The organism is Providencia sp. PROV040, assembly GCF_032706145.1.
Classification (GTDB): domain Bacteria; phylum Pseudomonadota; class Gammaproteobacteria; order Enterobacterales; family Enterobacteriaceae; genus Providencia; species Providencia hangzhouensis.
The window spans coordinates 2,133,844-2,191,514 of sequence record NZ_CP120530.1; the positions used below are offsets into that span (position 1 = coordinate 2,133,844).

The 57,671-nt window shown below is 38.9% G+C and carries 57 protein-coding genes and 2 pseudogenes (2 of these 59 only partly in view); 34 read left to right on the forward strand and 25 right to left on the reverse strand.

Annotated features, from left to right (window positions below; all coding sequences use genetic code 11):
* From fabG to umoD, 17 genes are all read left to right on the forward strand, one after another.
* Positions 1 to 631 carry the 3' portion of a 3-oxoacyl-ACP reductase FabG gene (fabG, locus tag P3L40_RS09740; RefSeq protein ID WP_004253233.1) on the forward strand. Its footprint begins 104 nt before the window's first position, so only the last 631 of its 735 coding nucleotides appear in the window; the start codon falls outside the window, past its left edge; it ends in the stop codon at positions 629 to 631.
* A gap of 155 nt (positions 632 to 786) precedes the next feature.
* The gene (acpP, locus tag P3L40_RS09745) at positions 787 to 1,023 is read left to right on the forward strand and encodes an acyl carrier protein (protein ID WP_004253236.1); all 237 of its coding nucleotides are present in this window, start codon (positions 787 to 789) and stop codon (positions 1,021 to 1,023) included.
* A gap of 77 nt (positions 1,024 to 1,100) precedes the next feature.
* Positions 1,101 to 2,351 (forward strand): beta-ketoacyl-ACP synthase II, encoded by a 1,251-nt coding sequence (fabF, locus tag P3L40_RS09750; protein ID WP_071585850.1) that lies wholly within the window; start codon positions 1,101 to 1,103, stop codon positions 2,349 to 2,351.
* A 150-nt stretch (positions 2,352 to 2,501) separates the two neighbouring features.
* Entirely contained in the window at positions 2,502 to 3,332 is an 831-nt protein-coding gene (pabC, locus tag P3L40_RS09755; RefSeq protein ID WP_210853237.1) for an aminodeoxychorismate lyase, read from the forward strand.
* A gap of 52 nt (positions 3,333 to 3,384) precedes the next feature.
* On the forward strand, positions 3,385 to 4,407 hold the full coding sequence (mltG, locus tag P3L40_RS09760; protein ID WP_210853239.1) for an endolytic transglycosylase MltG: 1,023 nt from the start codon (positions 3,385 to 3,387) through the stop codon (positions 4,405 to 4,407).
* A gap of 5 nt (positions 4,408 to 4,412) precedes the next feature.
* Complete coding sequence (gene tmk, locus P3L40_RS09765) at positions 4,413 to 5,042, forward strand: dTMP kinase (protein ID WP_164565242.1); 630 nt, start codon at positions 4,413 to 4,415, stop codon at positions 5,040 to 5,042.
* Between the two features lie 24 nt (positions 5,043 to 5,066).
* Positions 5,067 to 6,059 carry a DNA polymerase III subunit delta' gene (gene holB / locus P3L40_RS09770; protein WP_004253251.1) on the forward strand — a complete coding sequence of 331 codons (993 nt, stop codon included), beginning with the start codon at positions 5,067 to 5,069 and terminating at the stop codon, positions 6,057 to 6,059.
* A gap of 12 nt (positions 6,060 to 6,071) precedes the next feature.
* Positions 6,072 to 6,863 (forward strand): metal-dependent hydrolase, encoded by a 792-nt coding sequence (locus P3L40_RS09775; RefSeq protein ID WP_004253269.1) that lies wholly within the window; start codon positions 6,072 to 6,074, stop codon positions 6,861 to 6,863.
* A gap of 40 nt (positions 6,864 to 6,903) precedes the next feature.
* On the forward strand, positions 6,904 to 7,254 hold the full coding sequence (hinT, locus tag P3L40_RS09780; protein WP_036957623.1) for a purine nucleoside phosphoramidase: 351 nt from the start codon (positions 6,904 to 6,906) through the stop codon (positions 7,252 to 7,254).
* Between the two features lie 13 nt (positions 7,255 to 7,267).
* Positions 7,268 to 7,660 carry a YcfL family protein gene (locus P3L40_RS09785; RefSeq protein WP_210853241.1) on the forward strand — a complete coding sequence of 131 codons (393 nt, stop codon included), beginning with the start codon at positions 7,268 to 7,270 and terminating at the stop codon, positions 7,658 to 7,660.
* A 2-nt stretch (positions 7,661 to 7,662) separates the two neighbouring features.
* Entirely contained in the window at positions 7,663 to 8,241 is a 579-nt protein-coding gene (gene lpoB, locus P3L40_RS09790) for a penicillin-binding protein activator LpoB (protein ID WP_004253278.1), read from the forward strand.
* Positions 8,234 to 9,106 carry a phosphotransferase gene (locus P3L40_RS09795; RefSeq protein ID WP_210853243.1) on the forward strand — a complete coding sequence of 291 codons (873 nt, stop codon included), beginning with the start codon at positions 8,234 to 8,236 and terminating at the stop codon, positions 9,104 to 9,106. Before lpoB ends, P3L40_RS09795 begins: the two co-directional genes overlap by 8 nt.
* Positions 9,107 to 9,170: 64 nt before the next feature.
* Positions 9,171 to 10,190 (forward strand): beta-N-acetylhexosaminidase, encoded by a 1,020-nt coding sequence (nagZ, locus tag P3L40_RS09800; RefSeq protein WP_196724958.1) that lies wholly within the window; start codon positions 9,171 to 9,173, stop codon positions 10,188 to 10,190.
* A gap of 1,373 nt (positions 10,191 to 11,563) precedes the next feature.
* A complete protein-coding gene (locus P3L40_RS09805) occupies positions 11,564 to 12,916 on the forward strand; it encodes an OprD family outer membrane porin (protein ID WP_004253295.1) in 1,353 nt (450 codons plus the stop codon).
* Between the two features lie 35 nt (positions 12,917 to 12,951).
* Complete coding sequence (locus P3L40_RS09810) at positions 12,952 to 14,571, forward strand: bifunctional metallophosphatase/5'-nucleotidase (protein ID WP_094960435.1); 1,620 nt, start codon at positions 12,952 to 12,954, stop codon at positions 14,569 to 14,571.
* 412 nt (positions 14,572 to 14,983) lie between these two features.
* On the forward strand, positions 14,984 to 16,288 hold the full coding sequence (locus P3L40_RS09815; RefSeq protein WP_004253300.1) for an NAD(P)/FAD-dependent oxidoreductase: 1,305 nt from the start codon (positions 14,984 to 14,986) through the stop codon (positions 16,286 to 16,288).
* Between the two features lie 589 nt (positions 16,289 to 16,877).
* Positions 16,878 to 17,474 (forward strand): UmoD family flagellar biogenesis regulator, encoded by a 597-nt coding sequence (gene umoD / locus P3L40_RS09820; RefSeq protein WP_004253302.1) that lies wholly within the window; start codon positions 16,878 to 16,880, stop codon positions 17,472 to 17,474.
* 69 nt (positions 17,475 to 17,543) lie between these two features.
* Here the strand turns inward: umoD and mfd are convergent, their stop codons facing one another.
* Positions 17,544 to 20,987 carry a transcription-repair coupling factor gene (gene mfd / locus P3L40_RS09825; protein ID WP_136135182.1) on the reverse strand — a complete coding sequence of 1,148 codons (3,444 nt, stop codon included), beginning with the start codon at positions 20,985 to 20,987 and terminating at the stop codon, positions 17,544 to 17,546.
* Between the two features lie 276 nt (positions 20,988 to 21,263).
* Between mfd and lolC the strand changes: the two genes are divergently transcribed.
* Genes lolC through lolE form a run of 3 tightly spaced genes read left to right on the forward strand, consistent with a single transcriptional unit; the run spans position 21,264 to position 24,407 of the window.
* Complete coding sequence (gene lolC / locus P3L40_RS09830) at positions 21,264 to 22,466, forward strand: lipoprotein-releasing ABC transporter permease subunit LolC (RefSeq protein ID WP_004253308.1); 1,203 nt, start codon at positions 21,264 to 21,266, stop codon at positions 22,464 to 22,466.
* Positions 22,459 to 23,160 carry a lipoprotein-releasing ABC transporter ATP-binding protein LolD gene (lolD, locus tag P3L40_RS09835; RefSeq protein ID WP_210853245.1) on the forward strand — a complete coding sequence of 234 codons (702 nt, stop codon included), beginning with the start codon at positions 22,459 to 22,461 and terminating at the stop codon, positions 23,158 to 23,160. Before lolC ends, lolD begins: the two co-directional genes overlap by 8 nt.
* Positions 23,160 to 24,407 (forward strand): lipoprotein-releasing ABC transporter permease subunit LolE, encoded by a 1,248-nt coding sequence (lolE, locus tag P3L40_RS09840; protein WP_096863869.1) that lies wholly within the window; start codon positions 23,160 to 23,162, stop codon positions 24,405 to 24,407. The genes lolD and lolE overlap by 1 nt, the downstream gene beginning before the upstream one ends.
* A 78-nt stretch (positions 24,408 to 24,485) precedes the next feature.
* Here the strand turns inward: lolE and P3L40_RS09845 are convergent, their stop codons facing one another.
* Together P3L40_RS09845 and P3L40_RS09850 are read right to left on the reverse strand one after the other, a co-directional pair.
* Entirely contained in the window at positions 24,486 to 25,031 is a 546-nt protein-coding gene (locus P3L40_RS09845; protein ID WP_136135181.1) for a class IV adenylate cyclase, read from the reverse strand.
* 139 nt (positions 25,032 to 25,170) lie between these two features.
* On the reverse strand, positions 25,171 to 25,659 hold the full coding sequence (locus tag P3L40_RS09850) for a TIGR00645 family protein (RefSeq protein ID WP_094960443.1): 489 nt from the start codon (positions 25,657 to 25,659) through the stop codon (positions 25,171 to 25,173).
* A 419-nt stretch (positions 25,660 to 26,078) separates the two neighbouring features.
* Between P3L40_RS09850 and cobB the strand changes: the two genes are divergently transcribed.
* On the forward strand, positions 26,079 to 26,912 hold the full coding sequence (gene cobB / locus P3L40_RS09855) for a Sir2 family NAD+-dependent deacetylase (protein WP_036958103.1): 834 nt from the start codon (positions 26,079 to 26,081) through the stop codon (positions 26,910 to 26,912).
* A 51-nt stretch (positions 26,913 to 26,963) separates the two neighbouring features.
* On the opposite strand, the gene P3L40_RS09860 is transcribed toward cobB, so the two are convergent.
* The gene (locus P3L40_RS09860; RefSeq protein ID WP_004253328.1) at positions 26,964 to 27,674 is read right to left on the reverse strand and encodes an SDR family oxidoreductase; all 711 of its coding nucleotides are present in this window, start codon (positions 27,672 to 27,674) and stop codon (positions 26,964 to 26,966) included.
* 385 nt (positions 27,675 to 28,059) lie between these two features.
* On the opposite strand from P3L40_RS09860, the gene pepT reads away from it, so the two are divergent.
* Complete coding sequence (pepT, locus tag P3L40_RS09865) at positions 28,060 to 29,295, forward strand: peptidase T (protein ID WP_004253330.1); 1,236 nt, start codon at positions 28,060 to 28,062, stop codon at positions 29,293 to 29,295.
* A gap of 167 nt (positions 29,296 to 29,462) precedes the next feature.
* Here the strand turns inward: pepT and P3L40_RS09870 are convergent, their stop codons facing one another.
* From P3L40_RS09870 to rluE, 10 genes are all read right to left on the reverse strand, one after another.
* Positions 29,463 to 30,062 (reverse strand): LysE family translocator, encoded by a 600-nt coding sequence (locus P3L40_RS09870; RefSeq protein ID WP_004253335.1) that lies wholly within the window; start codon positions 30,060 to 30,062, stop codon positions 29,463 to 29,465.
* Between the two features lie 331 nt (positions 30,063 to 30,393).
* On the reverse strand, positions 30,394 to 31,518 hold the full coding sequence (locus P3L40_RS09875) for a cupin domain-containing protein (RefSeq protein ID WP_004253337.1): 1,125 nt from the start codon (positions 31,516 to 31,518) through the stop codon (positions 30,394 to 30,396).
* A gap of 248 nt (positions 31,519 to 31,766) precedes the next feature.
* Complete coding sequence (phoQ, locus tag P3L40_RS09880) at positions 31,767 to 33,224, reverse strand: two-component system sensor histidine kinase PhoQ (RefSeq protein WP_172412197.1); 1,458 nt, start codon at positions 33,222 to 33,224, stop codon at positions 31,767 to 31,769.
* Between the two features lies 1 nt (position 33,225).
* Positions 33,226 to 33,900, reverse strand: a complete 675-nt coding sequence (gene phoP, locus P3L40_RS09885; protein ID WP_004253350.1) for a two-component system response regulator PhoP — start codon at positions 33,898 to 33,900, stop codon at positions 33,226 to 33,228.
* 267 nt (positions 33,901 to 34,167) lie between these two features.
* Positions 34,168 to 34,938, reverse strand: coding sequence for a hypothetical protein (locus tag P3L40_RS09890; protein ID WP_004253353.1), 771 nt, complete (start codon positions 34,936 to 34,938; stop codon positions 34,168 to 34,170).
* A 202-nt stretch (positions 34,939 to 35,140) separates the two neighbouring features.
* The gene (gene purB, locus P3L40_RS09895) at positions 35,141 to 36,511 is read right to left on the reverse strand and encodes an adenylosuccinate lyase (RefSeq protein ID WP_004253356.1); all 1,371 of its coding nucleotides are present in this window, start codon (positions 36,509 to 36,511) and stop codon (positions 35,141 to 35,143) included.
* Between the two features lie 17 nt (positions 36,512 to 36,528).
* Positions 36,529 to 37,155, reverse strand: coding sequence for a high frequency lysogenization protein HflD (hflD, locus tag P3L40_RS09900; RefSeq protein ID WP_004253359.1), 627 nt, complete (start codon positions 37,153 to 37,155; stop codon positions 36,529 to 36,531).
* A 2-nt stretch (positions 37,156 to 37,157) separates the two neighbouring features.
* Entirely contained in the window at positions 37,158 to 38,261 is a 1,104-nt protein-coding gene (gene mnmA, locus P3L40_RS09905; RefSeq protein WP_140172584.1) for a tRNA 2-thiouridine(34) synthase MnmA, read from the reverse strand.
* Positions 38,262 to 38,400: 139 nt separating this feature from the next.
* Positions 38,401 to 38,850, reverse strand: coding sequence for an NUDIX hydrolase (locus tag P3L40_RS09910; protein ID WP_140172511.1), 450 nt, complete (start codon positions 38,848 to 38,850; stop codon positions 38,401 to 38,403).
* Complete coding sequence (rluE, locus tag P3L40_RS09915; protein ID WP_141395901.1) at positions 38,843 to 39,493, reverse strand: 23S rRNA pseudouridine(2457) synthase RluE; 651 nt, start codon at positions 39,491 to 39,493, stop codon at positions 38,843 to 38,845. Before rluE ends, P3L40_RS09910 begins: the two co-directional genes overlap by 8 nt.
* 540 nt (positions 39,494 to 40,033) lie before the next feature.
* On the opposite strand from rluE, the gene icd reads away from it, so the two are divergent.
* Entirely contained in the window at positions 40,034 to 41,287 is a 1,254-nt protein-coding gene (gene icd, locus P3L40_RS09920) for an NADP-dependent isocitrate dehydrogenase (protein WP_004253371.1), read from the forward strand.
* Between the two features lie 150 nt (positions 41,288 to 41,437).
* On the opposite strand, the pseudogene P3L40_RS09925 reads toward icd, so the two are convergent.
* A pseudogene (locus P3L40_RS09925) lies at positions 41,438 to 41,596 on the reverse strand (integrase); the annotation flags it as partial.
* A 162-nt stretch (positions 41,597 to 41,758) separates the two neighbouring features.
* On the opposite strand from P3L40_RS09925, the gene P3L40_RS09930 reads away from it, so the two are divergent.
* The 5 genes from P3L40_RS09930 to P3L40_RS09950 all read left to right on the forward strand — a co-directional run bounded on the left by P3L40_RS09930 (position 41,759) and on the right by P3L40_RS09950 (position 44,478).
* Positions 41,759 to 41,989, forward strand: coding sequence for a hypothetical protein (locus tag P3L40_RS09930; RefSeq protein ID WP_210853174.1), 231 nt, complete (start codon positions 41,759 to 41,761; stop codon positions 41,987 to 41,989).
* Between the two features lie 5 nt (positions 41,990 to 41,994).
* Positions 41,995 to 42,750, forward strand: coding sequence for an HNH endonuclease (locus P3L40_RS09935; RefSeq protein WP_180312629.1), 756 nt, complete (start codon positions 41,995 to 41,997; stop codon positions 42,748 to 42,750).
* A 2-nt stretch (positions 42,751 to 42,752) separates the two neighbouring features.
* Positions 42,753 to 43,013: a bacteriocin immunity protein gene (locus P3L40_RS09940; RefSeq protein ID WP_094960452.1), complete on the forward strand. Its 261-nt coding sequence runs from the start codon at positions 42,753 to 42,755 to the stop codon at positions 43,011 to 43,013.
* Between the two features lie 364 nt (positions 43,014 to 43,377).
* Positions 43,378 to 43,728, forward strand: coding sequence for a hypothetical protein (locus P3L40_RS09945; RefSeq protein ID WP_004253374.1), 351 nt, complete (start codon positions 43,378 to 43,380; stop codon positions 43,726 to 43,728).
* Between the two features lie 18 nt (positions 43,729 to 43,746).
* The gene (locus P3L40_RS09950) at positions 43,747 to 44,478 is read left to right on the forward strand and encodes a hypothetical protein (RefSeq protein ID WP_210853165.1); all 732 of its coding nucleotides are present in this window, start codon (positions 43,747 to 43,749) and stop codon (positions 44,476 to 44,478) included.
* A 69-nt stretch (positions 44,479 to 44,547) separates the two neighbouring features.
* Here the strand turns inward: P3L40_RS09950 and P3L40_RS09955 are convergent, their stop codons facing one another.
* Positions 44,548 to 44,790: a Rap1a/Tai family immunity protein gene (locus P3L40_RS09955; RefSeq protein ID WP_036957627.1), complete on the reverse strand. Its 243-nt coding sequence runs from the start codon at positions 44,788 to 44,790 to the stop codon at positions 44,548 to 44,550.
* Between the two features lie 278 nt (positions 44,791 to 45,068).
* On the opposite strand from P3L40_RS09955, the gene P3L40_RS09960 reads away from it, so the two are divergent.
* Positions 45,069 to 45,311 (forward strand): hypothetical protein, encoded by a 243-nt coding sequence (locus P3L40_RS09960; protein WP_136135174.1) that lies wholly within the window; start codon positions 45,069 to 45,071, stop codon positions 45,309 to 45,311.
* A 7-nt stretch (positions 45,312 to 45,318) separates the two neighbouring features.
* Here P3L40_RS09960 and P3L40_RS09965 read toward each other — a convergent pair whose 3' ends face one another.
* On the reverse strand, positions 45,319 to 45,645 hold the full coding sequence (locus P3L40_RS09965; protein ID WP_136135173.1) for a hypothetical protein: 327 nt from the start codon (positions 45,643 to 45,645) through the stop codon (positions 45,319 to 45,321).
* A 126-nt stretch (positions 45,646 to 45,771) separates the two neighbouring features.
* Here P3L40_RS09965 and P3L40_RS09970 point away from each other — a divergent pair, with 126 nt between their 5' ends.
* On the forward strand, positions 45,772 to 46,335 hold the full coding sequence (locus tag P3L40_RS09970; protein ID WP_136135172.1) for a hypothetical protein: 564 nt from the start codon (positions 45,772 to 45,774) through the stop codon (positions 46,333 to 46,335).
* Between the two features lie 143 nt (positions 46,336 to 46,478).
* Positions 46,479 to 46,850, forward strand: a complete 372-nt coding sequence (locus P3L40_RS09975; protein ID WP_228677080.1) for a DUF4113 domain-containing protein — start codon at positions 46,479 to 46,481, stop codon at positions 46,848 to 46,850.
* A 265-nt stretch (positions 46,851 to 47,115) separates the two neighbouring features.
* On the opposite strand, the pseudogene P3L40_RS09980 reads toward P3L40_RS09975, so the two are convergent.
* Together P3L40_RS09980 and P3L40_RS09985 are read right to left on the reverse strand one after the other, a co-directional pair.
* A pseudogene (locus tag P3L40_RS09980) lies at positions 47,116 to 48,263 on the reverse strand (SAM-dependent methyltransferase); the annotation flags it as partial.
* Positions 48,264 to 48,284: 21 nt separating this feature from the next.
* Positions 48,285 to 48,542 carry a YjhX family toxin gene (locus tag P3L40_RS09985; protein WP_071585852.1) on the reverse strand — a complete coding sequence of 86 codons (258 nt, stop codon included), beginning with the start codon at positions 48,540 to 48,542 and terminating at the stop codon, positions 48,285 to 48,287.
* Positions 48,543 to 49,058: 516 nt separating this feature from the next.
* Between P3L40_RS09985 and P3L40_RS09990 the strand changes: the two genes are divergently transcribed.
* A complete protein-coding gene (locus P3L40_RS09990; RefSeq protein WP_210853164.1) occupies positions 49,059 to 51,599 on the forward strand; it encodes a hypothetical protein in 2,541 nt (846 codons plus the stop codon).
* A 611-nt stretch (positions 51,600 to 52,210) separates the two neighbouring features.
* Here the strand turns inward: P3L40_RS09990 and P3L40_RS09995 are convergent.
* Both P3L40_RS09995 and P3L40_RS10000 read right to left on the reverse strand, forming a co-directional pair.
* Entirely contained in the window at positions 52,211 to 52,441 is a 231-nt protein-coding gene (locus P3L40_RS09995) for a helix-turn-helix domain-containing protein (protein ID WP_210853163.1), read from the reverse strand.
* 55 nt (positions 52,442 to 52,496) lie between these two features.
* Entirely contained in the window at positions 52,497 to 52,820 is a 324-nt protein-coding gene (locus P3L40_RS10000) for a helix-turn-helix domain-containing protein (protein WP_004253408.1), read from the reverse strand.
* 823 nt (positions 52,821 to 53,643) lie between these two features.
* On the opposite strand from P3L40_RS10000, the gene P3L40_RS10005 reads away from it, so the two are divergent.
* Positions 53,644 to 54,000 carry an MmcQ/YjbR family DNA-binding protein gene (locus P3L40_RS10005; RefSeq protein ID WP_036957631.1) on the forward strand — a complete coding sequence of 119 codons (357 nt, stop codon included), beginning with the start codon at positions 53,644 to 53,646 and terminating at the stop codon, positions 53,998 to 54,000.
* A 47-nt stretch (positions 54,001 to 54,047) separates the two neighbouring features.
* On the opposite strand, the gene tam is transcribed toward P3L40_RS10005, so the two are convergent.
* From tam to P3L40_RS10020, 3 genes are all read right to left on the reverse strand, one after another.
* A complete protein-coding gene (gene tam / locus P3L40_RS10010; RefSeq protein ID WP_094960460.1) occupies positions 54,048 to 54,806 on the reverse strand; it encodes a trans-aconitate 2-methyltransferase in 759 nt (252 codons plus the stop codon).
* A gap of 67 nt (positions 54,807 to 54,873) precedes the next feature.
* Positions 54,874 to 55,761 carry a PhzF family phenazine biosynthesis protein gene (locus P3L40_RS10015; protein ID WP_004253418.1) on the reverse strand — a complete coding sequence of 296 codons (888 nt, stop codon included), beginning with the start codon at positions 55,759 to 55,761 and terminating at the stop codon, positions 54,874 to 54,876.
* A gap of 330 nt (positions 55,762 to 56,091) precedes the next feature.
* Positions 56,092 to 56,301 (reverse strand): hypothetical protein, encoded by a 210-nt coding sequence (locus P3L40_RS10020; RefSeq protein WP_004253420.1) that lies wholly within the window; start codon positions 56,299 to 56,301, stop codon positions 56,092 to 56,094.
* A gap of 829 nt (positions 56,302 to 57,130) precedes the next feature.
* Here P3L40_RS10020 and P3L40_RS10025 point away from each other — a divergent pair.
* On the forward strand, positions 57,131 to 57,520 hold the full coding sequence (locus P3L40_RS10025; RefSeq protein WP_110591815.1) for a nuclear transport factor 2 family protein: 390 nt from the start codon (positions 57,131 to 57,133) through the stop codon (positions 57,518 to 57,520).
* A gap of 91 nt (positions 57,521 to 57,611) precedes the next feature.
* On the opposite strand, the gene P3L40_RS10030 is transcribed toward P3L40_RS10025, so the two are convergent.
* Positions 57,612 to 57,671 carry the end of an MBL fold metallo-hydrolase gene (locus P3L40_RS10030; protein ID WP_094960462.1) on the reverse strand. Its footprint extends 783 nt past the window's final position, so only the last 60 of its 843 coding nucleotides appear in the window; the start codon falls outside the window, past its right edge; the stop codon is at positions 57,612 to 57,614.

Sequence of the window (57,671 nt, forward strand, 5' to 3'; positions counted from 1 at the left end):
AGCAACCAGCGAAAAAGGCGCAGAAGCCATTACCGCTTATCTTGATGGCAAAGGTAAAGGTTTAGCATTAAACGTGACTGATGCAGCATCAATCGAAGAAACTTTGACCAAAATCCGCGAAGAATTTGGTGAAATTGATATTTTGATTAATAATGCAGGTATCACTCGTGATAACCTATTGATGCGTATGAAAGAAGATGAATGGCAAGATATTATTGACACCAATCTTTCATCCGTTTACCGTTTGTCTAAATCCGTTTTGCGTGCCATGATGAAAAAACGTTGTGGACGTATTATTTCAATTGCATCCGTTGTCGGTGTGATGGGAAATGCGGGGCAAACTAACTATGCAGCAGCGAAAGCAGGGTTAATTGGTTTTAGCAAATCATTGGCTCGTGAAGTCGCTTCTCGTGGTATTACTGTCAACGTCGTTGCACCTGGTTTTATCGAAACTGATATGACTAAAGCATTGACAGATGAACAGCGTGCAGGCATTTTATCTCAGGTTCCTGCGGATAGACTGGGTGATGCACAAGAAATTGCCAGTGCTGTAGCGTTTTTAGCTTCTGATGAAGCTGCTTACATCACAGGTGAAACATTGCATGTCAATGGTGGCATGTACATGATCTAAAGAAATGATGGAACTATTTGCATTTTTAATGTTATCTAACGCTAAATAATGCAAAATAATAGTTCCAACAGCCGGGATTGGGTTGTATCTTTTCCTGTATTTCATAAACTACGAAAACCATCGCGAAAGCGAGTTTTGATAGGAATTTTAATAGTATGAGCACTATCGAAGAACGCGTTAAGAAAATCATCGTTGAACAACTGGGTGTTAAAGAGGAAGAAGTTGTAAATACAGCTTCATTTGTTGATGACTTGGGCGCTGATTCTCTTGACACAGTTGAGCTAGTTATGGCTCTGGAAGAAGAGTTCGATTGCGAAATCCCTGACGAAGAAGCTGAAAAGATCACAACAGTACAGGCTGCGATTGACTACGTCGAGAACGCATCTAAATAATTGTACGAAAACTTATCTAGGCGATCACTCGATCGCCTATGTTCCTTTTGTAACTTTTCCCTCCTTGGAGGAAATACGTGTCTAAGCGTCGTGTAGTCGTAACCGGACTGGGCATGTTATCTCCTGTCGGCAACACAGTTGAGTCATCATGGAAAGCTGTTTGTGACGGACAGAGTGGTATCAGCCTAATCGATCATTTTGATACTACTAACCACGCAACTAAATTTGCTGGCTTAGTAAAAGATTTCAATTACGAAGAATTTGGCATCTCTCGTAAAGATGCAAAGAAAATGGATCCATTCATCCAATATGGCATCGCAGCTGGCTTTCAAGCCTTTAAAGATGCTGGATTGGAAGTAACAGAAGCCAATGCTACTCGAATTGGTGCAGCGATTGGTTCTGGTATTGGTGGGTTAGGCTTAATTCAGGACAACTGTGAGTCATTACTGCACGGTGGGCCTCGTAAGGTAAGTCCATTCTTCGTACCATCGACCATCATTAATATGGTGGCTGGTCATTTAAGCATTATGTACGGTTTCCGTGGTCCAAGTATTTCAATTGCAACTGCCTGTACATCAGGTGTGCATAATATTGGTCATGCAGCTCGTATGATTGCTTACGGTGACGCCGATGTAATGGTTGCAGGCGGCGCTGAAAAAGCGACTACACCACTTGGTGTGGCTGGTTTCGGTGCAGCGCGTGCATTATCGACTCGCAACGATGACCCGCAAGCGGCAAGTCGCCCATGGGATAAAGACCGTGATGGTTTTGTTCTGGGAGATGGCGCAGGTATCATTATTCTTGAAGAATATGAACATGCGAAAGCACGCGGTGCAAAAATTTATGCAGAAATTGCAGGTTTTGGGATGAGCAGTGATGCTTACCATATGACATCACCACCTGAAAATGGTGCGGGTGCAGCACTTGCAATGGAAAATGCACTAAATGACGCAGGAATCAAAGCGAGTGACGTGGGGTATATCAATGCTCACGGTACTTCAACTCCTGCAGGCGATTTAGCAGAAGCACAAGCAGTCGTTAATGTATTTGGTGAGGGCACAGATGTATTAGTCAGCTCAACTAAATCAATGACTGGGCACTTACTTGGTGCTGCAGGTGCTATTGAGTCAATCTTCACTATTTTGGCATTGTGCGATCAAATTGTTCCACCTACCATTAATTTGGATAACCCAGATGAAGCGTGCAAACTGGATTTTGTTCCAGGTGAAGCACGTAAAGTGGATAACATGGAGTATGCTCTGTGTAACTCGTTTGGTTTTGGTGGCACCAACGGTTCATTAATTTTCCGTCGTTATCACGGCGAATAATTAATCTATTACCGTTAGTTATTAGCCCTAGTCACGTATTGTGGCTGGGGCTTTATTTTGCCCAGTTCTTTGCACAGTTCTTCGCTTTAGTTTATGATAATCCCACTTGATTACTGTCTGATTTATCAGCTTTTATTATAAGTATTATCAATGTCATATTGGGTTAATGGGCAGCTTTGCCAGCAAATAAGTGTTACTGATCGCGCAGTCTCTTTTGGGGACGGCTGCTTTACGACCATACATGGCGTTAATCAGCAAGCTAAAATGTTAAATGAGCATATTGTTCGGTTAAAGCACGATAGCCAAAGATTGAAAATTGCTCAGCCAGATTGGGAAAGGTTGGCAGAGCATCTAAAGCAGGTTTGTGCAGAACAGACTCAAGACGAATTTGTGGTCAAAGTGATTATTAGTCGCGGTGCTGGTGGTAGAGGATATAGCTCTAAAGGTTTTACCTCGCCGACGGTGATAGTCAGCGTTTCTCCCTTCCCGAATAATTATGTCCAATTACAGTGCAAAGGGGCTAACCTCGTTCTCAGCCAAATTCCATTGGCTCGTAACCCATTGCTAGCAGGGATGAAACACCTCAACCGCTTAGAACAAGTCCTTATTAAGCAAGAGGTTGATGAACTTAATGCAGATGAAGCTATTGTGCTAGACACCGACGGTATTATTGTTGAATGCTGTAGTGCTAATGTTTTCTGGCGAATTGGTCAAACAGTGTATACCTCAGTTTTATCTCATAGTGGTGTGAATGGATTAATGAGACAAAAGATAATATCACTGTTACAAGATAGCCAGTACCATCTTCAACAGGTGGAACGCTTTGCTAACGTCTTAACTCATTGTGATGAAGTGGTTATTTGTAATGCGCTGATGCCAGTTTTACCGGTACAAAGTATTCAAATGGATAAACAACTTCCACCATTACAATTTGCGTCTCGTGAGCTGTTTGAGTATCTATTTTTGCGTTGCAAAATTTAGTTTTTATAAATGAATTAATTGTTACCAATACACGCATTGAAATGGTCAATAAATGAAATTAGCCAAAAAAATTATTCTAATTGCCGTTATCTTGGCTGCTATTGTCGCAGCCGCGGTCTATTGGCAATATCGTCAAGTACTGGACTATGCCAAAACGCCTATCAATATCACTCAAGAAAAAATCTTCACAGTACCTGCGGGAACTGGGCGTGTCGCATTTGAAGGGTTACTTATAGAAGATAACATTCTTGAAAAAGGGAATGAATTTCAATGGTTACTCAAATTACGGCCTGAACTGGCTCAACTAAAAGCAGGAACTTACCGCCTGCAACCGGGTATGAATGTGGAACAACTACTACAATTAATTGTAAGTGGTAAAGAAGCACAATTTTCGATCCGTTTTATTGAAGGTAACCGTTTAAGTGATTGGGGTAATATTTTACGTGATGCTCCTTACTTAGAGCATAAAACTACCAACTTAACCCCGACAGAACTGCATGCCCTGATTGGGTTTAACGGAGAAGGGACTTTAGAAGGGTGGCTATATCCTGATACCTATTTATACACAGCGGGGACAACAGACGCTGAAATTTTAAAACGTGCTTATAAACGTATGCAAAACAGCCTTGATGAAGAGTGGAAAGGGCGTGATAGGGATTTACCCTATAAGAATGCCTATGAAATGCTTATTATGGCTTCGATTATTGAAAAAGAAACCGGTATTGATAGTGAAAGAGCCCAGGTTGCATCCGTATTTGTTAACCGCTTAAAGAAAAATATGCGTCTACAAACCGACCCAACCGTCATCTATGGGTTAGGTGAAAAGTATCGTGGTAAAATTTATCGTAGTGATTTAGATAATTACACACCATACAATACTTATAAGATTGATGGTTTGCCACCAACACCGATCGCAATGCCGAGCCTTGCATCGTTAAAGGCTGCCGCACATCCGGCTAAAACGGATTACATATTCTTTGTCGCAGATGGTAAAGGTGGGCATACTTTTAGTCGTAATCTAAACGACCACAATCGTGCCGTTAAAGTTTACCGCCAATTTGAACAGCAAAACTGATAAAAATGAAAAACCAATTTATTGTTATTGAAGGACTCGAAGGAGCTGGTAAAACAACTGCAATCAATACGGTTGTGGAAACGTTGAACCAAGCAGGGGTCACAGATATTGTTTTTACTCGAGAGCCTGGTGGAACGCCATTGGCAGAGAAACTCCGTGAGCTGATAAAGCAAGGTATTGCAGGTGATAAAGTCACGGATAAGGCTGAATTGCTGATGTTATATGCAGCCCGTGTACAACTGGTTGATACAGTGATCCAACCTGCATTAGCGGCTGGCAAATGGGTGGTCGGTGACCGTCATGATTTATCTTCCCAAGCGTATCAGGGGGGTGGACGTGAAATTGATCGTCATTTGATGCAATCATTACGTGACTTAGTGTTGGGCGATTTCAAACCTTCATTAACCTTATACCTTGATTTACCTCCTGAATTAGGTTTACAACGTGCAAGGTCACGGGGTGAATTAGATAGAATTGAAAAAGAATCGTTAGCCTTTTTCGAAAGAACACGCAGCCGTTATCTTGAGCTGGCTGCGGGTGATGAAACGATACTCACTATTGATGCCAGCCAAAACATTGAGCAAGTACAGCAAGATATTCGCCAAACGTTGACACAATGGTTAGCGCGTGCTTGATAAACCACATAAGGTATTAATCCCATGAATTGGTATCCTTGGTTAAATGAACCTTACCGACAAATTATTACTGCGTACCAAAACGGTAGAGGCCACCATGCGTTACTGCTTCACTCAATACCGGGAAATGGGGCACAAGCACTATGCTATGGAATTAGTCGTTGGCTTATTTGCCAAGAAAGAGACGGGCTAAAAAGCTGTGGGCAATGCCACAGCTGTCGTTTGATGCTCGCTGGTAATCATCCTGACTATCATATTATTGAAGTAGAAAAAGGGAAGTCTACTGTTAGTGTTGATGCGGTTAGAAAATTGATTGAAACCTTGAGTCGCCATGCTCAACAAGGCGGCAACAAAGTGGTGTATATTCCACAGGTTGAAGCATTGACAGATGCAGCAGCTAATGCGTTATTGAAAACATTGGAAGAGCCAGCAAAGGATACTTACTTTTTACTTGGAAGTGATAAACAAGAGAATTTGCTTGCGACCATTCGCAGCCGTTGCCTAAGTCATTTCTTACCTGCTCCCGATCCACAAATAGCACTCTACTGGTTGCAAAAGCAAAAGCCGGGTATTGCTGTTGAAAATGCGATAACGGCATTAAAAATATGCCAAGGTGCGCCACTTTCTGCGCTAGCCTTATTGGATGAACAACGCTGGAAAAAACGTAATGCACTATGCCATAGTTTAGGTCATGCATTGCAAACGGGGGATATGTTGAGTTTGTTGCCTAGTTTGAATATTGATGAAGCGCCTGATGCCTTAAATTGGCTACTTAGCTTATTGGCGGATGCTATTAAAATTCAACAAGGGGCTGGGGCTTTTTGCATCAACCAAGATCAGCAATCTCAAGTTCTGCAATTAGCTGGTGCTATGAATCGAACACAGTTAATAAATATGTATGATAAGTGGTTATATTGCCGCCATCAATTACTGACAGTTCCTGCACTGAATCAGGAACTGATTCTGACAAATCAATTATTACAATGGGAAGCTTCGTTGTCTCTCCCTACATTTTAAAAAGAGTTAAATATGTTTGTTGTTGATTCACACTGTCATCTCGACTGTTTAGATTATGAAAAATTACATACGAATGTCGACGATGTTATCGCAAAGGCTTCGGCCCGTGATGTCCGTTTCATGTTAGCTGTTGCAACAACGTTGCACGGTTTTGAAAGCATGAAAAAAATGATTGGCATGCGTGACAATATTGCTTTTTCATGTGGTATTCATCCTCTCAATTTAGACGAAGGATATGATTTCGCACGACTAGCACAATTAGCCGCAGGAAATGAGGTTGTTGCGCTAGGAGAAACAGGGCTGGATTACTATTATCAGCAAGAGAATGCCGCGTTGCAGCAAGAGTCTTTTCGTCAGCACATTCGCATAGGTCGTGAAGTCAATAAACCCGTCATTGTGCATACTCGTGCGGCACGAGAAGACACCTTATCTATTCTACGCGAAGAAAATGTGATGGACTGTGGCGGGGTATTACACTGCTTTACTGAAGATAAAGATACGGCTGTTGAACTACTCGATTTAGGTATGTATATCTCATTTTCAGGGATCGTCACATTTCGTAACGCAGAGCAAATTAGAGAAGCCGCCCGTGTTGTTCCTTTAGACCGAATTTTAGTCGAAACTGACTCGCCATATTTGGCTCCTGTTCCTCATCGTGGCAGGGAAAACCAACCCGCGTACGTCCGGGATGTTATTGAGTATATGGCGGTGCTAAAGGGGGTTAGTGTTGAGCAACTCGCTGAAATCACGACACAAAACTTCAATCGTTTGTTTCATTTAAATGTTGGCACAAATAACGTATAAATTAGTTCACTAGAACGATTAAATGACTAAGGAAATTGAAATGGCAGAAGAAACGATTTTCAGTAAAATTATCCGTCGCGAGATCCCTGCAGACGTGGTTTACCAAGATGAACTTGTCACCGCATTTCGTGACATTTCGCCACAAGCACCTTCTCATATTCTTATTATTCCTAATAAATTAATTCCAACTGTCAATGATGTTACTGTGGATGACGAACTTGCATTAGGTCGTTTGTTTACTGTTGCAGCGAAAATAGCCAAAGAAGAAGGTATTGCAGAAAATGGCTACCGTTTAATCATGAACTGCAATGAACATTCAGGGCAAGAAGTGTTTCATATCCACATGCATCTAGTGGGTGGTCGCCCATTAGGGCCGCTATTGGCAAAATAATAAGGGATCGGCAATGAACCGTATTGCATTACTTGCTTTGGTAACTGTGTTGCTAAGTGGTTGCATATTTAAGAAAACACAAGGGCTGGTTTTTAATGAGCAACAGCGCATCATTATGGAGCCCGCAGTACTTGCACAAGGGGTCATTGTCGAAAACCCAGTGATAGGTAGTGAAAATCATCAAACTATCGCTACTATTAACATGAGTAATTCACAGCCTAAAGTGGTGAATATTGCTTATCGTTTATACTGGTATGATAAGCAAGGATTAAACGTAGAAACATCGAATACCTTGTATCAGCAAATCGCAGCAAATTCTGATGTGAAAGTTTGTGCTGTGACTTCTTCTCCACGTGCAACAAATGTACGTGTTCATGTATTTTTATCGTCAAAGGCCGGAGAATAATAATGAAACGCATCTTAATGGTTGCTGCCGCGACATTAATTTTGGCTGGGTGCCCTTCATATCCACCTCAACAACCAGGTACACAACCCCCAATTGTGCCAGTAGAGCCGGAAAAACAACCAGAAGTGACTCCGCCACCCGTTGATGTTGTTCCAACTCCACCAAAGCAACAAACAACAGATTGGTCCGCTTCCATTACACCTTTAGTTAACCAAATGGCCAGTGCGGATGGGGTCGAAAACGGAAAAGTACTGTTAGTTGATTCAGTGAAAAATAACACGAATGGTTCAATACCGGTGCAAACTGTAACATCAGTTATGACAACCGCGGTTGAGAACACCAATCGTTTTAAAGTGGTTCCCGCCAGTGTGGTGAGTTCCGCACGTAAAACACTCGGTTTATCACAAGAAGACAGTTTAGTCACCCGTAGCAAAGCGATAGGGTTAGGCCGCTATGTTCAAGCGGAGTATGTGATTTACAGCGTGATGTCAGGTTCAAATAAAGAAAGAAGTCTTGAAATGCAGTTGATGGATGTGCAAACAGGTGAAATTGTTTGGACTGGAAAGCACAATATTGAGTAACCAGCAGTCACTTTTTCGACTGTTAGTGACACATTTTCCTACAATCTCTGTACGTGATTGGAAAATATCCTCACTAACAGGGCTGTCGGGGGGAAGTTATTTGGTGGAATGTTTTCTACCTGCTTGCGAAGTGAAGCTGATAGCGCGTGCAGATGGAAATGCACAAACTGCTTTGTATGTTGACCGAAAGAAAGAAGCGCGGATATTGCAGCAATTACGCGCTTATTCATTTACACCTCAAGTGATTGGTCGGAATTCACAATGGTTATTATTAGGGTGGTGTGAAGGGCAACACCCTGATAATAATACTTTTTTGTTGCCCAGTTACCAGTGTGAGCTTGCAAATATAGTCACACAATTACATTGTGCTCCACTGCTGGGGTATCATTTACAACTCCGCAATGAAATATCTCATTACGGCTATTTAATTGATAAAAAACGGTTATCACCTCGCTGGAAAAAACTCCATCGCCATTTTACCTCTGCCTCTTTCCCAAAAATGCTGAAACTCGCGCCTGCCCATATGGATATTCATGCAAAGAATATTATATGCACATCAACAGGGCAGCTAATGCTATTGGATTGGGAGTATGCGGCAAATACAGATATCGCATTCTCTTTAGAAACCTATTTCCAATTTAATGGTCTGACAGACATTCAGCGAGATTTTTTCTTGAGGCAATATTGTGATGTTCACGGTGCTTATCGAGACAAACAGCAATTGGCGAAAAGCTGTCAATCATGGGCACCTTGGGTAAAATATATGACATTAATGTGGTATGAAGTGCAGTGGAATGAAAGCCAGTCAACTGACTTTTTGGTACACTCACAATTATTACGGCAATATTTTGGTTTAATAGGTTGATAGCCAAAGGCTATCAGAAAACAGTATCGGATTAAGACAATTAGTTTAATAAGTGAGGCATGTTATGGGCCCTATAATGCTAGATGTTCAGGGTTATGAATTGGACAACGAAGAGCGCGAAATATTAGCTCACCCATCCGTGGGGGGGTTAATACTGTTTACCCGTAACTTTCATGACGCAGCCCAATTACGAGAGCTTGTCCGCCAAATTCGTGATGCATCAAGACACCGGTTGTTGATAGCTGTTGACCAAGAAGGTGGTCGAGTACAACGTTTCCGTGATGGTTTCACCGCATTGCCTTCTGCTCAGGCATTTGCAGCACTCAATAGTGAAATCGATGGTGCTAAACTCGCTGAAGAGGCGGGTTGGTTAATGGCATCAGAGATGATAGCCATGGATATTGATATTAGTTTTGCACCTGTTTTGGATCTTGGCCATCAAAGTATTGCGATAGGCGAACGCTCATTCCACGAAGACCCAGAAATTGCGATGGTCATGGCAGAACGTTTTATTAAAGGTATGCGCAGTGCGGGGATGAAAACAACTGGGAAACACTTTCCTGGCCATGGTGCAGTGAAAGCTGACTCACATAAAGAAACACCACGGGATGACCGCTCCTTGGAGAAGATCCGGGGTAAAGATATGTTGATCTTTAAAGACTTTATTCAGCGAGAACTACTCGATGCAGTGATGCCTGCTCATGTTATTTATACTCAAGCTGATGATCGTCCTGCGAGCGGTTCACCATTTTGGCTAAAATCAGTATTGCGAGAGCAACTTGGTTTTCATGGTGTCATTTTCTCTGATGATTTATCGATGGAAGGCGCTGCGGTGATGGGAAGTTATCCTGAGAGAGCCCAGTCATCGTTGAATGCGGGATGCGACATGATTTTAGTCTGTAATAATCGTGAAGGTGCAGTCAGCGTCTTAGATAACTTACCGAAACAATATGATAGCCAAGCTTCTAAGCTATATCATAGCGGCCGACAATATAGTTTAACAGAGTTGCAAGCAGTTGAGCGTTGGAAAAATAGCCATCGTCAACTCGTTGATTTGCATGAGCGCTGGCAAGAACATCGCTAATAATTTCTAGTACATCTGAAAGGCCAGTAATTTATTACTGGCTTTTTTGCATAAGTACGCAAAAAAGACAAATTGCTTTGCATGAATAAAATAATAAAATTATGACTTGTGGTAAAAGTTACCCGTAACTTTCTTGTTTTTTTACAGTTAATCCAAATGTTCTTTTCGACTATATTTGATAAAAATGAACTAATACTTATTTCACTATTAAAAATAATTAGAAGGTTTTTATTAATCTCATTAGTGTTATGTTTCATTTTTGAAAAAATAAAATAGAAATATTGATTGTTTTATTTGTTGGTAATTATATTTTGGGTTTAATTGAAACAAATAACCATATATTTGCATTATGTCTGGGTTTTTATGTGGTTAGGATGCTAGGTATAGCTATGTTAATTTTAATAATGAAAGCAATCATCTTAAAAAGTTAAGATGATTTTAAATAAATGAAAAATAGAATGATTCAATTAGTGCTTAATAACTATTGGTGCCTATCATTTGCTCAAGTGTTACTTAATTTAAATTTGCCTACAGAGAATAATACTTTCTCTTATGAGGGGGCTATAGAACGATCATGAGTAAATATACATCAACAAATACTACGCATTCATATGAAAGTTTCTATTGGGTGAAATTTTATACATATAGCCAATATGTATAAAGCTATTACAAATACCTATTTAAGTGGATGAGTTAACAAATAAATGAATTGCCGATAAAATTCTATTCAAAATAATGAGTTACATATTAAATTTACCTTAAAATAAAATGTGACATGCATCACTATTAAAAAGTAGCTTATTGCAACTGATGTGGCGTGTTGTGACAGCGATCGTTTTAATTGACATAAAATTACGATAGCATTCGTATTATGAAAGATTTATGACAATTTAGAGTGATAAGTAATCAATTAAAAAGATAGCAATTTAATGGTTGCATTTTAAGTTAAATATTCAAATTTATTTGAGATGATTATTTCTCAGGGATATTTTTTGCTCTAAAAAATTATATAGGAAATAAAGTGAAATTTTTTTCTTAATAAATAATACAGTGTTGATAAATACAGTGCCGTAGTGTGAGGTTTAAGCTAGATAAACACCAAATATGAGTAAGTGGCGCTATCGAATCAATAATGTATTTTTGAATTCTTATAAGGAATATTTCTATTCATAGTAATAAGTAAACACAAATACAGGAAAATACTGTATTGAATTTTATATTTAAAATGACTTATGTGTTTGAAATGGATGTATCTGTTTGTCTTTAAGTTAAATTGTTTTATTAAGCTAAAAATAAAAATGGTGTTTTGTTGTTCATGGAAACATGGCACAGCATAAAATTAATTCAAATAATCATTAACTAGGTTAATTCCAATGAAAGTTAAAAATATTGCGTTATTAATGCTTTCTCCTTGCTATTTAGCGGTAGCAATGGCAAATGCCAGCAACTGGGAAGATTCTATCAAGGAAAACTCATTCATTGCGGATTCGGAGCTAGAGCTGTCAACCCGCAACATGTGGAAATACTTAAAAACAGAAAACCGTTTTGATAAAAACGAAAACCGTTATCGAAAACAAGTTGCGAATGCTTGGGGACAAAACTTTCAAGCAGATTTCAAATCAGGTTATTTTGCTGATGTAATTGGCTTTGATGCCTCTTATTACGGCGGTATCAAACTGGGGGCAAGTAAAGACTTCGCCTCCCGTGCAATTTTATATAATGATGATGGCCATGCGAAAGGGTACAACAAAATTGGTCAACGTTATGCAAAAGTAAAACTGGACCTTGAGCCAGTAAAATTTAATGCGAAAGCAGGTTGGTTTACGCTGAAAAATACGGGTATTTTCACGAATTCACAGCGTTTATCATTGAACAGTTATAGCGGTTACTACACTAATACTGCGATCAGTGATTGGAGTTTGGATTTATTATATCTCGATAAGAAAGTCATGCGTCGCGATAGCCCAAATATTGATGCGATGTATTTCACTGATGCTAATGGTGTTCGACACAATGTTAATCATGTCATTACAGGTGGTATTAACTACAATACTAAACCATTGAAAGTATACTATTTCTATGGTCAAGCAGATGATTTATTCCGTCAGCAAGGTTTAGAAGCAAAATATAAACTGACTTCAGATGTGACACTAGGTACACAAATCTATAACCATGAATACGGTAGTGATGGTAAACGTACTGAAACCGATAAACAAAAAGGGAAGCGTAATTTTGACAAACGTGCATGGCACTACGCAGGAACGGCAGAATGGCGTATTCCTGAGTCACCTTGGACGTTAAGCACAGGTTTAACTCATACCCAAGCGAAAAAAGCGAATGGCGTAGGCCAGTTTGCGCGTAACCCAATTGGTAACACTCGTGGCCGTTTTAACTCACCAGCCTATGCAGATATCGACTACGTACGCGATGGTGAAACCATGGTTGCAATGGCGGCAGAGTATCGTATTAGTAAAGAACTCTCTGTTGGTGCGCGTACTAACTATTCAGAATTTAAATATGAAGGTGAAAGATTAAAACAAGGTCAATTTGGTCTATTCAGCTATTGGAAACCAACTGAAAACCTTTCTGTTTCGTTAAGTGGCGGTCTGGGCTGGCACCACCGTCAGGAGAACGACTACACGACTCCAAAATTATATGATGGTCACTCACGTCGTGCACACTCGTTATCTGGATCAATGACAACGACTTATCGTTTCAAAATGTAGTCGATAGTTGAAAAGGATTAAAAAAGGTAAAATAAATGAAACATAAAATTGGATTACTCACACTGCTCATTTCTGGTGCACTTTTAGCGGGTTGTGCTCCCAAAAATACAGATACCGTAAAAGTACAAGTCATTGGTATTAATGATTTCCATGGGGCTTTACAAGCCCCAGGTGATGGTAAATTAGGTGGTATTGAGTCAATTGCCACGCTGGTTAATCAATTAAGAGCGCAAAATGATAAAACTATCGTTGTTGGCGCGGGTGATTTAGTCGGGGCAAGCCCATTACTGTCATCGATGTTTTATGATGAACCTACCATTGAAGCCTTAAGTGCGATTGGTATGGAAACCAGTGCAGTTGGTAACCATGAGTTTGATAAAGGTAAAGAAGAGCTGCTGAGAAAACAAAACGGCGGCTGTCACCCAACAGCAGGTTGTGTGGGTAAAGATTCCTTTGATGGTGCTAATTTTAACTACTTAGCGGCCAACGTTATTGTGAAAGAAACAGGAGAAACTCTGTTCCCATCTTACTTTATTAAAGAGTTTGATGGCATTCCAATGGCATTTATTGGTTTAACGTTAGAAGGTACGCCAGCTATCGTGACACCAAGTGGAACCGCAGGGTTAGAATTCAAAAATGAAGTCGAAACTATTAATAACCAAGTGAAATTATTAAAAGCACAAGGTATTAACAGTATCGGTGTTCTGATCCATGAAGGCGCAACACAACAAGTTGATACCAAAGTTAAAGATATTAACCGTTGTGATAATATCAAAGGCCCAATCGTTGATATCGTTAAACAATTAGATGCGAATGTAGACTTTGTTGTCAGCGGTCATACACACCAAGCTTACAATTGTGAAATCAATGGGATGACAGTAATTTCAGCCCAGTCTAACGGGACTTTATTATCTCAATTGAATATTGAGATTGATAGAAATACGAAAGATATTGTTAGTATCAATGCAAAGAATATCCCTGTTGAAACGAGCCGTTATGAGAAAAACCCTGAGTTAACCACGTTCGTACAAAAATACGAAAAAATTGCCTTGCCTATTTCGCAACAAGTGATGGGCTCTTTAACAGCAAATGTGGATAAAAAATTATTGCCTGCAGGAGATTCAACTCTAGGTAAGATTATTGCTGATGGGCAATTATATGCAGCTTCCAGCAAAGAAGCGGGTGGTGCGCAAATTGCGTTTATGAACAGTGGCGGTATTCGTGCTGATATGAAAGCAGGGGAATTAACTTACGGTGATATTTTCACTGTCCAGCCATTCTCTAACGTGGTTGTTACGCAATCGCTAACAGGTGCACAAATTAAACAAGCGCTTGAGCAGCAGTGGGATCGTGCTCGTCCACAAGTTATGCCAGTTTCTAAAGGTTTTTACTACGAGTGGGATGACAGCCGCCCAGTGGGTGATAAAGTTATTCAAAAATCAATGAAATTAAACGGTAAGCCGTTAGACATGAATAAAAGCTATCGTGTTGCTGCGAATGAATTCTTAGCAACGGGTGGTAGCCGTTTCTCTGCCTTCAACCAAGGTAAAGACCGTGTTTATAGCCTGCCAGATAACGAAGCGTTAATGCAGTACTTTAAAGATAACTCACCAGTTTCCGTTCCAACGGATGTGCGTATCAAGAAAATTAAATAATAAAATTTAATATTCCATTAAAAACTCTGAGGGTGTTTATCATCCTCAGGGTTTTTTTGTGCTTAATTTCCGGCATGGGGTAACGATGAGAAGGGGGGATTGATTGTGTTTACTAAATAAAAAATGATAAAGTAATAATTCTCATTATCATTATGATTTTTTGAATTTAAACAATTGATTGATATAACGGCTAAAAAGCTGACTCGATTCGTTTGGGGAAAAAAATGATTTGACGAATGTGATCGTAGTCATAATAATCAACTAAATTGATGTGAATCAATATTTGGTATTACCAATAGACCAGTCATGATATTCTAATAGGGTTAGTGTGAGTTGTGGCTAATTATTGTTATATAAGGTTTTTTTATGAGAAACCTTAAATAACATTAATATATTTTGTTTCGAGGGATTTATGACCTTATCTCAACCCAAAATCATCGTTGTCGGCGGTGGGGCTGGTGGATTAGAACTGGCAACACGTTTAGGCCGTAAGCTAGGCCGTAAAAAACGCGCACAAATTACCTTGGTTGACCGTAACCCAAGCCATTTATGGAAACCACTATTACATGAAGTGGCGACAGGTTCGTTAGATGATGGGGTCGATGCGATAAGCTATTTGGCCCATGCTCGCCATAATGCATTTAATTTCCAATTAGGTTCGCTCACGAATATTGACCGTGAAAATAAAAAAGTGGTTCTCGGTGAACTTTATGACAAACATGGTGAATTATTGGTCCCTTTGCGTGAACTAGAATACGATATTTTAGTGATGGCATTAGGCAGTACGTCGAATGATTTTGGTACACCAGGTGTTAAAGAACACTGCATTTTCTTAGATAACCCACACCAAGCGCACCGTTTTCACGACGAAATGCTAAATCTGTTTTTACGTTACTCAGTTCGTGATAACGCAGAAGAGAGCGTTAATATTGCCATTGTTGGTGGCGGTGCAACGGGCGTTGAGTTATCAGCGGAGCTCTATAATGCAGTAGAGCAACTGACCAGTTATGGTTTTAAAGGGCTAGACACAGATGCATTGAATGTCACACTAGTTGAAGCGGGTGAACGTATCCTGCCGGCTTTACCGCCGAGAATTTCAAGTGCCGCACATCAAGAACTTAATAAACTCGGCGTGAATGTATTGACGAAAACTATGGTAACCAGTGCTGATGCAGATGGTTTGAATACGAAAGAAGATGGTAAAATTCATGCGGATCTCATGGTTTGGGCTGCAGGGATTAAAGCACCTGATTTCATGAAAGATATCGCTGGGTTAGAAACAAATCGTATCAACCAATTGGTGGTAAAACCAACGTTACAAACGTCTCGTGACGATATGATTTTTGCCATTGGCGATTGCGCTTCTTGCGCTAAGCCAGAAGGGGGATTTGTGCCACCAAGGGCTCAATCAGCTCACCAAATGGCCAGCCTTTGTTATGATAATATTGTCGCTTTAATGAAAGATAAACCTTTAAAAGAATATGTTTATAAAGACCATGGCTCATTAGTTTCACTGTCTCGCTTTAGTACAGTTGGCAGCTTGATGGGGAATTTAATGCGTGGGGATATGATGGTAGAAGGGCGTATCGCTCGTTTTGTGTATATTTCTTTATACCGTATGCACCAAATCGCATTACACGGTTACATTAAAACGGGGCTAATGATGCTTGTTGGCAGTATTAACAGAATTATTCGTCCAAAGTTAAAATTGCACTAGTCAACGACTAGCTACTTGTTTAATTTGGTTTTATTAGCACTATGCACCTGTATATTCGTATAACAGGTGCATTATTTTTTATTATTTATCATTATAAATAATAATGTTAATAAATATATTAACTAAATCTGTCAAGGCTTATCTATGTTAAATATTGCGTAGAAAAACTATTTAGATCAAATTTAATAGGTTAATTATCGATTATATTGTCACTATTACTTATATAAATATATATTTTATTTTAATGAAACTTAAACCTAGAAATTAATATAAAATAAATGATCCGAATATTAACTTATCTTAAGTTTTAAATAATTAAGATGTAAATCCATTTATATAACGATAACAGCCAACCATAACAGGCTCTTCTATTATCCTATTGATTTAAAACAGTAATATTTTTGATTGTAATCAATAGGTGAAGTTGCACTAATGGTAAAGTTTATTTTTCTAAAACAGTTATAATAAACATATGTTTTCATGATAATTTAAGATAATTCTAAAAAACAACACTATTAGTAGGTAATTATCGAATTATTTTGAGTAGTGGTTACAATAGGCACGGCATACTTTAATAAGGGTTAACACGATGAAGCTAAAATTTAAGTTGTTATTAGCAACTGTAGTGATGCTCCTTATTGTATTGCTCGTGAATTCATTCAGCCAAGAGCCGGAAACTAAATTGGCTACGGTATTATCGGTTGAGCCGATCAAAGCGAATCGCCTTGTTGAGTACGAAAATTGTACAGTAACAGGGGTTTTAGGCACTTTTAATCAGCAATCTCTTTCTCGTTTTCACCCTGCGCAAAGCGAATGCAAAATGATTTTTATGATTGAAGCATTACAAGGGAAAAGCTTTCCATCTCTATTTGATATGCAAAATCAAACCTGTGTTAACACACAAAAAATGGAATTAGTGATTGTTGGATATGACGTTGTGTACCAAATTGGTAAAACAGTTGGAAAAGTCAGAACATCCTATGAACCATCAATGTTTATTCCTTTAGATGATAAAGGGCGTTTGGTGCTCACTTCATCCAATTCAGTATGTGAAACCATGCGCAGTGATATAAAAGAATTATTACCCTTTTATTGTTTACAGCAAAATGAATTACCAATCACAAAAAACTCATCAGCAGTCTTAGAACTGCAACCGAATAAAAATACATTTGGCTTTATGGAATAATTTTTTCTATAAATATTATAGAGATAAAAGGCTACAAGAGTAGCCTTTTATCATTGAAGAGCATCAAACTTAGCTAATTTGATGCTCTTCAAACCCAATGAGTAATTGTTTAATAAACTCTAGTCGAGAAACTCTTTCTGTTAAATCATGGAAAAATTTTAGTCGAACAGGGCCATCTAACCGATAAGTTTGTGGCTGGTTTTGTAATAAGCTTATTAAGAAACTTGGGTCGACTTTATTTTTATCACCAAACTCAATAAAGCCACCTTTTTCATGAGCTTCAATACGTTTAATACCAAGAGCTTGAGCTTGTAATCGAATAGCTGCGTTCGCTAATAGGAATTTACCTGCGTCAGGTAAACTACCAAAGCGGTCGATCAGTTCTGTACGCAATTCGTCGAGCTCCTGACTGTTTTTTGCACTGGCTATTCGTTTATAGAAAGACAAGCGAATATTCACGTCGTGAATATAGTCGTCTGGCAACAGAACAGGCATACGCAACTCAACTTCTGTTTGTTGGCTAGTTAAATCTTCTAATGAAGGCTCACGCCCCTCTTTAAGCGCATCGACAGCACTTTCTAATAGCTCCATGTACAGGGTAAAACCAATAGTGGTCATTTGCCCACTTTGGTCTTCACCAAGTAATTCACCCGCACCACGAATTTCTAAATCGTGAGTTGCTAAAGCAAAACCAGCTCCTAAGTCTTCCAATGATGAAATGGCTTCAAGGCGTTTATGTGCATCGGTGCTCATAGCTTTGGGATGCGGGGTGAGTAAGTAAGCGTATGCTTGATGGTGAGAGCGACCAACTCGTCCACGTAGTTGATGGAGTTGAGCTAATCCGAAATGATCCGCGCGTTCAATGATAATGGTATTCGCTGTTGGTATATCAATACCGGTTTCAATAATTGTGGTGCATATCAATACATTAAAACGTTGATGATGGAAATCCGTCATTACGCGCTCTAACTCGCGCTCACGCATTTGGCCATGCCCAACAACAAAACGTGCTTCAGGGACTAACTCTTCAAGGCGGGCCTTTGCCTTTTCAATATTTTCAACATCATTGTAAAGGTAATAAACTTGGCCGCCACGTAAGGTTTCCCGTAAAATTGCCTCACGGACAACTAAGTCATCATATTGGCGCACAAAGGTTTTTACAGCCAAACGACGTGCTGGTGGTGTGGCGATAATAGATAAGTCACGCATACCACTCATGGCCATGTTAAGAGTACGAGGAATAGGTGTGGCGGTCAGCGTTAAGATATCAACGTCTGCACGCATAGCCTTTATTCGTTCTTTATGGCGGACACCAAAGCGGTGCTCTTCATCGACGACGAGCAAACCTAAATCTTTCCATACTAAGTCACTTTGTAGCAACTTATGGGTACCTATTAGAATATCAACTTTGCCTTCCGCGGTCTGGGTAATAATTTGTTGTTGCTCTTTCGCTGTTTTAAAGCGTGATAACATTTCTATGCGGACAGGCCAGTTAGCAAACCTATCTTTAAAATTATCATAATGCTGTTGTGCAAGTAGTGTCGTGGGGACTAAAACGGCAACTTGTTTGTTATTATTAATCGCAAGGAATGCGGCTCGCATTGCCACTTCGGTTTTACCAAAGCCCACATCACCACACACGAGTCGGTCCATTGCTAATGGTTGGCACATATCACTGAGAACAGCATTGATGGCGACTTCTTGGTCAGGCGTCGTTTCGAATGGAAAGCCTTGACAAAATTCTTGGTATTGTTGTTTATCATGCTTGAATGCAAAGCCAGCCTTAGCGGCTCGTTGTGCATAAATATCAAGCAGTTCAGCAGCAACATCGCGTACTTTTTCTGCGGCTTTCTGGCGTGCACGACCCCAGCTATCACTACCTAATTTATGCAATGGGGCGTTTTCATCAGCGCCACCTGCATAACGGCTAATTAAATGGAGTGAAGAAACAGGAACATACAGTTTATCATCACCGGCATAGGTTAAAATTAAATATTCCGCTTTAATACCGCCCGCTTCTAAGGTAATTAAACCTTGGTAACGGCCTACACCATGCTCAATATGTACCACAGGTTGCCCAGGGCGTAATTCAGCTAAGTTGCGAATGAGGGTGTCAGTATTAATGGTGCGGCGGTTATCTGCCCGGCGACGAACAACACGCTCCCCAAGCAGGTCACTTTCGCAAATTAATGCCCTATGGATATCGGATTGAATAAAGCCGTGTTCAGCGGCACCAATTGTGATGGCAAATCTGCTGTCAGTAGGGCTAGTATAGCTTTGAATAATTTCAGGGCGAATTTTTAAACGGGCTAATAGCTCGGTAACGGTTTCACGTCGGCCTTCACTTTCCACAGAAAAGACGATGGTTCCATCAAATTGTTCAGTAAACTGACGCAATTTTTCAAGCGGCGTTTTGCTTTGCCCTTGTGTGCTGATATCCGGTAATGGCAGGTAATCTAAATTAGTATTTGCCGCTTTTTTGGGTAAAGATTCGAGGGATAACTGAATACGCGGCCATTTTTTTAACGATTGATTAAGTTGTTCAACAGTTAACCATAGCTCAGAAGGGGGGAGTAATGGGCGCATTGGGTCAACACCACGGCTTTCATACCGCTGCTGAGTATCAACCTGAAAGCGTTCAGCCGCTTCTTGTAAGCTCTGAGAAACAATTAAACTTGATGGCGGTAAATATTCAAATAAAGATGGCAGTGGCTGAGCAAAGAATAAAGGCTGCCAATACTCGATACCCGTCGGTAAGGTATTTTTACTGACTTGCTGGTAAATATGCTCTGGATCACGGCGAACTTCAAAGCGCTCGCGCCATTGGCTGCGGAAACGTTCAATAGCGTCTTTATCGGTCGGGAATTCATGAGCTGGGAGTAAATTGATTTGCTCTACTTCTTCGAGTGTTCTTTGTGAGTCAACGTCAAACGTTCGTAAGCTATCAATTTCATCATCGAAGAAATCAATACGAAACGGCAACGAGCTACCCATGGGAAATAAATCGAGTAAAGCGCCCCGTGTGGCATATTCACCATGCTCTAAGACTTGCTCTACATGGCGGTAGCCAGCGTTATCGAGCTCATTACGTAAGTTATCACGGGAAAGTTTGTCACCTTTTGCCATCACTAAGGCATGACTGGTTAAAAAGTCAGCAGGACAGACTTTTTGCATCAATGTATTGACGGGAAGAATTAATGCGCCTTTTTGCAAACTGGGCAAACGGTACAGTGTCGATAAACGATGAGAAATAATTTCCTGATGGGGGGAGAAATTGTCATATGGCAATGTTTCCCAGTCAGAAAGAGTCTCTATAGGGTGTTGTGTAAACTGTTGAATTTCATCTCTTAAACGTAATGCATTTTGCATATCACGTGTCACGATGATCACAGGCCCTTGGTGACGTTGTATTATTTCTCCACATTCAAGTGCACCAGCCGCCCCGATGAGGCAACCTAAATGGCGAACATCGCCACTACGACTAGGGAGTTCATAACGAAATTTTGACAACATAGAAATCTTCGGTATCTCACAGCGATTAGTAAGCAGTTAAACAAGAGTTAGCCCAAACATAGCCAATTTTTGTACGAAAAATAGTTAAGTTAATCAACAAATAGTTAAACTACAAAATTTATAACAAAACAATCAGTTTTAACTCGTAATTCGTCTGAAAGTCAGACAAAAAGGCACTTAAAGCAGAAAAAAAACCATCGGGTGGTTCCATTCATCAATCGTACCCTTTATTATCGCTGAACACTTCGCTTTGGCAACAGGGGCATCATAGATTTCATGCACCAATCTGTCTCATTATTTATAGGCCTACGCTATTTACGTGGGCGTGCTGCGGATAAATTTGGGCGTTTCGTATCCAGTTTATCTGCTATTGGTATCACACTAGGGGTTGCGGCATTGATAACCGTCACCTCAGTGATGAATGGGTTCGAGCGATCGTTACAAGATAGCATACTTGCTTATATGCCGCAGGCAATTTTAACCTCTGCCTCTGGAAATATAGACCCAGCAAAATATCCAATATCCGATCTACAACATTTAAAGGGTGTCAGCCAGATCGCACCTATTGTGCAATCTGATGTGGTATTACAAAGCCGAACCAATGTTGGCGTGGGCGTTATGGGGGGAATCGACCCCGAAGAATCTTCGCTGTTATTGGATAAACTGGTTGTCGGGCAACGCAATGACCTCAAAGAAGGCAGTTATAATGTTTTTCTCGGGAATAAACTTGCAGAAACACTCGGGGTAAAACGTGGTGATGAGGTTCGCTTAATTATTCCAGGCGTGAGTCAGTTAACACCGATGGGGCGCATTCCAAGTCAGCGCCTATTTACTGTGGCGGGTATTTTCCAAACAAATGGGGAAGCGGATACGAGTGAACTGGTCGTGGCACAACAAGATGCCGCACGTATGCTTCGTTATCCCGCAGGCCACATTACTGGGTGGCGCTTATATTTAGATGAGCCTTTACAAGTTGACGTTCTAAGTCAGCAAGCGTTACCAGATGGCTTAGTATGGAAAGACTGGCGGGAGCGTAAAGGGGAGTTTTTCCAAGCCGTTCGCATGGAAAAAAATATGATGGGCTTATTGCTTAGCTTAATTATCGCAGTGGCGGCATTTAATATTATTACCTCGCTATCACTGTTAGTGATGGAAAAGCAAGGTGAAGTGGCTATTTTAAAAACCCTAGGTCTCAAACGTTGGCGTATTTTAATGATATTTATGATCCAAGGCGCTGGAGCGGGGGTGATTGGCTCACTCATTGGCACGATATTAGGCACGATACTTTCTAGTCAACTGAATGTCATTATGCCGCTGATCGGTTTATTACCCAAAGGCGTCTCTTTACCTATTGTGCTTGATTACTCTGGTATTTTAATTATTGCACTAAGTGCAATGCTGATTTCTCTGCTGGCAACGCTTTATCCTTCTTGGCGTGCAGCAGCGGTTCAACCTGCTGAGGCTTTACGTTATGAATAAACAACCACTTCTGGTCTGTGAAAAATTAAGCAAAACATATCAAGAAGGGACATTGTCGACGCAAGTGTTGAAAAATGTCAGTTTTTCCATGGGGCGTGGGGAAATGATGGCCATCGTGGGAAGTTCTGGTTCAGGTAAAAGTACCTTATTGCATTTATTGGGTGGCCTAGATACCCCTTCAGAAGGGAATGTTATCTTTCGTGGACAGCATATAAATCAATTAACCTCAGATGAGCGTGCTGCTATTCGTAATAAAGATCTCGGTTTTATTTATCAATTTCATCACCTTTTACCGGATTTTACTGCCCTTGAAAATGTGGCAATGCCTTTATTAATTGGGGGGATTGCGAAAGAAACTGCGTTTTCTAAAGCAACTGAAATGTTAGAGGCAGTTGGGTTAGCACACCGAGCAGGGCATCGGCCTTCTGAATTATCAGGGGGAGAACGCCAGCGTGTTGCTATTGCAAGGGCGTTAGTGAATGAGCCAGCACTGGTTTTGGCAGATGAGCCGACAGGTAACCTTGATTTACGTAATGCAGATGCCATTTTTGAGTTGTTGGGTGAATTAAACCGAATACAGCGGACCGCATTTTTAGTCGTCACCCATGATATGACTCTGGCTCGGCGGTTATCCCGCCAATTGGAAATGCGAGATGGGCATTTGCAACAGGAAATTACCTTGGGGGCTCGGTAATGTCTAAATTGCCTCTTTCACTAGTCACGGCGCTGCGTTTCAGCCGTGGTCGACGCCGAACAGGGATGGTTTCATTAGTCTCGATAGTTTCAACGTTGGGGATTGTTCTTGGGGTCGCGGTGCTAATTATCGGTTTAAGCGCAATGAATGGCTTTGAACGCGAATTAAATAACCGTGTGTTATCTGTTGTTCCCCATGGGCAAATTTTTGCTGTTAAGCCACCGTATAAAGATTTGGAGTTTGCTGAGCAAGTTATCCGTAAAACGCCCGGTGTAGAAGGTGTTAGCCCTTACATCAATTTTACGGGGTTACTTGAACGTGGTGCAAATTTAAAAGCAATTCAAGTCATGGGGGTTTCACGAGAAACTCAGCCACAAGTCAGTGCGTTACCTCAGTTCATTCTCAATGATGCTTGGCAACATTTTGATGCAGGCAAACAATCAATTATTTTAGGCCAAGGTGTGGCGGATGCATTGAATGTGAAGGTTGGGGACTGGGTAACAATCATGATCCCAAATACCGATGCTAGCTTGAAAATTCAGCAGCCTAAGCGTATTCGTGTACAGGTGACGGGTATTTTTAAACTTAGTGGTTTGCTCGATCACCAGTTAGCACTCGTTCCTCTCGCAGATGCACAGGAATATCTCGACTATGGGGATGGTGTGACAGGGTTTGAAATCAAAGCAACAGACCCATTTATTGCCGATCAAGTCGTTTATGATGCAGGCTTGAAAACAATGCATCATGTCGTCGTAAAAAGTTGGATAGGCGATTATGGCTATATGTATAATGATATTCAAATGGTTAGAAGTATCATGTACTTAGCTATGATATTGGTTATTGGCGTTGCGTGTTTTAATATTGTTTCTACTCTTGTTATGGCGGTTAAAGATAAAAGTAGTGATATTGCTGTATTGCGTACCTTAGGGGCAAAAGATAGGCAAATTCGTGCTATTTTCTTATGGTATGGTTTGTTGGGCGGCCTTGTTGGCTCATTGATTGGCGTTGTGCTTGGAGTCGTCATATCATTAAATCTAACACCCATGATTAAGGTGGTAGAGGCTATTGTTGGCCATCCAATTTTATCGGGTGATGTTTATTTTATTGACTTTTTACCTTCTGAATTGCATGTCATGGATGTGGTTTATGTTTTAATTACAACCATTGTATTGAGCTTACTAGCTAGTTGGTATCCTGCTCGTAGGGCAAGCAAATTAGACCCTGCACGTATTCTTAGCGGGCAATAGCTATTAGTAGGGTTATAGGGTTAGAGAGCCAATGGTTTTTAGGAGACGATTCTAAAAACTTATTGGCTCTTCCTATGATTACTGCGCAGCTAAAAACATCTGCTTATAACTACGAGTTTCCACCATTTCTTCTGTAAATCCATATTGCTTGGCGGTCGCCATCAATTTTTGATATAGAGCTTCAAGTAAATCCTGCTCATCTGTCATAATGGCAAATTCAGCAAACCAGCCGATCCCACTAAGGTGGTCAATTGTAATGTGGATGTCATTCAGGAAATAAATGCTTCTTATTTTAGTTGTGGTTAAGTAGCAATGATATCCCAGTGTCGTTAACATGTTTTGTACATGGCGGCAGTCATCAATATTAATGGCTTTGCATTCAGAAGCTCCAGGCCCTTTAACTATCCATAATTTTATGCCTGATGGCACCATTTCACGTACACACATACTGACGCTATTGTCAGCTAGTGGTAGATGCGGGTTTTCATAGAAACAATCTGTTTCTGTATTATTTTCCGTAAAGGGTTCAGCTAAGTCGGCCTTTATTTTATGCAGAAAAGTGTCGGGGTCCGGTAAATGAAATTTAATTTCAGCTTCATATTTACCGACAAAATGTTGGCTCATGTAAAGTTCCTTGGTACTAACCTTCAGGATAATGATGGTAACACAAAGCGAAAATAGACGAGGGAGATAAAGATGAGGTTAGCGAATAAGTAAGTGCCTAGGTATTTAAATTAGGCACTTTTAGCATAAATTCTACTGGTTATTTTTTTGTCATTTTATCTAGATAGCCCATAACGAATGCAGATAATACAAAGGTTAAATGGATAACGACGTACCACATCAACTTGTCATTTGAGACACTTTTCAAGTCCATGAAGATTTTTAATAGGTGAATGGAGGAAATAGCAACAATGGAAGCCGCGACTTTATTTTTTAATGATGAAGCATCCATTTTACCTAGCCAGCCTAGTTTTTCACTGCTGTCAGGGATATCCATTTGGGAGACAAAGTTCTCATAACCAGAAAACATCACCATCACCAATAACCCACCGACTAATGCCATATCAATCAATGATAATAGCGTTAAAATTAAGTCAGCTTCAGGAATTGAAAGGATATTTGGCAAAATATGGTATAGCTCTTGAAAGAACTTAATGGTTAAAGCCAATAGTGTCAGTGAAAGCCCAAAATAAATAGGCGCTAAAATCCAACGTGAAGCATACATCGCTCTTTCAAAAAACTTTTCCATGAAACCCCTTTTAGTGGTGAATTAGCAACACAGTAAAATCTGCGAGGCGTATTTTAACTGCACGGAGAGTGAACGAGAAAGGTTTTTTTATTGTTTTACAGTTACGAACGTTTTATGGCGAATTTATGAAATATTAGTGTCATTTTTATGAATAAAAAGTGACAAAATCGATGCCTTTGATATTTTTATTTGCATTCAGCAAGATGATGCGTTTTAGTATGTTAACATTTAGATAATGTCATCAGTGCTGGTAAGGAAATAGTTAGTATGCCAATAAAGTATATACTTGGAGCTTGATTATTTTAAAAATTTCAAACAATCAGCGTTTATAAGTTTGTGTCGTAATGACATGATAAAAACAATTAATATTTAACATGATATAAGTTTATTGGTTATATGGATGAAAGGAAGCTTTGATGTTGCGATTTCGTTATAGGTTGAAAAAAGCTCGTAAGAATAAATGTATACGCCGCCAGCGACTTCGTAACCGGTCTTTTTATATAGATAATAGATTGGGTAATATGAAAAATGTCAATATTGTCGTTTTAACAGGAGCAGGTATTTCAGCCGAATCTGGTATCCAAACATTCCGTTCTGCGGATGGTTTATGGGAAGAGCATCGCGTTGAAGATGTGGCAACTCCTGAAGGTTTCGAACGTAACCCTAAATTAGTACAACGTTTTTATAATGAGCGACGTCGGCAGTTACAGCAAGAAAATATTAAACCTAATGCTGCTCACTATGCACTTGCACAGCTTGAAGAGATTTTTGGTGACCGTTTTTTGTTAATTACACAAAATATAGACAATTTACATGAAAGAGCGGGAAGCCAGCGGGTTATCCATATGCATGGTGAACTATTAAAAGTTCGCTGTAATTGGTCAAATCAAGTATTGGAGTGGAAAGGGGATTTATCGGTCGATGACCGCTGTCATTGTTGCCAATTCCCTCAGCCGCTGAGGCCCCATATTGTTTGGTTTGGTGAAATGCCAATTGGAATGGATTATATTTATCAATCCCTTGAATCTGCGACCATTTTTATCTCTATTGGAACCTCTGGCCATGTGTACCCTGCTGCAGGCTTTGTTCATGAAGCTAAATTACATGGGGCACATACGGTCGAACTGAATTTAGAGCCTAGCCAAGTGGAAAGTGAGTTCGATGAAAAACACTATGGTTTAGCCAGCAAAGTCGTTGTTGAATATATCAATAAGCTTATTACTGAGTTACAGGTTAAAAATACCGCGCAATAAGCTTTCAATACATAACATTATAAGGGGAAACGTATTGTTTCCTCTTATAGGTTAGACGTTTGTATCCATCATGGCTGGCATCGTAATCTCTTTGACGCAGGTTGCATTGCTCGTATTGGCGATGAAGCGTACGGCATTGACAACGTCTTGTAATGGGATCAATTGCCCATGACTTTTTTCAATGACTTCGTCAACGGGGGTAGTGAGTGGATACTCAGTCGCTAAATAACCTAAATTTATAACCGATATTGCTATTTTATCTTCCCGTAATGTTTCTCTTAACGATTGAGCTATTCCCCTGATGGCATATTTGGTAGCAGAAAAGGTGACTTCCTTGCCATTATGATTATCTAAACCCCATGTGGAACCAATCAATATAATCTTGCTATTTTTCGCTAAACGCAAATTGGGTAACAGTGCTTTTAAGTTCAATAAACAGGCGCTGATATTAGTCTGAACCATATTCAGCAGCTCTATGTCATCAGTCGATTCAAATTGGTACTCTTCACTAAAAGCGAGTTTCTCCCATATACCCACATTATAAATTAAGGTATGAATAGGTTGACTCTGAATAACAGACTTAATGGAATTCGCGCTATTAATGTCATTTAAATCAGCAGGGATCCACGTAAAATTAGTTTGCTCAAAAGGAGGTTTTGAGCGAGAAACACCGTAAATATGGTCTGTATTTTCAGGGAATCCTTCGACTAATGCCTTACCTAATCCTTTGCTAACACCATAAATTAAACATGTTTTTGACATGAATTTTCCTATAAACGAGTAAAATTTTGTTTTGTTTATTATTAGCTAGTAAATAAAATAATAAGGCTTCATATATAGCATACTATTTCAATTTAATGATTGATGATTAGTGTAGTGGATGAATGATATTTAACCAAAAGGTGTGTTTTTAGGTAACAAATAAATAATAATCGAATAATTAATACAATTTGATTATTACCCTTATTTATTATAGGTATTGATTGCTGCAGTAATAGCCAACCTGTAAAAGATAGGCTAAAAAATAAATTTCTTTAAAGATTTATCATAAAAAATAGTGAGCATTAACAGGAAAGCTGATTTGAGACAATAATTGAATCTGTGATCTTTCCCATAATATAGGCATTGATATTTTAGGGGGAAGGGTATGGACAAACTCTTAGAGCGGTTTTTTGAATATACCGCTTTCGATACACAATCAAAGCTAAACGCAAAAACAGTACCCAGCAGTGCAGGACAGTTAAAGTTCGCTCGTGCATTAGTTAATGAACTGAATGAGTTAGGTTTTGAAAAAATAACGCTAAGCGATCAAGGTTGCGTGATGGCTTATTTACCGTCAAACGTTGATTGGGATGTTCCTACTATTGGTTTTATTTCACATTTAGACACAGCGCCTGATTTTTCAGGTAAAAATGTGAGTCCACAAGTCCTCGAAAATTATCGAGGAGGGGATATTGCGTTAGGTATTGGTGATGAAGTGCTATCCCCTGTGATGTTTCCGGTACTCCATGAAATGATTGGTAAAACGCTGATCATGACAGATGGTAAAACTTTATTGGGTGCCGATGATAAAGCGGGTATTGCAGAAATAATCACAGCCCTCGTACGTTTAAAGGAAAAAAATATTCCTCATGGTAAAATCTGTCTTGCATTTACCCCTGATGAAGAGATAGGACGCGGGGCTCGCCATATCGATTTTAAACAATTTGATGCATTGTGGGCCTATACCGTCGATGGTGGTGGAGTTGGTGAATTAGAGTATGAAAATTTTAATGCGGCTAATGTTTCCATTAAAATTGTTGGCAATAACACTCATCCCGGTACAGCTAAAGGCGTAATGGTGAATGCATTAGGACTAGCGAACCGTATTCATTCGATGTTACCACCTGATGAAACACCTGAAAATACAGAAGGGTATGAAGGGTTTTATCATTTAACATCGTTAAAAGGTACAGTTGAAAAGGCCGAGTTGAATTATATTATTCGTGATTTTGACTTAGCAGGCTTTGAAGCTAGGAAGAAAAATATAATTCGAATTGCTGAAAAAGTTGGCGAAGGGCTGCACCCAAGCTGTTATATCGAACTGACACTTGATGATACCTATTATAACATGCATAAAGAGGTCATGAAGTACCCACATGTTATTGAATTAGCGAAACAAGCAATGCTTGATTGTGGCATTGAACCAGTTATTCAACCTGTCCGTGGTGGTACCGACGGTGCACAGCTTTCACATCGCGGTTTACCATGTCCAAATATTTTCACAGGTGGTTATAATTTCCATAGTAAACATGAGTTTATAACACAAGAAGGTATGGAGCAGGCTGTTAGTGTGATTATGCGTATTGCGGAGCTAACGGCCATTCACGCACGGCAATCGTGATATTTTATGAGAAGTAAGAGAGGTTGTTGACAAAGTGGGATAAAAGCGTGGTTTTTCCCACTTTGTGTTATCAGCCGAAAATCAATAAATTGATTTTCCTAATTTATTTTCAAAACCTATTCGACTTGCCGCTAAACATAATATGTTTGTCAGCACTCTTACTGTTGTTATTGAAATAATACAGAAATACCACTAAGTGCCAGTAAAACTCCCATGACTAAATTAAACCGCTTTAATGTCTTAGGTTGTTTTAGCCTTTCTCTTAATTTACTACCAAACATAGCCCAGATAGCAACACATGGCCAATTGATGGCTGCAAATATGACAGCGACTTGCAACATTGATAAATAAGGTGAAATTGTATTGGTATACATCGCCATTCCAGAGACTGCCATCATCCAGGCTTTAGGATTTATCCATTGAAATAACGCCGCTTCTAAGAAAGTTAGTGGTTTAATTTCTTGGTTATTTGTCTGTGCAATTGAATGGCTAATAGTGGTTTTCCATGCAAGCCAGAACAAATAAATAATTCCAAAATATTTTAATATCGAATAAACCATAGGGGATGATTGAATCAATGCGCCCACCCCTAGCCCTACTGCCACTAACATAATAAGAAAGCCAATTGATACTCCAAATGAATGAGGTAATGTTTTTCTAAATCCAAAATTAATACCTGAAGCAAGTAACATAATATTATTTGGGCCTGGAGTTATGGATGTCACAAAGGAAAACAATGATAAAGCCAAAAGAGTTTCTATGTTCATGTTGTTATCATCTTTAAAAGGGACAATTAACGCTGTGCGTGACTGGCGACGGTGAAGTCAAAACAGTTTAAAATTGAATCAAATAATGTGCTTTATCTTTGCGTGCTTACGGGCAAGAAGGGGACATATTGCGAGTAGGTGCTAGCGGGATATAATATATATTAAAATAAATAATTTAGTTATTAATAATGATGTGTTAATTGTAGTCAGCGGTTTTCAATTGATGGTCAGGAGGGTGCTGCCATATCATACTAATAATATTATTTTTAATAAAAGACCCATAATGAATGGGCCTTTTTCACAAATATAAATTTAATATTATCAGTACCGATTAATCATCAAAATACCAATAACCATTATTAACGAGCGCAGTAAGCAGTGCGATGAAATTAACATCATCAATGGCATCAGCTAAATTTTCGCTATTAACGGCATCATAGCGGCATAAACTATCAGCGGCCTCATAACACTCAGTTTCCAAGCATTCACCATTAACAAAAAATTGGTCGCCAACGCGTAATGCTCTGAGACCATTTAATTTGTATAAGGTTTCTTGCTGAGTTTTTAGCAAATCATAGATTTCTTCTTGCTCATAAGGCGGTTCAGGTGGCGCAATGTCTAACTCGTGGCGTGATTGGGAGATAAACTCACCTAACCATTTGCGAAAGAGCTCAGGGTCATTAATGAGTGATTCCATCATCTCACGCAGCTTAATTTGTTCACCTTGCAAGATCTCCGCGGGGTTATCACGGAATGATAAATCAGGGTCACTATAGCGGTAGCTGCCTAAATCGTTAGAAATTAAGTGATCGGCAAAGCTACTGATTAATTCACGAGTATTTGGTGCACGAAAGCCAACCGAGTAATTTAATGAAGGTTCAATGGCGTAGCCTTCATGTGGGAACCCAGGTGGAATGTACAAAATATCGCCGGGTTCCATTTCTTCGTCGATGATGGCATCGAAAGGTTGTACTTGCAGTAAGTCAGGGTGCGGGCAATGTTGTTTCATTGGGATTTTTTCGCCCACGCGCCAACGACGGCGGCCTTCACCTTGAATAATAAATACATCGTATTGGTCGAGGTGAGGACCTACACCACCGCCGGGGACCGAGTAGGAGATCATTAAATCGTCCATTCGCCAGTCTGAAAGTACACGGAATGGTTTCATCAACGCAGAGCTTGGGTGATGCCAATGGTCAACAGCCTGAACTAAAATAGACCAATTTTCTTCACCGAGATGGTCATAGCTTTCAAATGGGCCATGGCCAACTTGCCAAATCCCTTCTTTATGGCTAACTAAACGGCTATCAACCTCATCTTCCATCGCCAAACCTGCAAGTTCGTCAGGCGAGATAGGGTCAATAAAATTTGCAAACCCTTTTTTGATAAGCAGTGGGCGCTTCTGCCAGTGACTGTCGAGGAAACTTTGCCAGTCGAGATTTAGTTTGTAATCCATCTTATTGTCCCTTGGAGCTGCTAAATATAGCTAATCAGTTTATTGCAATATACCCGGTCTCAATACTACAAAATGACCTATATGTGTAATGGTATGATGTTAAATAAACTTTATGAGAAACATATAGTAAAGGTTTATCTTGAGAGTAAACCAATCAGTTACCCTAAATTACTTTTCATAAAACACTTCACAAATAGTATACCGGAAATGGTTTGTAAAATAGGGGGTAAACGGACACATATCACAGATTAACTATCTTCAATCATAGATTGCTGCCTAAATGTGACGGATAAACGCGCTCCGCCAAGAGGGCTGTCACTAATTATGATTTCCCCGTCATATTGGTCGATAATATCCACTGCAATAGATAAGCCTAAACCTTGACCTGGGCGAAGGGTGTCTGCGCGTTGCCCTCTAACGAAGATCAAACTACGTTTGCTTTCAGGCACCCCTGGGCCGTCATCATCGACAACTAATGTTAAGCTATCAGCACCTACAACAGCACTAACTTCAACAAATTCAAGGCAATACTTACACGCATTTTCCATGATATTACCCATCACTTCCATAAAGTCATTGGGTTGACCCAGCCATGTTGTTTCAGGAGAAACATTAACCGTTATAGAAACACCTTTGTGCTGATAAACTTTATGTAGGGCACTTGCAAGGCTATCTAGTATTGATGGGACAGATGAAATTTCACGTAGCATCATGTTTTCATCACCTTGCGTTGATGCGCGGTGTAAATAATAACCCACCTGTTGAGAAATACGGCCAATTTGTTCAAGCATGATAGGCTCTGCTTGTTCAATGTTCATTTGTTTGCCTGAACGAAGTAGCCGCAATGTTGACTGTAAAACAGCTAAAGGTGTCTTTAAACTGTGTGTTAAATCAGAAAGTGTGGTGCGATATTTACTGTAGCGTTTTCGTTCATTCGTTAACAAAATATTAAGGTTGCGTACTAGGCCGCGAAGCTCATACGGTGGGTTCTCATCCAGAGTATCCCGTTCACCTTTTTCTAGGCTACTGAGTTGTGATACTAATGATTTAATTGGCCGTAGACTCCAATAAGCAGCTAGCCATAATAACGGGATGACTAAGATTAAATTAGCCAGCAAAACATAACCAAACCACTCCCAAACTAACCCGGTATTTTGTAAGTCTTGTGGTAGAGTATCTACAACGACTATGGTGAGTGGGGGCAGGTTTTCACTTGCTGCATATTGGTTGACGGACACGGAATGAGTCAGCGGTTCGTCATCGTTATCCATGTCATCTAACTTTGTATTGAATTCGGGGTTATCGTCTAGGAGTTGGCGGGTTTCACGAATATCCGTATCAATTTCATATAAGCCCTCTTTTTTTAGCCAATCATTACGGATCAGCCGTTCAACGCTAGGCACATCACGTTGGCGCCATAGCACAAGCCCTTGTTCATCATAAATAATAACCAAAGTTGGGTTATTCAAAGTAAAATTTGGTGGGACTCGGATGTCAATTTTATTATTTTGCCATTGGGCTAGGCTATAAATTAAGTTACTTTGGCTACGTAATAAGGTGTAAGTCGTTTTATCAAAACTAATTAAATACCCCAAAATCGCAACAATACCATAGGATAAAGTGAGCGCTAAGATTACCGCTGATGTTGCACAAAGAAAACGTGCTCGTAGCGAAAGGGGTTTGAACTTAAATTTACTTAGCCACATATTAGCCATTCACATCAAAACGATAGCCTTGACCGCGTACAGTAACAATTACATCATCACTATGGAATTGTTGAATTTTTTTGCGTAATCGGCCCATTAAAACATCGATAGTATGACTTTCTCTAAGTTCGGCATCTGGATAAAGCTGGCGCATTAACGAGTCTTTGCTAACCACTTTTCCATTATTGCGGAGCAGTGTTTCAATAATGGTGTATTCAAAAGCCGTTAATTTGACGGTTTCACCATTAACTGTAAATTCTTTACGTGAGAGGTCAATAACGAAATTACCTAATTCGAGAACTTGTGAAGCGAGACCGCTATTTCTGCGCATTAAAGCTTGCATACGGGCGACCAGCTCTTCTAGCTGGAAAGGTTTCGTCACGTAGTCATCTGCACCACTGTTTAGCGCTTGTACTTTTTCTTGCCAACTCTCCCGAGCCGTCAATACTAAAAGTGGAATATTGACGTGCTCACCACGCCAGCGTTTTATCATGGAAAGCCCGTCTTCATCAGGTAAGCCCAAATCGACTACCGCGATATCTGGACAACTTTCGTGTAAAAAATAGTCAGCTTCTTTTGCGTCTTCAGCGGAGTCAACCTGATGACCCAGATCTTTAAGCTGTACGGTTAAATGGTGGCGAAGTAACGCATTGTCTTCGACAATAAGAATACGCATGGGAAACCCTCACATTGAAAAGAGATAGCTACAACTGATTCAAATAGTAGCACTAGTAACGCTATGGTAAAAAGAGTTCTGAATAACGACAAGAGATTAAGTAAATATAAATCAAACGAACCGGAAAAATAGTTTATTTTCACTAAGGCGCAGATATGAGGTGTTGATTGTGTAAATATGTGAAGAAATATAGTTGATAAAAAATGAATATGACCTAGTTATATTTTTGTCTGCAAATAAAATTTAGAATTCTTAATAATCAATGCATTAATTCTTTTTAGGAACACGTTGAATATAACGTAAAGAGATGAATTGAACAATTAACGCGCAGATAATTGCTATGGTATAGGCAGCGAATAAATTAAATTTAGGTAACACGAGGCTTAAACTATAGAAGAAAACCGCAAAGCTGAATAGCCCCGCGACGAGTCCTCTCATAACTCGCTGAGCTGCTTGCGCGTTTATCATAATATATGAAAATACAGCTAATATTGACGCCATAAAAGGATATGAGGCTAAAACACCACTTGCTCCTGCACCAATAAATGGCGCAATTAAAGTCACCCCCACCACCAGCACGGCAATTAATAACATTCTCGCTGGCAAATCCCATCTGGGAGGAGATAGTTTTTTAAAATTCACGGGTACATTAGGTATAAAAATCATTGCTATCATCATAATTAGGATATCAATGATGAATAACATTGATTGAGAAAGCTGACTGACTTGTAAAATATAAGCGGTCACACTAAATGTGAGTGTCGCTATAATGAGAGCTTTGCAACAGCCATATGCAACTAAAAAATAAAACACGACCGCAAAACAAGCCTGCGCAGCCGTTGCTGATAATGAGCCTAAAGTTGCTTGCGTGGCAAATTCTGTGCCATATTCGAGAGCAAGGAAAAAAGAGATAGGGCCAGAGGTCAACGGTAAGCCGACAATAAGGCCGCCAATGGATTCACCCCATCGGCGAGCAGCAAGGCTTGCTGTTAGTAATAAAAGTGGCGTGATAACGACTTTGAAAACGAATAGTTCCATTATCTATAGCCGCCTTAGTTTATAATACATATATAGGTAATAAATAGTTCGGATAGTGCAACTAACCAATTAATAATAGAACGATATGTTAAAGTAAGAACTGATTTAGCGGTGTGATATTAGTATCACTAATACGAGAAAAAATCGAAAAGATTAAGTAAAAAGGGCGACTTAGAAGCCGCCCATTTTGAAAATATTGAGACTATTTTAGTTCATCAATAAAAGTGACAGCGTAACCGATATAGTTAGCCGGCGTCATTTCTTTTAACCGCGATTTTTCGTGTTCTGGCAAATCTAAACCATCAATAAATTGTTTCATCCCTTCAGCGGTAACGCGTTTGCCACGGGTCAATTCTTTGAGTTTTTCATATGGTTTTTCAATACCATAGCGGCGCATTACAGTTTGAATAGGCTCAGCTAATACTTCCCAGTTTTGGTCTAATTCATCCAGTAAATGCTGTTCATTAACTTCTAATTTGTTTAAGCCTTTCATGGTTGATTGATAAGCAATCAATGCATAACCTAGGCCGACACCGAGATTACGTAATACAGTCGAGTCCGTTAAGTCACGCTGCCAGCGAGAAACAGGGAGCTTGCTCGCTAAATGACCTAAGACGGCATTTGCTAACCCTAAGTTACCTTCAGAGTTTTCAAAATCAATCGGGTTCACTTTGTGTGGCATGGTAGAAGAGCCAATTTCACCAGCGATTGTTTTTTGTTTGAAGTGATTTAATGCGATGTAGCCCCAAATATCACGGTCGAAATCTAACACGATAGTGTTAAAACGAGCGACACAATCAAATAACTCAGCAATATAATCATGAGGTTCAATTTGCGTGGTGAATGGGTTCCATTGGATGCCTAAAGACGTAACGAAGGTTTCGCTAAATTCGTGCCAGTTAACTTCAGGGTAAGCGACCATGTGGGCATTATAGTTACCAACTGCGCCATTGATTTTACCTAAAATTTCAACTTGTTGCAGCTGACGGAATTGGCGTTCCAAACGATAAGCAACGTTGGCAAACTCTTTACCAATGGTGGAAGGCGTTGCAGGTTGGCCGTGAGTACGCGATAGCAACGGCAAATTGCGGTACTCATGAGCCATTGTTTTGATTTTATCAATAATTTGACGCCATTGTGGCAGTAATACTTCTTCGCGAGCAGTTTTCAGCATTAATGCGTGCGAAAGGTTATTAATATCTTCTGAAGTACAAGCGAAGTGGATAAATTCAGAAACTGCATGAAGAGCAGGGATGTTGGCTACTTTTTCTTTTAGGAAATATTCTACAGCTTTCACATCATGGTTGGTTGTGCGTTCAATTTCTTTGATACGCATTGCGTCTTTTTCACAGAAGTTCGCGACAATTTCATCTAAGTAAGCGATTGCGTCAGCGTCAAATGAAGGAACTTCTTTGATTTGAGCGGTTGCAGCCAGTTTTTGTAGCCAGCGAACTTCAACTTGTACGCGAAATTTCAGTAAACCAAACTCACTAAAAATAGTGCGTAAAGCGCTGACTTTATCACCGTAACGGCCGTCAATCGGGGATACAGCGGTCAGTGAGGATAATTCCATTGGTAGCAACTCCAGATTTAAAGGTGAGACAAAATATCTTTCGCCTGATTAGCCAGACGATTGCGAGAGAACATGAGTTGGATACGACTTCCACCAACTTGTTGCCAAAGCACTGCGCAGCGAATACCTGCGAGCAAAGTGGCTCTAACTTTTGCTTGAACTAGTGTATTTTTGAGAATGTCTGGGGAACCAGTGACTTGAATTCGAGGCCCTGCAGGGCTGACTACGTCGACGTAAATACCCGCAAGTGCGTTAAACACACCTTCAGAGAGCGGTTCAAAATAGTCAGCTTGGCGCTCAAATTGTTCAATACGTTGACCAAGTTGGTTCATCGCTTCTTGATTTTTATTAAGACGGCGCTCAAGTACCATAATACTTAACATATAACGTGTCATTTCAGCGGATAAACCACTGTTACCGCCTGTTAACATGCCTAACATGGCATTGAGACCGGTCTTTAAATTTTCGGCATCATTACCAAATACATCCAAAGTTGATTTTGGATTCATATTGGTGAGGCAATTGACCATGGTTTCAGTGTCTTTCTCGAGACAAACACCTTCATGTGCGAGTTTTTGAACCATCGCGCTTGCTTGGCAGATACCCGCTAAAGCAAGCGTAATGTCGTAATAGTTTTTTGCCACATTTACTCCTGAATACGGGCTTCAATAATACCGCCACCGAGACAGACTTCATCGATATAAAATACGGCGGATTGACCTGGAGTGACAGCCGCGACTGGGTAGTCAAATGCAACTTCAATGCGATCATCACTTAATGGGGTTATCGTACAAGGGATATCCGCTTGACGATAACGTGTTTTTACTACACAACGTAGTGGTTCAGTCATTGTTTTACGGTCAACCCAATGTAATTGCTGAGCAATTAACCCAACAGACATTAACCTAGGGTGTTCATGGCCTTGAGCAACGATAAGAATATTGTTTTCAACGTCTTTATCGACAACATACCAAGGTTCTTCAGAGCCCTCTTTTGTACCACCGATACCTAAACCTTTACGCTGACCTAAGGTGTGGTACATCAAACCTTCATGTTGACCAATTGTTTCGCCATCGACAGTGACGATAGGGCCGGGTTGAGCAGGTAAGTAGCGGCCTAAAAAGTCGCGAAACTTACGCTCACCAATGAAACAAATCCCTGTAGAGTCCTTTTTTTTCGCAGTAACTAAGCCAATTTCTTCGGCAATACGGCGTACTTCAGGTTTTTCGAGCTCACCAACTGGAAAAAGGCTTTTAGCGACTTGCTCGTGACTCAGGGTATATAAAAAATAACTTTGGTCTTTGTTGCCATCTAAGCCACGTAATAATTGGCTTTTACCATCGATATCACGGCGACGCACATAATGACCAGTGGCAATGTAATCTGCGCCTAAATCTTCAGCAGCAAATTCTAAGAAAGCTTTAAATTTGATTTCTTTGTTACAGAGAATATCTGGGTTTGGTGTGCGACCAGCTTTATATTCAGTTAAAAAATGTTCGAAGACATTGTCCCAATATTCAGCAGCGAAATTAATGGTATGAAGTTCAATACCCAGTTTGTCACACACGGCTTGCGCATCGGCAAGGTCAGCCGCAGCTGAGCAATATTCTGTGTCGTCATCTTCTTCCCAATTCTTCATAAACAGACCAGCAACCTGATACCCTTGTTGCTGTAGCAAGTAAGCGGATACAGAGGAGTCAACACCACCGGACATACCGACGATGACTTTTTTTTGGCTGTTATCTGACATGGTACTATTATTTGACATGGAAATATCTCACTGCGGAAAAATCAAGCCCCATACTTTAGCATGTTGTTCCCGCATTACACCAGAGTTAGAGGGGAATATTATTGCTTGGTGAAATCTTCACCAAGCAGAAGTTTAGTGCTTAACGATAATGATCGCCGTAAGCTGTTAAGATATCGAGAGGATAATGTTTTCCTGTGAGAAAACAGCGTAAACTTTCAGCCACTAATGGTGAACGCAGGCAGTTGCTATCTATAATTTCTTGGGCGGTCAGCCAGTGGCATTCGCTAATATCACTGTCTTGTGGCTGTGTTTCACAAATGGATTCAAGTTCTACGGCGAACAAAAAGCGGATAAACTGGGTTTTATCTGGGGCAATCCATTGGTGAATTTTAATTAATTGTGTTGGTGTGGCTTTGATTCCAGTTTCTTCTAGTAATTCACGTTCGGCGGCTTGCAAAATCGTCTCACCAGCTTCTAAGTGCCCAGCGGGTTGATTCCAAGTGGGTTTGTCGTTTATCCACTCTTCCACGACTAAAAATTTGCCTTGAGCATGCACAACAGTTGCTACAGTCACATTAGGTTTAAACAACAGTTATCTCCTTCCATTCGCCAACTGAAAGATTTCCCAAATTAAATTCACCAATCTGATAGCGAATTAGCCTAAGTGTTGGAAAACCTATATTTGCCGTCATACGACGGACTTGCCGATTACGTCCTTCATATAAGGTGATTTTTAACCAACTGGTCGGGATATTTTTACGTTCCCGTATAGGCGGGTTTCTTTGCCATAGCCATTCTGGTTCATCAACTAGTTCGATCCCTGCGGGGAGCGTTGGACCATCATTTAATGTTAATCCTCGCCGAAATTTTAGCAATGCATCTTCGCTGGGAATACCCTCTACTTGAGCATAGTATATTTTCCCTGTTTTTTTCTGTGGTTGCGTTAAACGGGCCTGTAGTTTTCCATCATTAGTTAAAATTAATAAGCCTTCACTGTCCCTATCAAGGCGTCCTGCTGCGTATACATCGGTGATTGGAATATATTTTTTTAATGTATCGCGGCCTTGTTCATCAGTAAATTGAGGTAAAACATCAAAGGGTTTGTTAAATAAAATGATTTTAGTTGGTGTTTGCGAACTAACCGAAATCCGCTTAGCTCTATGCTTTAACGCAGTAGAGGTTGGCGAGTAACGATTTTTTTTCGGAACTGATTTTTTGTTCGGTCTGTTCATGGTCATTCAATGAGAATTTATTGGTTTTAATTTATGGCGATTTATTCCATCTAGTGTAGGAGATTTAGCGGTTTGATCCTAGAACGTATTTTTCATGGTGATGTAATATTTAATTAACAACTTTAAAAACATTTAAATCAATAAAAACAATTTTTCATTTAAAAATAAGTACATATGAGTTTGTTTGGATGACGATAGTGTGAGCGGAACGTGTTTTTAATTTGAGTTAACTTGCTAGTATTATTTGTTGTTAGGAAATTATTTTAACAAAAGTTAAGTCATTCGCTCAAATGCGTCGTTGACAACTTTTCGTCGTGGTTTGATTTATTTCTAATAATGGAATGCTTAAATTAATTTATTGATTTAACAGTGTTTATAAATAGTTATTTGATTAACTTACAAGATAAAACAGTACGTTAAATGCGATCGGCATTGAAGCTTAGATGAGTAATCATTGGCGTTCGACGCAGATTGAAGTAGTATTGACACGTCTCTTACAAAAAATTAACAAGCAAAATACGCAAGTGAAAGGAGAGGTTAATGGAAAGCAAAGTAGTAGTTCCGGCAGAAGGCGCTAAAATTACCATTGATGCAAAAGGCAAGCTAAACGTTCCGAACAACCCAATTATCCCTTATATCGAAGGTGACGGCATTGGTATCGATGTTACACCAGCAATGTTAAAAGTGGTTGATGCGGCAGTTAAAAAAGCCTACAACGGTGAGCGCAAAATTTCTTGGATGGAAGTTTACACCGGTGAAAAATCTACACAAATTTATGGTAAAGATGTTTGGTTACCAGAAGAAACCCTCGATTTAATCCGTGATTACCGTGTTTCAATTAAAGGTCCTTTAACAACTCCTGTTGGTGGTGGTATTCGTTCCTTGAACGTTGCACTACGTCAACAACTTGACCTGTATATCTGTTTACGTCCTGTTCGCTACTACAAAGGCACGCCAAGCCCAGTTAAACAACCCGAATTGACGGATATGGTTATTTTCCGTGAAAACTCTGAAGATATCTATGCGGGTATTGAGTGGAAAGCGGGTAGTGCAGAAGCAGACAAAGTTATTAAATTCCTGAAAGATGAAATGGGTGTGACTAAAATCCGTTTCCCACAAGACTGTGGTATTGGTATTAAACCTTGTTCAGAAGAAGGCACAAAGCGTTTAGTTCGTGCAGCAATTGAATATGCTATTGATAACGGCCGTGATTCAGTGACTTTAGTTCATAAAGGTAACATTATGAAATTCACTGAAGGTGCATTTAAAGATTGGGGATACCAATTAGCACAAGAGGAATTCGGCGGTGAATTATTAGATGGCGGCCCATGGGTTAAAATTAAAAACCCTAAAACAGGCAAAGATATCATTGTTAAAGATGTTATTGCAGATGCTTTCTTACAACAAATCCTGCTGCGCCCAGCTGAATATGATGTTATCGCGTGTATGAACCTAAATGGTGACTACATTTCTGATGCATTAGCAGCACAAGTCGGTGGTATCGGTATTGCACCAGGTGCGAATATTGGTTCTGAATGCGCATTATTTGAAGCAACGCATGGTACTGCACCTAAATATGCAGGCCAAGACAAAGTTAACCCAGGCTCTATCATCCTTTCTGCTGAGATGATGCTGCGCCACATGGGTTGGACTGAAGCGGCTGACCTAATCGTTAAAGGTATGGAAGGCGCAATCGAAGCTAAGACTGTAACCTATGACTTCGAACGTCAATTAGAAGGCGCTAAATTACTGAAATGTAGCGAATTCGGTGACGCAATCATTAAACACATGTAATTTATTACGTAGTGTGATTAATAACGGGAGCCTAAAAACTCCCGTTTTATTTTGCCTAGAAAAATTCTTCTGCAAAACCACTGCAAAACCACTGCAAAACAGGCTACAAAATAATCGTTATTTTAAAGCTAAAACCTGCCAATTTTTCCCTCAGTCATCATTATATTTATCAGCCATCGCTTGGCTCTTATGGCCAAGAAGTTTCTGGATATTGATACCTTGTTCTCGATAGAGTCTTTCCGATAAAGAACGTTGTTCATGAAATGAAGGTGCTGATCTTTCTGGCCATGTTAACCCGCATTTATTCTGTTGAAATTGCACCAGGTAAACCGGCATTACAGATTGAAATGACGGATAAAAAGCCGAGTGCATCGTTTAAAACACCGTCTTATGACAATGTTAAGCCAGAATCGGTTATTCCGAGTGTAACGTCTGAGATATATCAGGGGATTGTTGATTTTGGTGGCGATCATGCGCCAATTTATATTTCAATATCGAAGAATCCAACGAACTGCACAAGAAAAACAACTGATTGAGGAAGCTAACCGAGATTGGCGTGCTTTATATCCAGCTGAAGCTGCAGAATTAGATTGGAAGCAAGCAAGTAGCGAGTTATCACAAGCAGATGTAGATGCTCGGACACTCAGACAGCAAAAAGAGAACTCGATAAAACTAAAAGCTCTCCGGAAGGCGGTGCTTTAACTGATGTGAGTAAAAATCCTTTACAAATTAAACAGTCAAGTCAGGTAATTTCTAGCGTATTTGGTATTGAATATATTGAAAAAATTGATAATCAAAAAGCATTGTCATATTTACTCAATCGTAATCCTGAAGATTATGTTATTAACATTTTGAGTATTGCTAGCGTATATGGATATGAGACTGATGATGGTAGCGAACCTGAAGTTCTAATTGATGATCCGGAAATTTATGAGTCTATTGTAGAGCGTTTCACATTAGCAAAAGAGCGACTTTTAGACGCTGAAAAAGCAATTAAAGAAGCAGAGAGAAAGCTGGGCATAGCTTTAGAGAAAAAGAAAAAAGCCGAAGCTAAAGAAAAGAAAGCGAAGCGTAAAAAGCCTGGCACTGCTACAGGAAAAGGCAAAAAAGTTAGCGATAAATGGCTTAATGATGCCAGTAAAGAAAATGGTGCTCCTATTCCTGAGCAAGTAGCTAATAAATTACGAGGTAAGAAATTCAACAGTTTTGATGAGTTCAGGAAGGCCATCTGGGATGAGATATCAAAATTTCCAGAATTGATTAAAAACCTTAGTAAGAATAATAAAACTCTTGTTTCTAAAGGATACTCGCCTTTTGCTAGGAAAAAAGATCAAGTTGGTGGTAGAAAGGTACATGAGTTGCACCATGACAACCCAATTAGTGAAGGGGGAGAAGTCTATAACATGGACAATTTAAGAGTTACGACCCCGAAAAGACATATTGATATCCATAGAGGTAAATAAGAATGGAACTAAAAAATAATATTACTGATTATACAGAATCTGAATTTTTAAAGTTATTAACAATTATTTGTAATGCAGATACAGCAAGTGAGGAAGAACAAATTAAGTTTGTGACTCACTTTGAAAAAGTAACAGAGCATCCAAGCGGAAGTGATCTTATTTACTACCCAGAGGATGGAGCCGATGATTCTCCAGTCGGAATTTTAAAAACAGTCAAAGAATGGCGGGCTAAAAATGGCAAGCCTAGTTTCAAAAAAGGCTAAGAACTACTGCTAATGGAATAGCTGAACATAAAGCATCAATGATTTAAGGATGAATCATTGATGCTTATCCTCTTGCCATTTCAGGTTATGGATTTGCTTAACATCAAAAATAAAGCGGCCGTATTTAATGATATTCAACTGATGGAGTCAAAAGCTTTAGAATTGATCCATAAAAATAGAGCGAAAGCTGAACCACCATGTTCAAGACGCTTATAGACTCTTATAAACGCTTATAAATGTCTATATGACATACAACTGGGCTTGTTAAGTTAGCTTAAACACTTTAATATGATCGCAGCTATCTTAAGCATATTGCTTAATTACCCGTCAAAATGTCATTAATCTAAACTAACAAGGGGGCTATATGAGAACTGAACATACCAGATCTGTACAAACAATTAGCCATGCAACAGAACTTGTTAATACATTTTTTGATGATAATACTGAAAAGTTTTTCTCTGTTCGTCGCCTTAGTATGAGAAAGGATCCGAATAGACAGTTGTTTATTGTTACTATCGAAAATGATAACAAAAGCGATGAATATGAAATTGTTCCTTTTGCTGAGTTATCATATCGCCAAAAAAAGATTAATATAGTCGTTGACCCTAGCACGCAATATCCAGAACTAAATCAAAGCATAACTGATGTGATTGAAAAAATTAAATCTTCAATTCTTGGTTACATGTCAAATTATCAGAAGTTGTCTGTCCATTAATAAGATAGTGAGAATGGAATGGCTCCAAACTTTACCAGTAGTTACTCAAAGGATCTGAATAGAAAGCCAGAATGTGAAAGAGAAGATGAGATAGAGTCTTTCCATTATCTTACTGTTGAGGGCGATTTACTAAAAATCACGGAATACGCTCTTACTGGCAGCGAGTTTCATTATTACTCTAAAATTGTCGCATTAGGTTGTACTACTGAAGGTTTTTATGCAGACTATGCTGAGTTTTTGAGAAGTCACCGATTTTCTGATGAACATATCATTGGTGAGCTGCTTGAGTTAGGAATGCACGCGGAAGAAGATGATACTTTAATTGGGCGTGTTGCTTATAATGACTTCACTTTTTTTGATGGTTCAGCGATAAAGACAGGCAAGCAAATTAGGGGCGTGGCTATTCTTGATGATTATCAGGCTGGTGGCGTAGCTCGTAATGTTTATAAGTGCTTGTTACTGAAGCATGAATATATAGTATGTGATAACTTACAAACTATAGGTGGTGGTTCGTTGTGGGTGTCTGGCATGACCAGTATTGGTGAAGTAAGGATCTATGATACCATCCAAAAAAAATTCATTGATGTGCTATCAAAGGCTGGCTGTGGGTACAACGGTATAATCCCGTGGAGTGCAGAAGGCTTATCTCAAGCGGATATCGCTAAATGGGAGCCTAGGAAGTTATCAATGGACTCTTGCCATCATATAGTAAACATTATCAGCAAAAATAGAATTTACAATATTGACTAATGTATTAACAGCTAAACCCACTTCGGTGGGTTTTTTATTGCCTAAGTAGAGGGGCCTCACCCACAGACCTTATTTCTTCGGGCATGGCCATGCACTAATAAATGAATCCACTACCTGATGACTTGCTTGCTTGTTACGAGCTTCAGGTGAATTTTTTAGGTGCTTGGCCGCAACATCCATAGCTTGGTTCAAAGTAACACTACGTGGTGGGCAGAAAAGAATGCCTGAACCAAGGTCAAATGTTCCCGCAATATAGCCCGAGTACATACCCGATTTAACAACATCGTTAGCATCTAACAGAGTGTCATTCATTAGACGCTCCCTTGCTTGACTATATTCATGCACAGAATTCCCATCCCAAAGGTAATTTTGAGCAAAAAGTGGCATAGGGATTAGTAGGAGAAGTAAAAGTTTTTTCATTAGAAGTCTCAGAGAATAATTAATATTTTAGTGTTTTGGTAGGGCGCAAAATATCATATTTTCTTATGCTTTAAAAATGACAAGTCTAGCTGGCCTAATTCAGCGGTTTTTATTGCCTGAACTCTGCATCTATCCTAGAATTTACGTACTTAACTTAAATATGGTGATGTATGAAAAAGGGATTGGTGGTATTGCTTTTAGGTCTAGCTTCGTTTAGCTCATTTGTCAGCATTGCGAGTGTTGGCGCTAATGAACGGCCTGAAATTACAGAAGATGATGTAGTGCCAGATATGGCGGCAAGTATTAATCGACAGAAAGCACTTCTATATGGTGCGTTTGAAAAACATGGCAACATACGTACTTGTAAGCGTTTAGTTGATAACATGGTTGCTTCGGCAGTTTTTTTGTTATGAGCATCGATTAAGGATATATCCAAGACTCGGGTTTATCATAAATACCACATTCATCATCCATTACTTTAGCATGTAGTTTTTTGGCGATTTCTAGCATTTTTATATAGAGGGCAGTTTCAGGCCATGTGGTATAAACTCTACCGTTATCCCACTCAAGCCAAGGCTCATCATAGGTGCTATTTCCGAGCCATATTGCATTAAATTCACCGTTAATAGCATTTATTTTTAGCTCTGGGTCTTGCTCAACAAGAGCTAGCCACTCATCGCTACTGATTGGATTGCTTTCACTATCAAACCAGCATTCAGCACGAGTAATATGAAATTCAACGCCCATACAGTCATCCTTATTAAATTGGTGAAAATAAAATATCACTTAAATACATAATCTGAAAGTGTGCTTTGCTTCAATTTGCATCCTCGCTAGGCTAACATTACTGAAACTAATTGATGGGATGGTGAGATGAAAGGATACGTAGTTGCTAGTTTGCTAATGATGACGTGCTTTGGTTCTGTTGCTGAAAATAATAAAGATACCGCTCCATTCGGGTTTAAATGGCAAACATCGGTAGATGAAGTCAAAGAAAGTATTTCTGGCAATTACATCATTGTTAGTGAGGAAGTTAGTTGCCCAATAAGCCAGTTAAGACTAATTAAGGCTGATGAAGAATACACAGGCAGTTGGGTGTATGAATTAGGGTTCTTTACTCCAAGATCAGGCGATAAGTTCATAGGATTGAACGAGGTTAGCTATAGCAAATCATCAAAAGATAAAAAAACTATTGATGAGGATTTTAAAAATGTACGGGCTGAGCTCACAACCCGCTATAAAGAAAAAGACAACGAGAACAACACATCAGATGAAATGTCATTCACCTATAATAGTCCTTATGTAACTGGTTTACTTGCATACGAGGATGGCTATGCAGGTTGGCAGGTAACCGCGATTGTACTAAACACACCGACTTTAGATAGAAAAGAGTGGGCCGAGGTGTACGATAAAGCAAAATCTGAGTGCTTTAAGTAGTAAGATAAATAGTTAGTGTTAATTTCTGTCTAGCCCGTCCTTGGGCTAATTTCATTGCATTACCCAGCGATCATTGACCCAACTGGCAGGGCTGTCTTCAATATTTACAACCCAATCAGTTGAAGGTAGCAACGAAGTTAACTGTGAAAGTGCGTCAAGCCAATACTCAATTGATTCCATCAGTATACCCCAGCAGTGATACCAGGGATATTATCAATGCAGCAATGCGTGGGTTAAATACTATTTGGCGTGACGGTTACCGGTATTATAAAGCAGGCATCATACTATCTGATTTTACCGATTCAGATATTACTCAGTTTGATATGTTTTCAACACAAAAACCATTTCGTAATAATGATGAGTTAATGAAAACATTAGATGCCATTAATAAGAGCGGGCAGGGTAAAGTGTGGTTTGCTAGTAAGGGCGGCGATAGCGGATACAAAATGAAAAGAGAAATGTTATCGCCTGCTTACACAACAAACTTTGATAAATTGCCAATGGTTAAAAGCTAAGAAATGGGCTGAGCGTTTTAAATGTATTGCTGAATAAATAAAAGAAAGCAGGGAGAAGAGCTGTGAAACACAAACAATATGGACTTTGCTTTTTGGCCTGACACAACTGGGACACAGAGCCAAATTGAATATAATTTTCTGCTCTGCCTTAACAATAGACATAGCTTGTATCCTTTGTAATCCAGTTTATAGGGAACAGATCAATACATTTGTTCAATGTAAAGAAGAAGCCCCGGTATTTCCAAAAAATACCGGGAGTCTGTTGTTACCTGGCGATGAGCGCAAACGCACCCCAGCCAAAGTATTCCCGCGTGTAAGTCACGTGACGTTTCGGCGAAACCGTTAGCTCGGCCCTGACTTCTGCGGCAAAGTCGTCGTCAGGGTTAGCTTCCAACCAGCGGCGCATGGTCAGCCATTTCGCGGCCTCATACCGGTCCCAGCCTTCTTGGTCTGCCAGCACCATTTCCACTACGTCATAGCCGAGGCCGTCGAAAGCGCGGATAAGTTCAGGTAACGTCAGGAAATCAGCTATTGCGTTAACGCCACAGGCCTGAGCTATCTCTTCCGCTGCTGGTAGCTGACGCCAGTAGGGTTCGCCGATAAGCATGAATCCGCCCGGCTTCAAGCTCTGAGCCAGCAGCCCGACGGTCCCAGCAAACCCACCAGCAATCCATGTCGCCCCGATGCAGGCGACAACGTCGAATTTCTCCTCTGCAACATACCCAGTGGCGTCGTTATGTATGAACTGAACCCGGCTGTTGACGCCGAGTTCTTCCGCGCGGCGTTTAGCCTGTTCGCTGAACAACTGGCTCATGTCGATACCGACACCGATAATGGCGTGATCCCGGGCCCAGGTACAAAGCATTTCCCCCGAGCCACTGCCAAGGTCAAGAATGCGAGTATCTGGCTTCATGCGTAGTACACGGCCCAGCGTGGCGTACTTCTCTTCGGTGAACGGGTTGTGGATGCGATGTTCGCTTTCACTTATGGTAAAAATACGTGGGATATCCAATGCTGAATTCCTTTTATTGTGTTGAGTATTAAGAGGAAGTTCCTCTAAGTTTTTTGCTTTTTCAGCCAGAAGAGCAAATAGCTTCTCTTCAAATGTCTCGCTGACTGGCCAGTCGTCGCTTTCAGGAGGAGGAAGCAGGGTAAATCCGACATTATCGAGCAAGCTACGTACTCGTCATCACGCCAGGTCGTCATTTGGCAGCCGAAACGGGTGGTATGACCGTTTGCTTCAGTCATTCCCTGACGTTTAACTTTTTCGAAAGTATGGACTTCAGTGAGCAGCCGACCACCAGACTCCAGCCGTAGTGCGCAGCGGCTGATGATGGCGCACGCATCCGCTGTGCTGAACACATTCCGTTCCCCAAACGTCATCATGATGAAATAGAGCGACCTATAAGGGTATTGATATCCATTATGCTCTCCTTAGCGGTTATCAAGCTGTGCACGAACATTATTCAGCCCGGTGGTGTTGATGCGGTACGGCTGACCGTTGACGGACTTGATAAGTTTTTTGGCTTTGAGTTTTTTGAAAGTGGAGAGGGTGCAGTCGGTGAGCAGCAGCCCTTCACGGGTATAGCATTCAACGGCGGTGATGCGACCAGACGCATCGCGGACGTGCGCGATACGACCACCTTTAGCGAGAACGTGTAAGGTACGTTGTTCCTGACGGGATAAATTCATACTGGAAAACCTGTTTAATCATCATGTGCAAAATTCGCAAACACACTGCGGTGTTCGCATTCGATTTCGGCGCATTGATAATCAGTTCGGCCTGAAAAGGTCGATAAACTGATTATCGGATGATTACATTCTCCAGCATCAAAGCCTCGGGTTGAGTTGAAAGGTATTTACAGGGTTAATGTTAACACACAATTTAAATATGGGTATGTACAGTACAATAAAGTGTGATTTACTTCATCAAATTCCTTTTTTAACTTTGGCATGCTCCCCCGTTCATTCACATAGAATGCTGTTAGCAATGTCTGTTCCTCGCTCATAGCTGACTACTGGAATTATCATTGGGCAGCTTAGTGCCAGGAGCGGACGACATTATTAACATCGGCGTGTACTAATCAACGGAGATAAGGGCAATTTGCCCCACAACATGGATAAACCGCTGTATAGATCCGGAAAATTTTGTTGTATCTTATAACTAAAATTTAATGTTGAATCAATAAATCAGAGTGAAGATTTCAAATGGAAGAGATAAGTTTAAAGCCAGAGGAATTTATTGAAACGTTAACAATGGCTATAAAAGATGAAGATGCCGATTATCGTCTTGAAGAAATTGATGACTATCTCATAAGTTTAATTGAAGAGGTACCCTCATTAGACAAAATTTCTGAGATTGAAGCATGCGCCATAATAGCAGTGGAGGTAATTAACCCAGTTACTTTAGGATTCTCATATGGTTGGGCGTTGCATACCTTGATTGCCTGTGAATGTATTCTGGGGAAAGTAGAACGCGTAATTATTAATCTTAAAAAGTTGATTAGTCATTGTGAAGCTGTCGGTTATATGCAGCCCTGTGTTAGTGCGATTAGTAATATTAAGAAGGGCGCACTTGGTGATATAGCTGCTGACAAGTACCCTGCATTAATGAGAGTTATTATTGAATATAATAAAAAATATTGTAGTGAAAAAGAAGTAGCTAAATGTTATATGGCAGTCGCATACTTTTTCTCAGACCAAGAGGCACATGATGCCGCGATCGATACTCTGAATGATGCTTTGGAATATCTGGAGGAATGCTCAAATAAACAGTGCATGATTGAGGTGCTGGCGGTCAAACATAGCACATATATATTAAGTGAGCACCATGAAGACGCATTGGGAGCATGGGATGATTTGTCTAGAGTTTGTAATGAACTTGATGTCGAACCACCTCTTCATTCTATACTTAATCATGCAACCTTTCTTATGAGACTTGAAAAGCATGATGAAGCTATAGATATATATATTGAAGCAATAATGAGTACTGAATGTACCTTAATTGTAAAAGCAATGACTTTTGGTAACCTCTCTGCTTGCTACAGAGAAAAAGGTGATATTGAAAACACAACAAAAAACATGGATAATGCTCGTGAAATTATTGAAAAATTAGGTGATGATGAATTTGATAGTGATTCCTTATTAGAGATAGAATTAATTAATGCTAAAAACAATGTATTTTTAGGTGATTCAGATGGACTGAGGAAATGTTTGCATTCATTCGTAGTGAAAATGGAATTGACATTATCCCATACTTTCAAACTTCACTACAGACGTGGGGTTAGAAGCAGATATATTGCCCGTTTTGAAAACTTGGTGACTTGCCTTCCGCGAAATGGTTTTGTGAAGGATATCATTCAACTACTTTCATTTTCACGCATTAATCAGGCTGCTGATTGGTTGAGTATCCTCAAATGGAAAGAGGAGATCTCAACAAAGATCACAATTAGTGAGAAAGAACAATTATCAATCTTAATTGATAATTTATCAGCCTATGGAGCACCACATCTTTATGGTTTTAGAGAAAAATATGATAATCCGCTGTATGAGATAAATTATGATCCTTGGGATAAATTCATAACTTTAATAGAAATTCTTAATGAAAATTATGATATACCATCGCTTTACTTATATTCATCTGAGGGCTTCGTAACAAATATATTGAATGAGAGACTTAACCAACGCAATGTTCTTATGTTTGATTTCTCAGCGTCAGACTCTAAAATAATAACTCTTTACGATGATAAATACATTATTGAGGATCTACCAGAGATAGAAGTAAGAAACTTTTTCTTTGAGCTTAACAGGTTTAGATTTGGTGGTGAAAATAAAAAAGAGTTTAATCAGAGCCTGAACAATTATCAGTCGGCCATGAATAAGTGTTTGGTTAACACGATTTCCATTCTGGAAGGTAACAATAAAGGCATTATTTTCTTCCCTTCAAAAATGGATTCTCTCCCCATTAATCTTTTACTAGTATCTAATGAGAAAATAAGAGATAAAATGATGAAAGGGAAATTTTCAATTAGCTCCTGCCTATGTTTGCATCCTGGTAGTGATATCAATAAAATAGAGTCCTGTCTAGGTGTAGTGGAGTCTGTCACTAACCTTAAATATGACAGAGCTGAAATCCTAAATTTCATGAAAGTTACTGGCATTACCGGAGAGATTTTGCTTTCACCAACTCAGAATGAATTTTTTGATAAGTCATTAGATATCGACGCCATCATCATTTCTCAGCATGGCATGTCTGTTGGAGTCTTCACCGATCCAGTTTTTGCTAATTTATCTGGTCCACATGCAACCATGAAAACACTTAGTTATGAGCTTTTACAGTCTACTTCATATAAAATGAAACATAAGTTAGTGTTGTTAAATGCTTGTTATAGCGGAGCATTGACTAACCGTAATTATTACAAGCTATTCAGAACACACGAACTTCTTGGATATCCTCAAGCCTTTCTTTTAAATAGGCAAAGCATGGTAATAGCGGCTTCATGGACGATAGTAGACAGATATAATGCTCTTTTAATGTATAATTTCTCTCATTTAATTAGTGAGCATGGTGCCAGTATGGCATATAGCATGTCTTTAGCCAGAACATATGAAATGGCTACTGATGAAATGGTTAGTGCTTTGAATGAAATAACTGACCACAAGCAACTATTACCAAACAACCAAGTTCTTGATGTTTTAAAAATCCAACCATTTTGCTTTTCAACATATCATAATTACACATTACTTTAGATTAATAATGTCACTTTATCTGAAGATGTAAAATGATTAAAGATCACTAATATAGTTCTCTAGGTGACAAAAGGAGAGCAATCGATATATGATTATCTATTGCTCTTCTGAAAACTCACATTTTTCTATAAATGCCATATGCATTACTTAGATTTTATCGAATATCACAGCCTATTGGGGTAAGTATCCTACGGAATCTAACCACTACTTCATGATGATTTTATTCCTTGCCCATCATCAATGCTGTCTTACGTCCGCTCTTCGCTCAGACCAGACTGTCGAGTTTAGTTGTCTAATGTGCAGTAAAGAGAGTTTGCTCAATTATAAAAGATGATTGTTGTGATGGTGGTTTAGCTCTAGTGTTATTTACTGAAATGCAGCGAGTTCGGTTACGCAATCATTAAACACATGTAATTTGTTACGTTATGTAATTAATAATGGGAACCTAAAAACTCCCTTTTTATGTCTTGGAAAATTTTTCTACAAAAATATAGAACTTGCTAAGTTTTACTCAACTTAATGGCTTAGTTTCAAGTCTAAGAATAAAGAAAATTATGGGAGGAAGGTTAAAAGGCTAGCAGGAGCAAGCCTTCTAACGCGGGAGATATTGTTTAATTTCTCAGATAAACATTTAAAAATACGTTTATATGTATATTAAATATTTTAGATATGATTATTAGATGATCTGCATAAATTGAAGTATTTCCACTTTCATATTCGTTATAATGGCTGTCTGTAATATTTAGACTATCCGCCATTTCATGAGCTGATATTTTTTTATTTACTCTAATGTTTTTAATATATTCACCAAGGTTCTTATTTCTTTGTGTGGTTTTTTTCATTATTATCTTTCTATCTATTATATTGGTGTTAGCGCAGTATTTTATTTAAATTTATTTACAGATAAAGGTATTGATTTCTACGTGGCAATGAATTTGAATATAAACGCAATCCTAAATTAATAATTTCGCCATCACTCTCTAGTTCTTTTAATAAAGAAACAAAGAAGGATTCGACACTAATATTTAATTTTATTAAAAATAGTAAAATTAGGCTGAATGATATAGTATTAATACCATTTTCGTAGCGTGAAACCTGCTGTTGGCTGACATGAAGTAATTTGCTTATGTCTTCTCCGGTCAGGTCATTTTCAATGCGTTTTTGTCGTAAATAATTTCCAATTAAGATGTTTACTTTGCTATTTAAAATAGCACGATCCATATTAACCTCTATAGTGAGTAAGAATTTTCTGAGATAAAAATTAGTCAAATAATAATATTAAGTACAATCGTTTATAACGCTTGATGGAATATTTTTCATCGGTATAAACGATTGATACGAAAAAATCAATCGTTTGATTTTATTTTTGTTTAGGCTTAATTTCATGATAAATAACAATTAATTTGATATTTCTTGTTTTTAAAATATTGCAAGACAAATGAAGCGGCAATTGCAAATACACGCAATAAGAGTATTTGTGGTTTCATTTTTTATGGTATCTTGAATATTAATTCCAATGATTAAATTATGCTTATTGTTTAGCATTTTATTTATTTTGTATTTACATTCGATTTTTCTTATTTAATTTATACATATAATAATATTATTGTTTACAACGTTGTATCATTTTTGAAATAAAATATTATCAATTGAAATATTTTGTTACAATATAACTGGTTTAATAGTGATAAAACAATCTAGAAAATTTTCTTATATGCTGATTTTATCGTAAATAATAATGTGCTTATATTAAATCTAGCCGCAATTATTTAGAGTATCGGCAGTGATTTTATATACTTGAGGAGATTAATTATGGAGGTTAAATTTTCACTTTATGTTTCATTATGAAACTATTTTTTGAGGGATACAATGGTGGAATTCATACAGCTATACTGTTTTTTAGTGATATATAACGTATAACTATATGCAGATACTGTGTAACCCGAAGTCACGCTTTTTGAAAAAAAAGGTAGTGAACTAGAAGAAATGCAATAGTGAGGATGGCTGATATGGCTGAAGCTCATTAATGAACTGGAGTGATAACATGAACCGAAGTGAATTGGTTGATTATATTCAGCATAATTATGGCGTGGATCCTGAGACCCCTTGGGGGAAGTTCCCTGAGTATATTGTTTTTAGGAGAAGAAATAACGCAAAATGGTTTGCAGTTATTATGCGCATTTCATCAAATAAATTAGATACAAATAAAAATGAAGAGATGGTTAATATCGTCAACCTTAAAGCTCCCCCTGAACTCATTGGCTCATTGCGGTTAAAAGACGATATTTATCCGGCATATCATATGAATAAAGAGCATTGGATTACGATAAAGCTGCCAGGGAGCCTTACCGATAGTGAACTCAAAGAGTTAGTCGAAGATAGTTATAAGTTAACAGCATAACAGTTTATTATATTGCACCCCATCCTTAGGGAAAGTTTCTATACTAGCTAGTTAAGTTTTTTAGCAATGATAAATAATCGAGGAAATGGCATTAAAACATAGCCATTATCTTGTTTTGGGTAAGTTTTTGTTAATAATTCATGATAACGTGCGAGAAATTGCTCTTTTTGCTTTTCATTTAAGTTTTCAAGGTAAGGCCTTAACCCTGTTGCTCTTAACCAATCAATGATTGAACCAATAGATGGCATGACATGGTAATAAGTTGTTTGCCATATATCAACAGAGCAGGTAGTAGCTGAAAGCAAATCATAATATTCAGTTATTGATAAAAGTGCTGTTCTATATACCGCAGAAATGGATTGCTCATTGGCTACTTTGCGCATTAAAGCATGCGTGGGTTCATTCCAATTATTTGGCATCTGAATGGCTAAAATACCGCCACTTTGTAGTTGGTTAACTAGGTGAGGAAATAATACCTTGTGATCAGGTAACCATTGTAAGGATGCATTGGCAAATATAAGGTCCTGCTTGGTTTCAGGAACCCAGGTTGCGATGTTCGCTTCTGTAAACTGGCAATCAGGAAGATTCTTTCTCGCTTCAACTAACATAGCGGGAGAATTATCAACTCCCATTATTCTTGCTAATGGATACATTTCACGAAGTATCTGAGTTGAATTACCGGGCCCACAACCTAAATCAGTTAAATTACATGCGTTAGAGACATGAATATGACTGAGTAAGTCGTATGATGGACGAGTTCTTTCCCGCTTAAATTGTAGGTACAAGTCTGGGTTCCAATCTTGCATGTGTGAGCCTCATTGTATTATTAGATGATTAAATCATAACCTATGGCTGAGCATATTGTATTTCTGGCTAAATATGAATTATTTGCGTACCCATCAGAACAGCTTGACCACCAACTTCTACCTGAATAATATTTTTTGTTTGCGAGTTAATTGTTACTTGAATTAATGACGGGCATCCCATTGCACGACCTTGTTCAAACAAAAAATGAGTTTCATTTGGTAAAACATAATTGACCAAATAGCAGCCAAGGGCTCCGCTAGCACTGCCTGTTGCTGATTCTTCATTTATTCCGTAGAGCGGTGCGAAATTTCGACAATGTGCTGTGGTCGAAGAGTTATGGTTTAGCTCAAATACATGAAAACCGATAGCTTTGAATTCACGACTTAGCCTTGCTATTGCCTCATAATTAGGCTGTAGCAAATCTAAATGACCAGTTTTAACTGGAATAATAATGTCGGGTAACCCTGTTGAAACTATCATGATAGGTAAGCCTGTTTCAGCAATAACTTCGTTAGTTATGCCAAGGGCTGTTGCTACTTCATTGATACTGGGCCCATTGCGTAAGGTTGGTAGTGTTTGCTCCATAACGATGTTATTTGGGCTAACAGACACGCTCAGAATACCTGCTTTGGTTTTTTGAGTGTAAAGCCCATCAGTAAGTTGCTTAAGTGAAGCTAAAGTAGAAAACACAGCTAATGTGGCATGACCACAAAAATCAACTTCACCTTCAGCAGTATAGAAATCTACTATAAAATCAGTTTCTTCGCCGTTATAGACAAATGCAGTTTCTGAAAAACCGACCTGCCGCGCAATAGCAATTTTTTGTGAAGTGCTGAGTTTTGGCGGGTTGAGGACAACACCTGCTGGGTTACCACCAGAATTATTTTGTGTGAAAGAATTGACAAGGTATACCAGGATAGCTTGCTCAACTGAATCGGTATTTTTATTTTGCATGGAGATCTTATTGATTGGTTAAAATTTAACAAGAAGTATAGACAATATATTAGCATTAACTCATTGTATAATAGAATAAATATAAAAAATCTATTGAGATAACATGATAGCGATGCAGAACTCAATATTATAAAGAGTTAAGTTGAAGTTGATTGAATATTTGATATAAGTTGGGTGATTTATTTTGATGCAGGTGAAAATAATTGAAATATATGCTGCATAAAATTATGCGGAAGAAATATACAAAACCCTTCAATACCCAGATGAATAGTAAAAATTTTTATTTATATGGCAATAAAACTTATTATTACCTAAGCTAGGTAATAAGCCTCAACCATTAGAGCAATGTTCAAAGCTATGTTTAAGTTGTTTAATAGCATATTTTTCTATGTCTCTTAAATTCATATTCATGGTATCCAACCCTTTGATATCCATTTTAAGTGTATGAGTGGAGTTGTCGTCACCGATCAAAGTTATATGCAAGCCTGTAACTTTTGTATTTTCTTCTAATATATTTACTTGAGTTAGATTAAATCGCATAAAAGTACCTTTTATGTAAATTATAATTATTAATTAATTTACTCTAATTGCATGTTTATTTCCTTTACAAATAGTTAAAAATTGTAACTGTCATTGTTCTTAAAATTATCATAATAAATATATAAATTTCTCACGATTTATTACTTAAGTTTAAGTTATGGAGACGTCATCACCTATAGTATCCATGATAGATACCTATTCCGTTGAATAATCGTCCGATTTATCCAATAAGATCTAGTGGGTAGCAAAATGAGGAAAATATCACTGGTTATTGAAGGGCGTTGTTTCTAAGGTATGCCATCATTTAGCAAAAAAAGCCCCTGCAAGCAGGGGTATCTAATGGAAATGTATATTTATAGTTATTGTTATAAGGTGCCTGTTGTTTAGATAGGCTATCAGATAATACCAGTGATTAAGGATTAATCCAAATCAGAGTAAGCATAAAATTAAAATAAATGTTTTACAGGGGGGCTTGCGTTTGAAATTACTAAGCAACTAATTGTTTTTTAATATTAATTTCTTTTTTTAGAACCTAATTCCAAGTGAGTGTAACTACATGATATCTAATGCTTATGATTAACTTATTGAGAATAATACATAAATCAAACTAAAGTTGGCGAGATGAATGTAAGGTTTTGACTGAATACAAAAACATAATAAGAGTAAAAACGAGTATTATTTTATAGATTATCTCACGGACAAATGGGAAATTATTGAAGTATAGTAAAGGAATATAATTAAAAAGATAATTAAATCGGTTTTGACTTGAAATATAAAATATTACTCCCATAACAGTTATAAATAATCTTTTTAATGTAAGGGATAAAAGATGACTAATGCACAGTGGGTAATACAAGCATTAAATGCGGTATTGGGTGAGAATATTGGTTCATTGCCTGTGGCTAAACAGTATTTTTCGGATAAATATATTCAAGTTGTTGATGGAAAACAAATTGATTTTAATGAATTTATTACACATTTGCAGGTATTGAAAGAAGCCACTGAGTCGATTGTTATTACTATTAAATCTATCGCAGAGGGGGATGGATGTGTTCATACTCAACATCTGGCAAAAGCCACTAAAAAAGATGGTTCAGTAAGTGAATTTGAGGTATTTGCTTGTTTTCAAATAGAAGATGGAAAAATTACCCGTTGCGAAGAATTAACAAGAATGGTTAAAGGTAATAATACTGATGAAGATTTAGGCTCAAGAACCTAAATCTTTATTGCTTGTACAATACTGAATACTACTATTGTAGGTAAAACCTATATTAAAACAAGGTTTTACCTTACTTCTATTCTATCTTATATTAACTTGGATAAATTAACTGTAATCCAGTACCAACTTCTTGTACTGGTGCATATTTTGC

Coding starts and splice junctions, on each gene's coding strand:
- acpP (WP_004253236.1), top strand. CDS start 787: ATGAGCACTATCGAAGAACGCGTTAAGAAAATCATCGTTGAACAACTG.
- pabC (WP_210853237.1), top strand. CDS start 2,502: ATGTCATATTGGGTTAATGGGCAGCTTTGCCAGCAAATAAGTGTTACT.
- mltG (WP_210853239.1), top strand. CDS start 3,385: ATGAAATTAGCCAAAAAAATTATTCTAATTGCCGTTATCTTGGCTGCT.
- tmk (WP_164565242.1), top strand. CDS start 4,413: ATGAAAAACCAATTTATTGTTATTGAAGGACTCGAAGGAGCTGGTAAA.
- holB (WP_004253251.1), top strand. CDS start 5,067: ATGAATTGGTATCCTTGGTTAAATGAACCTTACCGACAAATTATTACT.
- P3L40_RS09775 (WP_004253269.1), top strand. CDS start 6,072: ATGTTTGTTGTTGATTCACACTGTCATCTCGACTGTTTAGATTATGAA.
- hinT (WP_036957623.1), top strand. CDS start 6,904: ATGGCAGAAGAAACGATTTTCAGTAAAATTATCCGTCGCGAGATCCCT.
- P3L40_RS09785 (WP_210853241.1), top strand. CDS start 7,268: ATGAACCGTATTGCATTACTTGCTTTGGTAACTGTGTTGCTAAGTGGT.
- lpoB (WP_004253278.1), top strand. CDS start 7,663: ATGAAACGCATCTTAATGGTTGCTGCCGCGACATTAATTTTGGCTGGG.
- nagZ (WP_196724958.1), top strand. CDS start 9,171: ATGGGCCCTATAATGCTAGATGTTCAGGGTTATGAATTGGACAACGAA.
- P3L40_RS09805 (WP_004253295.1), top strand. CDS start 11,564: ATGAAAGTTAAAAATATTGCGTTATTAATGCTTTCTCCTTGCTATTTA.
- P3L40_RS09810 (WP_094960435.1), top strand. CDS start 12,952: ATGAAACATAAAATTGGATTACTCACACTGCTCATTTCTGGTGCACTT.
- P3L40_RS09815 (WP_004253300.1), top strand. CDS start 14,984: ATGACCTTATCTCAACCCAAAATCATCGTTGTCGGCGGTGGGGCTGGT.
- umoD (WP_004253302.1), top strand. CDS start 16,878: ATGAAGCTAAAATTTAAGTTGTTATTAGCAACTGTAGTGATGCTCCTT.
- mfd (WP_136135182.1), bottom strand. CDS start 20,987: ATGTTGTCAAAATTTCGTTATGAACTCCCTAGTCGTAGTGGCGATGTT.
- lolC (WP_004253308.1), top strand. CDS start 21,264: ATGCACCAATCTGTCTCATTATTTATAGGCCTACGCTATTTACGTGGG.
- lolD (WP_210853245.1), top strand. CDS start 22,459: ATGAATAAACAACCACTTCTGGTCTGTGAAAAATTAAGCAAAACATAT.
- lolE (WP_096863869.1), top strand. CDS start 23,160: ATGTCTAAATTGCCTCTTTCACTAGTCACGGCGCTGCGTTTCAGCCGT.
- P3L40_RS09845 (WP_136135181.1), bottom strand. CDS start 25,031: ATGAGCCAACATTTTGTCGGTAAATATGAAGCTGAAATTAAATTTCAT.
- P3L40_RS09850 (WP_094960443.1), bottom strand. CDS start 25,659: ATGGAAAAGTTTTTTGAAAGAGCGATGTATGCTTCACGTTGGATTTTA.
- P3L40_RS09860 (WP_004253328.1), bottom strand. CDS start 27,674: ATGTCAAAAACATGTTTAATTTATGGTGTTAGCAAAGGATTAGGTAAG.
- pepT (WP_004253330.1), top strand. CDS start 28,060: ATGGACAAACTCTTAGAGCGGTTTTTTGAATATACCGCTTTCGATACA.
- P3L40_RS09870 (WP_004253335.1), bottom strand. CDS start 30,062: ATGAACATAGAAACTCTTTTGGCTTTATCATTGTTTTCCTTTGTGACA.
- P3L40_RS09875 (WP_004253337.1), bottom strand. CDS start 31,518: ATGGATTACAAACTAAATCTCGACTGGCAAAGTTTCCTCGACAGTCAC.
- phoQ (WP_172412197.1), bottom strand. CDS start 33,224: ATGTGGCTAAGTAAATTTAAGTTCAAACCCCTTTCGCTACGAGCACGT.
- phoP (WP_004253350.1), bottom strand. CDS start 33,900: ATGCGTATTCTTATTGTCGAAGACAATGCGTTACTTCGCCACCATTTA.
- P3L40_RS09890 (WP_004253353.1), bottom strand. CDS start 34,938: ATGGAACTATTCGTTTTCAAAGTCGTTATCACGCCACTTTTATTACTA.
- purB (WP_004253356.1), bottom strand. CDS start 36,511: ATGGAATTATCCTCACTGACCGCTGTATCCCCGATTGACGGCCGTTAC.
- mnmA (WP_140172584.1), bottom strand. CDS start 38,261: ATGTCAGATAACAGCCAAAAAAAAGTCATCGTCGGTATGTCCGGTGGT.
- rluE (WP_141395901.1), bottom strand. CDS start 39,493: ATGAACAGACCGAACAAAAAATCAGTTCCGAAAAAAAATCGTTACTCG.
- icd (WP_004253371.1), top strand. CDS start 40,034: ATGGAAAGCAAAGTAGTAGTTCCGGCAGAAGGCGCTAAAATTACCATT.
- P3L40_RS09930 (WP_210853174.1), top strand. CDS start 41,759: ATGCGCCAATTTATATTTCAATATCGAAGAATCCAACGAACTGCACAA.
- P3L40_RS09940 (WP_094960452.1), top strand. CDS start 42,753: ATGGAACTAAAAAATAATATTACTGATTATACAGAATCTGAATTTTTA.
- P3L40_RS09945 (WP_004253374.1), top strand. CDS start 43,378: ATGAGAACTGAACATACCAGATCTGTACAAACAATTAGCCATGCAACA.
- P3L40_RS09950 (WP_210853165.1), top strand. CDS start 43,747: ATGGCTCCAAACTTTACCAGTAGTTACTCAAAGGATCTGAATAGAAAG.
- P3L40_RS09955 (WP_036957627.1), bottom strand. CDS start 44,790: ATGAATGACACTCTGTTAGATGCTAACGATGTTGTTAAATCGGGTATG.
- P3L40_RS09960 (WP_136135174.1), top strand. CDS start 45,069: ATGAAAAAGGGATTGGTGGTATTGCTTTTAGGTCTAGCTTCGTTTAGC.
- P3L40_RS09965 (WP_136135173.1), bottom strand. CDS start 45,645: ATGGGCGTTGAATTTCATATTACTCGTGCTGAATGCTGGTTTGATAGT.
- P3L40_RS09970 (WP_136135172.1), top strand. CDS start 45,772: ATGAAAGGATACGTAGTTGCTAGTTTGCTAATGATGACGTGCTTTGGT.
- P3L40_RS09985 (WP_071585852.1), bottom strand. CDS start 48,542: ATGAATTTATCCCGTCAGGAACAACGTACCTTACACGTTCTCGCTAAA.
- P3L40_RS09990 (WP_210853164.1), top strand. CDS start 49,059: ATGGAAGAGATAAGTTTAAAGCCAGAGGAATTTATTGAAACGTTAACA.
- P3L40_RS09995 (WP_210853163.1), bottom strand. CDS start 52,441: ATGAAAAAAACCACACAAAGAAATAAGAACCTTGGTGAATATATTAAA.
- P3L40_RS10000 (WP_004253408.1), bottom strand. CDS start 52,820: ATGGATCGTGCTATTTTAAATAGCAAAGTAAACATCTTAATTGGAAAT.
- P3L40_RS10005 (WP_036957631.1), top strand. CDS start 53,644: ATGAACCGAAGTGAATTGGTTGATTATATTCAGCATAATTATGGCGTG.
- tam (WP_094960460.1), bottom strand. CDS start 54,806: ATGCAAGATTGGAACCCAGACTTGTACCTACAATTTAAGCGGGAAAGA.
- P3L40_RS10015 (WP_004253418.1), bottom strand. CDS start 55,761: ATGCAAAATAAAAATACCGATTCAGTTGAGCAAGCTATCCTGGTATAC.
- P3L40_RS10020 (WP_004253420.1), bottom strand. CDS start 56,301: ATGCGATTTAATCTAACTCAAGTAAATATATTAGAAGAAAATACAAAA.
- P3L40_RS10025 (WP_110591815.1), top strand. CDS start 57,131: ATGACTAATGCACAGTGGGTAATACAAGCATTAAATGCGGTATTGGGT.